52 protein-coding genes and 1 tRNA gene (1 of these 53 cut by a window edge) are annotated in these 55,493 nt (G+C 60.1%); 5 read left to right on the forward strand and 48 right to left on the reverse strand.

What is annotated here, in order from left to right:
• The 3 genes from trpD to lexA all read left to right on the forward strand — a co-directional run.
• Nucleotides 1-490: the end of an anthranilate phosphoribosyltransferase gene (gene trpD, locus C0456_RS08185; protein WP_291050401.1), read on the forward strand. The gene continues 536 nt to the left of window position 1, outside the view; 490 of the gene's 1,026 nt are visible here — the last part of the coding sequence; the start codon falls outside the window, past its left edge; the stop codon is at nucleotides 488-490.
• A gap of 3 nt (nucleotides 491-493) precedes the next feature.
• Entirely contained in the window at nucleotides 494-1,291 is a 798-nt protein-coding gene (gene trpC, locus C0456_RS08190) for an indole-3-glycerol phosphate synthase TrpC (protein WP_291050402.1), read from the forward strand.
• Between the two features lie 66 nt (nucleotides 1,292-1,357).
• Complete coding sequence (lexA, locus tag C0456_RS08195) at nucleotides 1,358-2,041, forward strand: transcriptional repressor LexA (RefSeq protein ID WP_291050403.1); 684 nt, start codon at nucleotides 1,358-1,360, stop codon at nucleotides 2,039-2,041.
• Here lexA and C0456_RS08200 read toward each other — a convergent pair.
• Nucleotides 2,022-4,112, reverse strand: a complete 2,091-nt coding sequence (locus C0456_RS08200; RefSeq protein WP_291050404.1) for a ComEC/Rec2 family competence protein — start codon at nucleotides 4,110-4,112, stop codon at nucleotides 2,022-2,024. The genes lexA and C0456_RS08200 overlap by 20 nt on opposite strands.
• 103 nt (nucleotides 4,113-4,215) lie before the next feature.
• Between C0456_RS08200 and gltX the strand changes: the two genes are divergently transcribed.
• A complete protein-coding gene (gltX, locus tag C0456_RS08205) occupies nucleotides 4,216-5,676 on the forward strand; it encodes a glutamate--tRNA ligase (RefSeq protein WP_291050405.1) in 1,461 nt (486 codons plus the stop codon).
• Nucleotides 5,677-5,724: 48 nt separating this feature from the next.
• Nucleotides 5,725-7,029, forward strand: coding sequence for a citrate synthase (locus C0456_RS08210; RefSeq protein ID WP_291050406.1), 1,305 nt, complete (start codon nucleotides 5,725-5,727; stop codon nucleotides 7,027-7,029).
• Here C0456_RS08210 and C0456_RS08215 read toward each other — a convergent pair.
• The 47 genes from C0456_RS08215 to C0456_RS08445 all read right to left on the reverse strand — a co-directional run bounded on the left by C0456_RS08215 (nucleotide 7,026) and on the right by C0456_RS08445 (nucleotide 55,491).
• The gene (locus C0456_RS08215) at nucleotides 7,026-8,186 is read right to left on the reverse strand and encodes a lipid-A-disaccharide synthase (RefSeq protein ID WP_291050407.1); all 1,161 of its coding nucleotides are present in this window, start codon (nucleotides 8,184-8,186) and stop codon (nucleotides 7,026-7,028) included. The two genes, C0456_RS08210 and C0456_RS08215, sit on opposite strands and share 4 nt — an antisense overlap.
• Complete coding sequence (locus C0456_RS08220) at nucleotides 8,183-9,031, reverse strand: LpxI family protein (protein WP_291050408.1); 849 nt, start codon at nucleotides 9,029-9,031, stop codon at nucleotides 8,183-8,185. Before C0456_RS08220 ends, C0456_RS08215 begins: the two co-directional genes overlap by 4 nt.
• A gap of 4 nt (nucleotides 9,032-9,035) precedes the next feature.
• Nucleotides 9,036-9,827: an acyl-ACP--UDP-N-acetylglucosamine O-acyltransferase gene (lpxA, locus tag C0456_RS08225; protein ID WP_291050409.1), complete on the reverse strand. Its 792-nt coding sequence runs from the start codon at nucleotides 9,825-9,827 to the stop codon at nucleotides 9,036-9,038.
• A 40-nt stretch (nucleotides 9,828-9,867) separates the two neighbouring features.
• Nucleotides 9,868-10,884 (reverse strand): UDP-3-O-(3-hydroxymyristoyl)glucosamine N-acyltransferase, encoded by a 1,017-nt coding sequence (gene lpxD / locus C0456_RS08230; RefSeq protein WP_291050410.1) that lies wholly within the window; start codon nucleotides 10,882-10,884, stop codon nucleotides 9,868-9,870.
• Between the two features lie 12 nt (nucleotides 10,885-10,896).
• Complete coding sequence (locus C0456_RS08235; RefSeq protein WP_291050411.1) at nucleotides 10,897-11,493, reverse strand: OmpH family outer membrane protein; 597 nt, start codon at nucleotides 11,491-11,493, stop codon at nucleotides 10,897-10,899.
• A gap of 32 nt (nucleotides 11,494-11,525) precedes the next feature.
• Nucleotides 11,526-14,090, reverse strand: a complete 2,565-nt coding sequence (gene bamA / locus C0456_RS08240) for an outer membrane protein assembly factor BamA (protein WP_291050412.1) — start codon at nucleotides 14,088-14,090, stop codon at nucleotides 11,526-11,528.
• Nucleotides 14,091-14,126: 36 nt separating this feature from the next.
• Nucleotides 14,127-15,290: an RIP metalloprotease gene (locus C0456_RS08245; RefSeq protein ID WP_291050414.1), complete on the reverse strand. Its 1,164-nt coding sequence runs from the start codon at nucleotides 15,288-15,290 to the stop codon at nucleotides 14,127-14,129.
• Between the two features lie 4 nt (nucleotides 15,291-15,294).
• Nucleotides 15,295-16,596, reverse strand: coding sequence for a 1-deoxy-D-xylulose-5-phosphate reductoisomerase (dxr, locus tag C0456_RS08250; RefSeq protein WP_291050416.1), 1,302 nt, complete (start codon nucleotides 16,594-16,596; stop codon nucleotides 15,295-15,297).
• Nucleotides 16,493-17,311, reverse strand: coding sequence for a phosphatidate cytidylyltransferase (locus C0456_RS08255; RefSeq protein WP_291050417.1), 819 nt, complete (start codon nucleotides 17,309-17,311; stop codon nucleotides 16,493-16,495). The genes dxr and C0456_RS08255 overlap by 104 nt, the downstream gene beginning before the upstream one ends.
• Nucleotides 17,311-18,069, reverse strand: a complete 759-nt coding sequence (locus tag C0456_RS08260; RefSeq protein WP_291050418.1) for an isoprenyl transferase — start codon at nucleotides 18,067-18,069, stop codon at nucleotides 17,311-17,313. Before C0456_RS08260 ends, C0456_RS08255 begins: the two co-directional genes overlap by 1 nt.
• A complete protein-coding gene (gene frr / locus C0456_RS08265) occupies nucleotides 18,069-18,623 on the reverse strand; it encodes a ribosome recycling factor (protein WP_291050419.1) in 555 nt (184 codons plus the stop codon). The genes C0456_RS08260 and frr overlap by 1 nt, the downstream gene beginning before the upstream one ends.
• Nucleotides 18,620-19,375 carry a UMP kinase gene (pyrH, locus tag C0456_RS08270; RefSeq protein ID WP_291050420.1) on the reverse strand — a complete coding sequence of 252 codons (756 nt, stop codon included), beginning with the start codon at nucleotides 19,373-19,375 and terminating at the stop codon, nucleotides 18,620-18,622. The genes frr and pyrH overlap by 4 nt, the downstream gene beginning before the upstream one ends.
• 113 nt (nucleotides 19,376-19,488) lie before the next feature.
• A complete protein-coding gene (tsf, locus tag C0456_RS08275) occupies nucleotides 19,489-20,394 on the reverse strand; it encodes a translation elongation factor Ts (RefSeq protein ID WP_291050421.1) in 906 nt (301 codons plus the stop codon).
• Between the two features lie 38 nt (nucleotides 20,395-20,432).
• A complete protein-coding gene (gene rpsB / locus C0456_RS08280; protein ID WP_291050422.1) occupies nucleotides 20,433-21,224 on the reverse strand; it encodes a 30S ribosomal protein S2 in 792 nt (263 codons plus the stop codon).
• A 137-nt stretch (nucleotides 21,225-21,361) separates the two neighbouring features.
• Nucleotides 21,362-24,784, reverse strand: coding sequence for a DNA polymerase III subunit alpha (dnaE, locus tag C0456_RS08285; protein ID WP_291050423.1), 3,423 nt, complete (start codon nucleotides 24,782-24,784; stop codon nucleotides 21,362-21,364).
• A 79-nt stretch (nucleotides 24,785-24,863) separates the two neighbouring features.
• The gene (locus C0456_RS08290; RefSeq protein WP_291050424.1) at nucleotides 24,864-25,550 is read right to left on the reverse strand and encodes an ABC transporter ATP-binding protein; all 687 of its coding nucleotides are present in this window, start codon (nucleotides 25,548-25,550) and stop codon (nucleotides 24,864-24,866) included.
• Nucleotides 25,547-26,827: an ABC transporter permease gene (locus C0456_RS08295; RefSeq protein ID WP_291050425.1), complete on the reverse strand. Its 1,281-nt coding sequence runs from the start codon at nucleotides 26,825-26,827 to the stop codon at nucleotides 25,547-25,549. Before C0456_RS08295 ends, C0456_RS08290 begins: the two co-directional genes overlap by 4 nt.
• A complete protein-coding gene (gene proS, locus C0456_RS08300; protein ID WP_291050426.1) occupies nucleotides 26,827-28,146 on the reverse strand; it encodes a proline--tRNA ligase in 1,320 nt (439 codons plus the stop codon). Before proS ends, C0456_RS08295 begins: the two co-directional genes overlap by 1 nt.
• A 47-nt stretch (nucleotides 28,147-28,193) precedes the next feature.
• On the reverse strand, nucleotides 28,194-28,433 hold the full coding sequence (locus C0456_RS08305; RefSeq protein WP_291050427.1) for a DUF1467 family protein: 240 nt from the start codon (nucleotides 28,431-28,433) through the stop codon (nucleotides 28,194-28,196).
• Complete coding sequence (mce, locus tag C0456_RS08310; protein WP_291050428.1) at nucleotides 28,433-28,861, reverse strand: methylmalonyl-CoA epimerase; 429 nt, start codon at nucleotides 28,859-28,861, stop codon at nucleotides 28,433-28,435. The genes C0456_RS08305 and mce overlap by 1 nt, the downstream gene beginning before the upstream one ends.
• Nucleotides 28,862-28,868: 7 nt before the next feature.
• Entirely contained in the window at nucleotides 28,869-30,485 is a 1,617-nt protein-coding gene (locus tag C0456_RS08315; RefSeq protein ID WP_367179232.1) for a ribonuclease J, read from the reverse strand.
• 77 nt (nucleotides 30,486-30,562) lie between these two features.
• Nucleotides 30,563-31,330 carry a type III pantothenate kinase gene (locus C0456_RS08320; protein ID WP_291050430.1) on the reverse strand — a complete coding sequence of 256 codons (768 nt, stop codon included), beginning with the start codon at nucleotides 31,328-31,330 and terminating at the stop codon, nucleotides 30,563-30,565.
• A 3-nt stretch (nucleotides 31,331-31,333) separates the two neighbouring features.
• A complete protein-coding gene (locus tag C0456_RS08325) occupies nucleotides 31,334-32,071 on the reverse strand; it encodes a biotin--[acetyl-CoA-carboxylase] ligase (RefSeq protein ID WP_291050431.1) in 738 nt (245 codons plus the stop codon).
• Nucleotides 32,068-33,501, reverse strand: a complete 1,434-nt coding sequence (gene nuoN, locus C0456_RS08330; protein ID WP_291050432.1) for an NADH-quinone oxidoreductase subunit NuoN — start codon at nucleotides 33,499-33,501, stop codon at nucleotides 32,068-32,070. The genes C0456_RS08325 and nuoN overlap by 4 nt, the downstream gene beginning before the upstream one ends.
• A 4-nt stretch (nucleotides 33,502-33,505) precedes the next feature.
• Entirely contained in the window at nucleotides 33,506-35,008 is a 1,503-nt protein-coding gene (locus tag C0456_RS08335; RefSeq protein ID WP_291050433.1) for an NADH-quinone oxidoreductase subunit M, read from the reverse strand.
• Nucleotides 35,008-37,179 (reverse strand): NADH-quinone oxidoreductase subunit L, encoded by a 2,172-nt coding sequence (gene nuoL, locus C0456_RS08340; protein ID WP_291050434.1) that lies wholly within the window; start codon nucleotides 37,177-37,179, stop codon nucleotides 35,008-35,010. Before nuoL ends, C0456_RS08335 begins: the two co-directional genes overlap by 1 nt.
• Nucleotides 37,180-37,186: 7 nt before the next feature.
• Nucleotides 37,187-37,495, reverse strand: a complete 309-nt coding sequence (gene nuoK / locus C0456_RS08345; RefSeq protein ID WP_291050435.1) for an NADH-quinone oxidoreductase subunit NuoK — start codon at nucleotides 37,493-37,495, stop codon at nucleotides 37,187-37,189.
• A gap of 3 nt (nucleotides 37,496-37,498) precedes the next feature.
• Nucleotides 37,499-38,092 (reverse strand): NADH-quinone oxidoreductase subunit J, encoded by a 594-nt coding sequence (locus C0456_RS08350; RefSeq protein ID WP_291050436.1) that lies wholly within the window; start codon nucleotides 38,090-38,092, stop codon nucleotides 37,499-37,501.
• A 69-nt stretch (nucleotides 38,093-38,161) separates the two neighbouring features.
• The gene (nuoI, locus tag C0456_RS08355) at nucleotides 38,162-38,647 is read right to left on the reverse strand and encodes an NADH-quinone oxidoreductase subunit NuoI (RefSeq protein ID WP_035600017.1); all 486 of its coding nucleotides are present in this window, start codon (nucleotides 38,645-38,647) and stop codon (nucleotides 38,162-38,164) included.
• The gene (nuoH, locus tag C0456_RS08360; protein ID WP_291050439.1) at nucleotides 38,644-39,738 is read right to left on the reverse strand and encodes an NADH-quinone oxidoreductase subunit NuoH; all 1,095 of its coding nucleotides are present in this window, start codon (nucleotides 39,736-39,738) and stop codon (nucleotides 38,644-38,646) included. The genes nuoI and nuoH overlap by 4 nt, the downstream gene beginning before the upstream one ends.
• A gap of 9 nt (nucleotides 39,739-39,747) precedes the next feature.
• Nucleotides 39,748-41,847 (reverse strand): NADH-quinone oxidoreductase subunit NuoG, encoded by a 2,100-nt coding sequence (gene nuoG, locus C0456_RS08365; protein WP_291050441.1) that lies wholly within the window; start codon nucleotides 41,845-41,847, stop codon nucleotides 39,748-39,750.
• Nucleotides 41,848-41,853: 6 nt separating this feature from the next.
• Nucleotides 41,854-42,252, reverse strand: a complete 399-nt coding sequence (locus tag C0456_RS08370; protein ID WP_291050443.1) for a hypothetical protein — start codon at nucleotides 42,250-42,252, stop codon at nucleotides 41,854-41,856.
• A 14-nt stretch (nucleotides 42,253-42,266) separates the two neighbouring features.
• Nucleotides 42,267-43,574 (reverse strand): NADH-quinone oxidoreductase subunit NuoF, encoded by a 1,308-nt coding sequence (nuoF, locus tag C0456_RS08375; RefSeq protein WP_291050445.1) that lies wholly within the window; start codon nucleotides 43,572-43,574, stop codon nucleotides 42,267-42,269.
• 3 nt (nucleotides 43,575-43,577) lie between these two features.
• Nucleotides 43,578-44,396, reverse strand: coding sequence for an NADH-quinone oxidoreductase subunit NuoE (gene nuoE / locus C0456_RS08380; protein WP_291050447.1), 819 nt, complete (start codon nucleotides 44,394-44,396; stop codon nucleotides 43,578-43,580).
• Complete coding sequence (locus C0456_RS08385) at nucleotides 44,397-44,849, reverse strand: VOC family protein (RefSeq protein ID WP_291050449.1); 453 nt, start codon at nucleotides 44,847-44,849, stop codon at nucleotides 44,397-44,399.
• Nucleotides 44,849-45,196 carry an SgcJ/EcaC family oxidoreductase gene (locus C0456_RS08390; protein ID WP_291050451.1) on the reverse strand — a complete coding sequence of 116 codons (348 nt, stop codon included), beginning with the start codon at nucleotides 45,194-45,196 and terminating at the stop codon, nucleotides 44,849-44,851. The genes C0456_RS08385 and C0456_RS08390 overlap by 1 nt, the downstream gene beginning before the upstream one ends.
• Nucleotides 45,193-46,398 (reverse strand): NADH-quinone oxidoreductase subunit D, encoded by a 1,206-nt coding sequence (locus C0456_RS08395; RefSeq protein ID WP_291050453.1) that lies wholly within the window; start codon nucleotides 46,396-46,398, stop codon nucleotides 45,193-45,195. The genes C0456_RS08390 and C0456_RS08395 overlap by 4 nt, the downstream gene beginning before the upstream one ends.
• Nucleotides 46,399-46,403: 5 nt before the next feature.
• The gene (locus C0456_RS08400) at nucleotides 46,404-46,853 is read right to left on the reverse strand and encodes a hypothetical protein (RefSeq protein WP_291050455.1); all 450 of its coding nucleotides are present in this window, start codon (nucleotides 46,851-46,853) and stop codon (nucleotides 46,404-46,406) included.
• Complete coding sequence (locus tag C0456_RS08405; RefSeq protein WP_367179233.1) at nucleotides 46,850-47,461, reverse strand: NADH-quinone oxidoreductase subunit C; 612 nt, start codon at nucleotides 47,459-47,461, stop codon at nucleotides 46,850-46,852. Before C0456_RS08405 ends, C0456_RS08400 begins: the two co-directional genes overlap by 4 nt.
• A gap of 11 nt (nucleotides 47,462-47,472) precedes the next feature.
• Nucleotides 47,473-48,045, reverse strand: coding sequence for an NADH-quinone oxidoreductase subunit B family protein (locus C0456_RS08410; RefSeq protein ID WP_291050459.1), 573 nt, complete (start codon nucleotides 48,043-48,045; stop codon nucleotides 47,473-47,475).
• Nucleotides 48,045-48,419, reverse strand: coding sequence for an NADH-quinone oxidoreductase subunit A (locus C0456_RS08415; protein ID WP_114105581.1), 375 nt, complete (start codon nucleotides 48,417-48,419; stop codon nucleotides 48,045-48,047). The genes C0456_RS08410 and C0456_RS08415 overlap by 1 nt, the downstream gene beginning before the upstream one ends.
• 185 nt (nucleotides 48,420-48,604) lie before the next feature.
• Complete coding sequence (locus C0456_RS08420) at nucleotides 48,605-49,570, reverse strand: glucokinase (protein ID WP_291050463.1); 966 nt, start codon at nucleotides 49,568-49,570, stop codon at nucleotides 48,605-48,607.
• 3 nt (nucleotides 49,571-49,573) lie between these two features.
• Nucleotides 49,574-51,406, reverse strand: coding sequence for a phosphogluconate dehydratase (gene edd / locus C0456_RS08425; protein WP_291050465.1), 1,833 nt, complete (start codon nucleotides 51,404-51,406; stop codon nucleotides 49,574-49,576).
• Nucleotides 51,407-51,409: 3 nt separating this feature from the next.
• On the reverse strand, nucleotides 51,410-52,123 hold the full coding sequence (gene pgl / locus C0456_RS08430; RefSeq protein WP_291050467.1) for a 6-phosphogluconolactonase: 714 nt from the start codon (nucleotides 52,121-52,123) through the stop codon (nucleotides 51,410-51,412).
• Nucleotides 52,124-52,125: 2 nt separating this feature from the next.
• Entirely contained in the window at nucleotides 52,126-53,595 is a 1,470-nt protein-coding gene (zwf, locus tag C0456_RS08435) for a glucose-6-phosphate dehydrogenase (RefSeq protein WP_291050469.1), read from the reverse strand.
• A gap of 91 nt (nucleotides 53,596-53,686) precedes the next feature.
• Nucleotides 53,687-55,300: an alpha-glucosidase gene (locus C0456_RS08440; protein WP_291050471.1), complete on the reverse strand. Its 1,614-nt coding sequence runs from the start codon at nucleotides 55,298-55,300 to the stop codon at nucleotides 53,687-53,689.
• 115 nt (nucleotides 55,301-55,415) lie between these two features.
• Nucleotides 55,416-55,491: transfer RNA gene (locus tag C0456_RS08445), tRNA-Trp, on the reverse strand.
• Nucleotides 55,492-55,493 lie beyond the last annotated feature (2 nt).

Below are 55,493 nucleotides of genomic sequence, written 5' to 3' on the forward strand. Positions count from 1 at the left end.
CCTCCTCGGCCCGCTCTCGAACCCTGCTGGCGCCGAATATTCCGTGCTCGGTGTATATGACCGGCAGTGGGTTATCCCGATGGCCGAAGCGCTCAAGGCGCTCGGCACCCGCCGCGCCTGGGTCGTGCATGGCCTCGCCGGCATCGACGAAATCTCGATCTCTGGCCCCACGGAAGTCTGTGAGGTCACCCCGGACTCCGTCCGCCATTTCCAGCTGACACCTTCGGACGCTGGCCTACCTGTCCATCCGATCTCAGCCATCGAGGGCGGCGCGCCGGAAGAGAACGCGGCGGCCATCCGTGACCTGCTCGACGGCCGCGAAGGGCCTTTCCGCGACATCGTTCTTTTCAACGCCGCAGCGGGCCTTCTGGTGAGCGGACTTGTGTCCGATCTGCCCGCAGGCGTTGCGCGCGCCGCCGAAGCGATCGACAGCGGCGCCGCCCGCGAAACGCTGAACACGCTCGTGCGCACCTCACGGGAAAGCGACTAGGCCATGAAAACTGCGCTCGACCGCATCATTGATTACAAGCATGACGAAGTGCGCGCGCTCAAGGCGGCCCGCTCGCTCGCGGACCTCGAGGCAGCGGCCAGGGCCGCCTCTCCTGTTCGCGGTTTCGCTGCGGCGCTGACTGATGTAGCAGACGCAGGCCAGAATGCGCTGATCTGCGAGATCAAGCGCAAGAGCCCTTCGGCGGGCGATATCCTGCCGGGCGCGGATCCTGTCGAAATCGCGCAGGACTATGAGCGCGGTGGCGCTGCCTGCCTTTCCGTGCTGACAGATATGCCGAGCTTCGGCGGCAGTCTTGCCGATTTTGAAGCCATCCGCGCTGCCGTCAGCATGCCGATGCTTCGCAAGGACTTCATGATCGATCCCATACAGATCATCGAAGCGCGGGCACATGGTGCAGACTGTATCTTGATCATCATGTCGGCCGTGGACGATACTCTGGCGGCAGAGCTTCATCACTGCGCGACGGATCTTGGCATGGATGTGCTGATCGAGACGCATGACGAAGCGGAAATGGAGCGCGCCCTGCGTCTCCCTTCCCCCCTGATTGGCGTCAACAATCGGGACCTCAAGAAGATGGTTACGGATCTGACCACTACCGAGCGCCTCGCGCCGATGCTTCCTGCCGGCCGGCATCTTGTTTCAGAAAGCGGCATTGCCGACCCGGAGAGCATCATCCGCCTGCGAAAGGTCGGTTCACGGCGTTTCCTGATCGGCGAGTGGCTCATGAAACAGGGCGCCTCGCGTTCCGAGCAGGTAAAGCGCCTGAAACTCGCCTGTTGAGATTGACCCGAACAGGGAACGCTTGTAGAACAAAAGCGAACAGAGATTCGCATCGGGAACCGCTCCATGCTCACAACCAAGCAGAAAGAGCTGCTGCTCTTCATCAATGATCGCATCAAGGAAACCGGGGTTTCGCCCTCCTTTGATGAAATGAAGGAAGCGCTTGATCTCGCTTCCAAGTCCGGCATCCACCGGCTGATTACGGCGCTGGAAGAACGCGGCTTCATCCGCCGCCTGGCAAACCGGGCGCGGGCCCTTGAAGTGTTGAAGCTGCCCGAGTCCGCCATTCCGCCGCCCAATGCCCGCCAGCGGCGGGATTTCCGCCCGGCCCTGGTCACCAATCAGGGCGTGGAAACGCCCCGCATCGCCGGCATGATCCCGCTCGTCGGCCGCATCGCGGCAGGGTCACCCATCTCTGCCATCCAGCAGGACAATGGCCAGGTGGCCAGCCCCGGCGGGCTTCCGGAAGGCGATGATTATTTCGCCCTCGAGGTTCAGGGCGATTCGATGATCCAGGCCGGTATCCTCAATGGCGATACCGTCATCCTGAAGCGCACCAATACGGCGCAGACGGGCGACATTGTTGTGGCGCTGATCGATGGCGAGGAAGCGACCTTGAAACGCCTGCGCCGCAAGGGGGCGTCTGTGGCGCTTGAGGCGGCAAACCCCGCCTTTGAAACCCGCATCTTCGGGCCAGACCGGGTTGAGGTGCAGGGCCGTCTCGTCGCGCTTATCCGGCGGTACGAATAAGCCGCTCGAAATACTCCCGAGCGCCGCCTGAGGGCTGCGCCAGGCCATTCTCACTGCACCGGCGCCAGGGGCGTTCGGTGCAGTTTTGTATCTGCACCACATAGAGGTCTTCATCCCGTGCATAGACGGTGATGCCGCCCGCCTCTCTTGCCTGCGTCCAGGTAAAGGTGAGGTCACCGCTTGCCGCGCCTTCTCTCAATATCTGGATACGGATCGTATCGGGTGCCTGCTCCGTATCGGCCTTTTTATTCCGCTCTGCCGGGCCGAGGGCTGTGATGCTCAGACCTGAAAACGAGGGGTATTGGCACGCTTCAAGGCCACACCCTTCCCTGTCGGGAGCTTCGGAGAATCGCAAGGGCGGCAGACCATCCCCGTCGACAAATTCAAGGCGCGAAACCATGCCTTGCGTATCTGCGATGAAGACATCGCCGGAAGCAGACCAGTGGAGCACCACTTTCGGCGCCGTACTCCAGAGCCAGATGGCTGGAGCCAGCAGGCATGCTGCGCCGATCAGGCGGGCCCAACCAGCGAAGGCCATCATCGCCCCCAAGGCCAGCGACAGAAACACCAGCGCCAGCGGCGGCATGGGAACCGGCATGCGGATGACGCCGGGGGAGAGATTGTAGAAAAAATGCGTCATGTTGAGCACCAGTTCGAGCGACTGGCCCAGAAGCCGCAGCCCGAGTTCGGCTTGCCCGAACAGTGCAAGGATGACCGTGAGCGCCGCCGCCGGCGCGGTGACAAACGTGACCACGGGCATGATGGCGAAATTGGCGAAGAGCCCGACGGGAGACAGCCGGTCGAAGTGAAAGAAGGAAAACGGCGCCGTCGCTGCGTCCGAGACAACGGAGGTCATGATGATCGAGGCCCAGGCAAAGCCGATTGGTCCAAGAACGCGCTCTCGGCTGGACCGGTGATTTCGCCAGACTTCATAAGTGGCGATAAGGCCGCCGGTGGCCGCGAAGGACATCTGAAAACCCGGCGTCACCACGCTTTCGGGCTGGAGCAGAACGATGACGATCAGCGCAATCGCAAAGGTCCGCAGGCTGATGGCGGCGCGATCGAAGATGACTGCGAGGAAAACGATCGCGGCCATGATGAAGGCCCGCTGCGTCGAAACGCTTGCGCCGGAAACTATAAGATAGGCTGCGCAGGTGATCAGGGCGATGACCGCAGCAATTTTCTGCACGGGCACCCTCAAGGCCAGCGGTTCAATCAGTACCAGCGACCGCCGGATGAGGAAAAAGGTCAGCCCCCCGACGATAGAGAGATGGAGACCGGATATGGCCAGCAGATGGGCGAGGCCGGTATCCCTCAGAGCGTTCTGATCCTCCGGGCGCAGAAAGCTCCGGTCCCCGGCGATCAGGGCTGCGGCGAGGCCGCCTGCCCGCTCCCCGGCCGCCTCATTCACATAGCTGGAGAGCAGCCTGCGCTGGGCAGATATCCAGAGCGCTGCCTGATCCCTCACGCTGTCCGGCGCCCCGAGAACCCCGCCCCGGCAGCGCCCCTGCACATAGCCGACCGCGCCAAGCTTCTGGAAATAAGCCTGCCGCCGGAAATCATAATCCCCCGGCAGGGTGGGTGAAGGCGGTGGGCGAAGCACCACCCAGCACCGCACGAACCGGCCCGATGATACCTCCAGCCGGGCGCGGTGGGTCACCCTCACCAATTCCGGCTGCAGGTCTGCAGGAAAGCCTGCGATGGAGTGAACCTTGATCTTGAGGCGCGCGCCTTTTTCGCCGGGTTCGATATTCGCGACCCACCCTTCCAGCATGACGGGGCGGGTCTCTGCGGTAATCACGGGCGCCTCCACCCGCCAGGTGCGCAGAGCCCCCGCCGAAAAGCCAATGACAGCCCCAAACAGGCAAACGGCGAGCGCGTATGTGAAGTCTGACCGGTGCGCCCAGCGGACAAGCAGAAACATCGGCGCTACCGCACCAAAGAGCGTAGCCACTTCGATACGCGTAGGCTCAAACGGCACTGACAGGTAGGCGGCAGCGCCCGCGCACATGGCAAATGCCAGCAGCAGCGGCCGGGAATCCACGCCCACAACGCTGGCCGTATCCCGCATGAGCTTCCGGAAGAAACCGTCCCCCTCTTGCACTTCGCCCCGTCCTCGTGTTTGACCACCCCAACAGCGGCCACAGCGCCGGTCAGTCGGAGCGTGCCACAGGATGTCCGTCGTTACTCGATTTGCCCCATCCCCAACGGGAATGCTGCATATTGGAGGCGCTCGGACGGCACTTTTCAACTATTTGTTTGCGCGCCGTAATGGCGGGCGGTTTCTCCTGCGAATTGAGGATACTGACCGCGAGCGCTCCACCCAGGCGGCAACCGACGCCATTCTGGACGCCATGCAATGGCTGGGCCTGACGCCGGATGAGCCGCCGGTGATGCAATCAGCGCAGGTGGCGCGTCACGCCGCTGTAGCGCATGAGATGATCGAGCGCGGCACCGCCTTCAAATGCTACGTAACGGCCGAGGAGCTTCAGGCCCGCCGGGATCTGGGCGAGGAGAAGCGCCTGGCCGCCCGCGAGGAAGGCCTCAGCGAAGCAGCGCGGGAAGCCCTGCTGGCGGAAGCATCGCAACTTCTGGCGCCCTTCCGGTCGCCTTACCGGGATGGCGCGCCAGCGCCCTCTCCCGACGCGCCCTTCACCGTGCGCCTTCGCGCGCCTGAAAGTGGCCCGCGCACCGTGGAAGACGGCGTTCAGGGCAGCGTGACCATCGACGCGTCGGAAATCGACGATCTGATCATGCTCCGCGCTGATGGCACGCCCACCTATATGCTGGCGGTGGTGGTCGACGATCACGATATGGGCGTCACCCATGTCATTCGCGGCGACGACCATCTGCGCAACACCTTTCGCCAGGTACCGATCTACGAGGCCATGGGCTGGGATGTTCCCAAATTCTCCCATGTTCCCATGATCCACGGCAATGATGGCGCCAAGCTCTCCAAACGCCATGGCGCCCTTTCCACCACGGCTTACCGGGACATGGGCTATCTGCCTGAGGCCATGAAGGCCTACCTCCTCCGTCTTGGGTGGAGCCATGGTGACCAAGAGATATTCACAGACGAGGAAGCCATCGCCTTGTTTGATGTCTCCGGCATCAACAAGGCCCCGGCCCGGCTGGACCTCGACAAGCTGGCAACGGTCAACGCGCACTTCATCCGCCTGGCCGACGATGCGCGCCTGTTTGACCTGATTTGTCCGATTTTGTCCGCGAATGGTCCTCTGAGTGACAGCGATCAGCACCGGATTCGGGCCGCTCTGCCGCACATGAAAGACCGGGGAACCACCCTCATCGAACTGGCGGCAGCGTTCGATTTCCTCAGGGTAAAGCGCCCCCTTGAGATGAATAAAAATGCACGTAAAGCCTTGTCTGACGAAGGGAAACTTCGTCTTAAGGGACTGTATGATGAACTGCAGCGAATGTCGCAGTGGTCAGGCGCTAGCATTTCGGAAACGATAAAGTCATATTGCGCCGCAACAGGCCTATCTATGGGGCAGATAGGCCCGCCACTCAGAGCCGCACTTACCGGCGGACTTCCTGCACCGGACCTCGCGCCGGTGATGGAATGGCTCGGCCGGGAAGAGACGCTCGCACGAATTGACGACCAACTTGCCAGCTGACACGCAAGTCGACGCCGGCCAACAGAAATGGAACAGGGTTAAAGGCTGATGGAAAACAAGGTTAAAGACGCTGGAACGGCCAAACTTGAAGTCGCAGGCAAGACGGTCACGCTGCCAGTGTATTCTGGCACGCACGGCCCGAATGTAATCGACATCCGGAAACTCTATGCAGAAGTTGACCACTTCACGCTCGACCCTGGTTTTACCTCTACAGGCAGCTGTGAAAGCCAGATTACCTTCATCGACGGCGATGAAGGCATCCTGCTCCACCGCGGTTACCCCATTGAGCAATTGGCCGAGAAATCAAGCTATCTGGAGCTCTGCTACCTCCTCCTGAACGGCGAACTGCCGACCAAGGAAGAATATGAGGCATTCGGCAAGGATGTGCGCCAGCACACCCTGCTCCACACCCAGCAGGACCGCTTCTTCGACGGTTTCCGCCGTGACAGCCATCCGATGGCGATGCTCACCGGCACCGTCGGGGGCATGGCAGCCTTCTATCCGGGCGCCATGGGCAATGAAGACCCCGAAGAGCGCCGCCGCGATTCCATCCGCCTGATCGCGAAGATGCCGACCATCGCAGCGCGCTGCATGAAGTACAATTTGGGCCAGAAGTTCGTCGATCCGCTGAACCGTCTGTCCTACTCCGAAAACTTCCTCAACATGTGCTTCTCGGTGACCGCCGAAGACTATGAAGTGAACCCGGTTCTCGCCCGCGCGATGGATCGCTTCTTCATGCTCCACGCCGATCATGAGCAGAACGCATCGACCTCAACCGTCCGCCTCGTGGCTTCCTCCGGCGCTCACCCCTTCGCGGCAATTGCGGCAGGTGTTGCCAGCCTATGGGGCCCCAGCCATGGCGGCGCCAATGAAGCTGCCCTGCGCCAGCTGCGCGAAATCGGCGACATCAGCAATGTTCCGGATTTTGTGAAGAAGGTGAAGGACAAGTCCAGCGGCGTGCGCCTGATGGGCTTTGGTCACCGCGTTTACAAGAACTACGATCCGCGCGCGAAAGTGATGCAGAAAACTGCTCACGAAGTGCTCGACGCGCTCGACCTGCGTGACCATCCGCTGCTCAAGGTTGCCATGGAGCTGGAGCGCATTGCCCTCCAGGACGAATATTTCGTTGCCAAGAAACTCTATCCGAACGTCGATTTCTATTCGGGCATCATCCTCGAAGCGATGGGTTTCCCGACCAAGATGTTCACGGTGCTTTTCGCCGTGGCGCGTACTGTCGGCTGGGTGTCTCAGATGAACGAGATGCTGGAAGACCCCACGCAGAAGATCGGCCGTCCGCGCCAGATCTATACCGGCGCGGCGATGCGGGACTACAAACCGATGGATGGCCGCTAACCGGCTTTGAATTCGTCCAGAATAGCCCCGGCAGCGAGCACCGCTGCCGGGGTTTTTTCTTTCAGGAGCCGCGTCAGCGCTTGCGCCTGCGCTTCCCGCTGGCGCTGCAGGGCGCCAGGTTCCTTGATCCAGCTGATAGCCTGAGCGGCGATCAATTCGGGCTTCTGCTTCGTCTGCACGAATTCCGGCACCACCGAGGTATCGTCGTTCAGGATATTCAGCAGCGTGATGTGGGTCTTCTTGTAGAGCAGCCCGCGCGCCAGGGACCAGGTAACCCAGCCGGTCTTGTAGGCGACGATCATCGGCGCGCCCTGCATGGCAACTTCGCTGGTCACCGTGCCAGAACAGGCCAGAACCACATCTGCCGCGGCCATGGCATCGAATCGTTGGCTCCCATCTGTCAGGACGGTGAACTGTTCGGGCGCCTCCGGAAACGCCTCGCGGAACGTCTCGGCTGCGTTCTCGGCCGGCTCGACAAACAGCCGCGTGCCGGGCAAGGCGCGCTTGACGAGCGCGGCGGCCTCCATGAGCGCGGGGGCGACGCGGGCAATTTCGCTTTTCCGGCTGCCAGGCAGGACCAGGAGCGCGGTGTCTCCATCGGTAAGGCCGTGGCGGCGCCTGAAGCCCGCGCGATCCCCCTGCCCCCCCCGAGAAAGCGCAGGGTTACCGATCACGGTCGTCTTCAAACCGAAGGGTTCGTAATAGGGAACCTCAATGTCGTGCATGCAGAGCAGATGATCGACTGTGGCCGCAAGCGTCTTTGCGCGGCCAGGCCGGGTTGCCCATACTTGCGGGCCGATCAGCTTGACCAGGCGGATGTGCGGCGCTTTCGCCCTGACCCTCTGGGCGACGCGAAGCATGAACCCCCAGGAATCCACCAGAACAACGACCTTTGGATCGGCTGCCACGATTGCTTCTGTTGCCGCGTCAGCCAGTTTGACCACATCGCCGTATGCCTTGATGCCCTCCAGAAATCCGAGGACGGACAGAGGGGAAATATCAATGGGCGAGGCAATACCAATTTCAGCGAGATGTTCCCCGCCAATCCCCTGGATACGAAGGCTCGTGTCTGATCGCCAGAGCGCGTCGATGACTTCTCGGGCGAGCAGATCGCCTGAAGCTTCCGCCGCGACAAAATAAATGTCTGAAGTGCTCACGAGACACCCATTTCAGGCGGAAAGCCGTAAATGAAGATACCGAGTTCCGCCGCACGCTGCTCCATCCGTACACGGTTGAGCATCAGTGCGCCGCCGGCTTCTATCGCAATGCCGGCGAGACCGGCTGCGGCCGCAAGCTCGACCGTAGAGACACCCGTCGTGGGCAGATCAATCCGCCGCTCCTGAACCGGCTTGGGCCGCTTTGCGAGGACGCCGCGGCGCTGCTCCGGCGTTCCTCTGATTTCAGCAGGCAAATCCGCGCAGCGGCGCAGCATTTCGTCGGTGCCTTCCTGAGCCTCCACGGCTAAGACAAGCCCATCACAGACAACACACCCCTGCCCGATGTCCAGCGTTCCGGTGGCGGCCGCCACCTTTGCGGCAACCAGTACATCCTGCATCATGGCTTCAGTGGGCTGAGGACCCGCAATGAGCCCTGCGGGCGCCAGAAGGCTGGCATGGGCGACATCACTACCGATAACGCGGAAGCCGTTTTTTTCAAACTCACCCACAAGCACACGCAGCAGGGCATCATCGCCCTTGCGCGCCTCGGAAATGACCTTCGGAAGTAGAGAAAGCCCTTTGAAATCGAGCTTCAGGTTCTTGAAGTCCGGCCGGCTGACATTCCCGGCAAAGACAACATCCTTGCACCCCGCAGCTTTCAGGCGATCCATTACTGCGCCGATCTCACCGAGCCCGACAACGCTGCCTTCGAACTTCTCAAGGCGTGGTTCCTCAAAGCCCTTGAGACGCAGAACGTAAACGCCCTGTCCCGTGGAAACCGCGTTCTCCGCAATCGCGACCGGCAATTCTCCCAAACCCGCGATAAGTCCCAATGGCGCCGTCATCGCGTCACGCCGGCTTGCAGATGGGGCGGTCTCCGCCCTCAAGGACAAAGTTGATCAGTTCCATTGCCAGCGGCTTTCCAGCGAAGTTGCGGGCCGCCTGGGTCAAACGATCCTTGAACAGACCTTCTCCCTCGAACACAGCCTTGTAGGCCGCCCGGATCTCGTGAAGGTCTGCCTTGGTGAACCCTCTGCGCTTCAGGCCAACGGTATTGAGGCCCGCCAGCTTCGCGTGATTGCCGACGACCGAGCCGAATGGGATGACGTCATCCACAACGATGGCCCCCCCGCCGATGAAGGCGTTCCGGCCAACCCGGCTGAACTGGTGGACAGCCGAGAGGCCTCCGAACCAGACATTGTCGCCAACCTCGATATGCCCCGCGAGGGAGACATTGTTCGCCATCACGACATTGTTCCCGATGATGCAATCATGCGCGATATGGGCGCCGATCATGATGTAACAGGCGGTGCCTACCTTGGTGACCCCCCCATGCTTGGGGATGCCGGAATGCGCTGTTGCATATTCGCGGAAAACGCTTCCGGCGCCGATCTCCAGTCGGGAGTCCGGGGTTTCTCGCATACCCAGAACCTGTGGCCCGCATCCCAGGACCGCGTGGGGATAAAGCAGGCAGTTTTCGCCCAGCTTTGTATTCCCGACGACCGAGGCATGGGAGATAAGTTCTGTTCCAGCCCCGAGCTCTGCCATAGGCCCGACATGACAGAACGGGCCTATGCGTACGCCATCGTGCAGAACGGCGCCGCTTTCGACCACTGATGTGGGGTGCACCTCAACGCTCATCGCGAGGACCTTCCTGATCTTCTGACGGCAACTCCGTCAATCAACCGCTTTTCTTTGGATTGGCCTGCTTTTGCAACCATGCGACTTCTCGCATCCACTGACGGATCGGTTTGGCGGGCGTACCACCCCAAGTCTCTCCGCTCTCGATATCCCTGAAAAGGCCGGCCGACGCAGCAAGGCTCACGCGCTCGCCTACCTGAACATGGTCGGCGATACCCACACGGCCTCCCAGCATCGAGCCATCGCCCACACGTACCGAACCCGAGATGCCGCCAAAGGCAGCCACGATAACGCCGCGCCCCAGAACAACATTGTGCGCGATCTGGCAGAGATTATCGATCTTCGTCCGCTCACCAATGATTGTGTCTTCAAATACACCGCGGTCCACGCAGCTATTGGCACCCAGCGTCGCATGATCCTGTATGATCACCCGTCCGAAGTGAGGCGCATCTTCAGCGCCATTCGGCCCGACCAGTACGCCAAAACCGGTTTCACCGATACGGGCACCGGCGAGAACGGTCACATGATCGCCGAGCAATGCGCAATGGACCGAGGCATTCGCGCCAATTGACGTGTTGCGGCCAATCTGCACGCCGGCGCCAATGACGGCGTTAGAGCCTATGACCGTCCCTTCCCCGATGGCCGCGCCGGGGCCGATCACCGCGCCAGGCTGAACCAAAGCGCCAGGATGGATTTGCGCCAGCGAAGAGATCGGCTCAACACCATAAGCTTCAAAATGCCGTGGACGGAACAACGCGCTGGCAACGACGCTGTGCGCATGCCGCGGAAAGGAAGTTTCCAGAACGGCTACGCCCTCCGGCACAAAACCCTTCATTGCCGTATTGGCAAAGACGGCTTGGAGGTGAGGGCTTAGGGATGGCGCAGCTTTGCCGTCTCCATCAAGGAAAGCAATTTCGGCGGCCTTTGCATTGGCCGCCGAAGCTATTCCGGAAATCTCTAAACCAGCATCCCCTGTAAGCGTTGCTCCTGTCCGGCCGGCAATCTCTTCCAGCGTCAATGCCCCCAATGGTGCATAGAATCGAGTGTCGACCGTCACAGCAATACCTTATCAGTTACCGCCCTGAGGCGCTGTCGGCAGTTTCTGACGGGTGACAGCGATCGCGGCAGTCTTCGCGTCAAGTTTCTGGATAACAGCTGCCGTTGCATCGACGGCATCGGCGGAGAACACAACCTGGCTCTTCAGAAGAACAACCTGGGCATTCTTTTCACGAATGACTTCGGTGAGAACCGGGTCAAGCGCATTGTTGAAGTCGATGATGGCTTTTTCTGCGGTCATCGCATATTCGCGCTCAGCGATGGCACGCTTCTGGTTCAGTTCGTTGTTCTTCTTCTGAAACGCAGCGAGCTCGTTTACGAGCGCCGTATCAGCGGCAATCGCTTCGCGGGTCTTGCCTTCGAGTTTGGGCTGAAGGGTCTTGGCTTCGGTCTCGAGCGATTTGCGCGTGGGCTCGAGCTCGTTGTTGATCTGCTTCTCGATGTTCTGAAGCTTGGTCTGGATGTCCTTGCCTGCTTTGCTGTCAAGGAAAATCTTGTTGTCGTCGATGACCATGACGCCCGAGGTCTGCGCTTGCGCTGCCTGAACCGCCGAGACAGAAACGACCGCCGCCAGCATCATGGCGGCAACGAGAGTTCTGATGAATGACATAGTTAGTTCTTCCTACTCTGGGGCTTGCGATATCAGAATCGCGTTGAGGTGGAGAACCGGAAGGTTTCTGTCCGGTCGTATTCTTCCTTGCGGAGGATTTGCGAGAAATCGAAGCGGATTGGGCCGAAAGGCGAGTTCCAGAACACGCTGAGACCAGCGGAAGCCCGCAGCGTTGCCGCGTCCTTTGTCATCCGGATCGCCGTCAGGCCTGGGTAGCCGAACGGAGCGCCATCCTCAAGAATGACTGTGGCGCCCTTGTCGACATCTTCAAGCAATCCAAGAGAGCCGACGTCCAGGAACAGCGCGCTCTTGATGCCGTATTCTTCCGGAATGAAGTTTGGAACCGTGAGCTCGAATGTACCTTGATAGTACGCGTTGCCGCCCATTGAGTTGAGTCGCTGGGTGGAGACAACTTCGCCCGTATCCGGATCGATCAGGCGCAGAATTTCACGGGGACCAAGGCCCGCCACATCAAAGCCGCGGAATGTACTGCCACCGCGGAAGAAGCGATTGTTGATGCGCACGCCCTGCTCATCATCCAGCGGCACCACGAAACCGCCGGAGAAGTTCGCGCTGGCCACCACGTCCCGCCAGATGCCGCGATAGAAAGATGCGCCAGTTTCCGTACGAATGTATTTCACATCGCCGCCAACACCGGCGAGATCCTGACTAAAGCGGAAATTGAAACCGCGCGTTGGCGAAATCGGATCGTTGGTTTGATCCCAGAAGAAATCATACCCAACAATGCTGGAGATGTCGCTGCGTTCCGAACGGCAAATCGTATTGCGGAGCAGGTAAGCGGGGTCACAGATATCAACCACAGCCTCGCCAGGACCTTCGTCACCTGGCTCCGGAAGTCTGTAGATGTCATCGGTGAGATCGTTCGGTGTATCCTGCCCTGCAATCTGCGTGCGGCTGCGCAGAAGCATGCCGCTGGAATCGATGATGATATTCTGGTTGGCAATACTGACATCATCAGACTGCAGACGGTAACGGACACCCATCTGCATGCGATCCGTGAGCGGGAACGCCATTCGCACACCGCCGCCGATCGTGTCGCTGGTGAAGCCTGTGTATTCTTCAAAATCCTGGCGGGTCGCGAACAGATCAACGCCGGCCGACAGGTTCCGATCCAGGAAGCGCGGCTCCGTAAAGCGCAGATCCACGATCTGCTGCCGGCTTGAGAGGGACGTTCTGGCGACGACGGACTGGCCGCGTCCACGAAGGTTCCGCTGAGATGCGCTTAGATCAAACAGATAGGCATCGACCGAGGAGAAACCGGCAGCGAAGGACAGCTCGCCCGTCGATTGCTCTGTAACCTTGACATCAACGATGGTCCGGTCCGGCTGTTCGCTGGGTGTTTCAACGACTTCAACATCCTTGAAGAAGCCAAGCGCGCGGACGCGGTTGCGCGAGCGGTCGAGCAAAATCCGGTTGAATGCATCGCCCTCGGAGAGACGGAGTTCGCGGCGGATAACGCGGTCCAGTGTCTGGGTGTTCCCAACGATATTGATCCGGTCGATGTAGACACGCGGGCCTTCATCGATCGCGAAGGTGATGTCGATCCGGCCGGACTGTTCGTTTACACTGATCTGTGGGCGGACATCCACAAAGGCGTAACCGGCGACGCCAGCTGCATATGTCAGACTATCGATCGTTGTTTCGATCAGGCTGCCGCGGAAAAGCTCGCCCTCCTGAATTGGAACAACCGCCTGCAGAACATTTGCGTCCAGCTTCTCAAGTGCAGTCTCTACCTTGATCACGCCGAAATCGTACTGGCGCCCCTCTTCCACCGTGTAGGTGATGTAGAAGTCTTTCTGATCCGGCGTCAGCTCTGCGACAGCGGACGAAACGCGGAAGTCATAATAGCCGTTATTCTGGTAGAACTCGCGAAGGCGTTCGCGGTCATACTCGAGACGGTTTGAATCGTAGTTGTCGTTGGAACTGAAGAAACGCCAGAACCGCGATTGCTTCGTAACGATCTCATTGCGCAGCCGGGAGTCGGAATAAGCTTGGTTGCCGATGAAGTTGATCGAGCGAACGCCGGTAACGGGCCCTTCGGTGATCTCGAAGATCAGGTCCACACGGTTCTGTTCCAAAGGTTTATACTGCGGTTCCACCTTGGCAGCAAACCGGCCCGACCGCCGATAGAGCTCCATGATCCGCTGCACGTCTGACTGCACGCGGGCGGCGGTAAAAATTCCACGCGGCGCAGCCTGGATTTCCTCGCGAAGCTTGTCGTCCTTGAGCGCGCGGTTGCCCTCAAAAATCACCCGGTTGATGATCGGGTTCTCAACGACCTGTATAACAAGGTCGTTGCCCCGGCGATCAATCGAAACGTCGGCAAACAGGTTTGTTGCAAACAGTGTTTTCAGAGAAAGGTCGATCCGGTCGGGATCGAATGCGTCGCCGGGCTCGACCAGAAGGTACGACTGGACCGTGCGCGCCTCGATACGCTGGTTGCCCTCAACCAGAATCGATCGGATCGTTCCCCCGTAAAGAGAGTCTTCCTGCGCGCTGGCAGTGGCGCCGAAGTTGCTCACGCCCAATGCAAGGGCGCTGGTCGCAAGAAATGTGGCCGCGAGGAACTTACGCATTATGGATATCACTCTCCGTATCGGGCTGACGTCTCATCAGCCACCTCCTCGTCCAAATACGCCCGTTTCAATCACATCTCCCCATGTGATAACCACCACCATAAGCAGCAGAAGAAACACGCTCGCTCTCAATGCGAAAGCTTCCACCTGGCTCGGCAGTTTCGCTCCAGTGATGGCTTCGTATGCATGAAACACAACACGTCCGCCATCCAGCACTGGCAGTGGCAACAGGTTGAAAAAGCCGACGCCCACAGAAACTGCCGCACAAACACTCATGAGCATCCAGAACAATTGCTCTGTCTTCTGCCATGACGTCAGCTGAGTCTGCTCCATTACCCGATTGACCGCGCGGCGGGAGATGTCCCCTACCCCAACAGGCCCGGACATCGTGTGAACAGACATATTGCCGGTGGCGATTCGGCTGAGCATTTTGACGGTCTGATCGATGGTTCGGCCGGTTTGCGCCGTGCCGGCGACGAGAGACCCGATTGGGCCATATTGAACCCGCTCTATGAGCTCAGTGTGGGCCAGATTGAACCCCGCGGTGCTTTGGGGCACGATCTGTCCAAATTCGTTGGGCCGGACTATTTCCAGCGGCGTGACGGCGAGGTTCAGCGGTTGCCCATCCCGCTCCACCACGAAGTTCATCGCCTTGTTGGGACTGACGAGAACCATGGATGTCACGTCAAAGCCGCTGAATATATCGCGGTTGTTGATCTGACGAATAACATCGCCGGGCAGAAGCCCGGCTTCTTCGGCAGGCATGCCTTCAGCTACATGGGTAATCTGAACTTCGAATTTCGGCGTCCCGAACACACCGACGGCCAGTGCGAAGATGAGCGTCGCCAACACAAAATTTGCAAATGGGCCCGCAAGGCTGACCACAATCTTTGGAATGGGTTTCAGGTCATCAAACGACTTGCCGACAATATCAGCGTTAGGGCCATCCTCTTGGCGTGCAGCTGCCGGTAAAAAACTTACGAACCCGCCGAGCGGTATCCAGTTGATGCGCCAACGGGTGCCCCGTTTGTCACGGGTCTCCACAAGAGGTTTTCCAAAACCAACGGCAAAGGATTCTATCGCCACGCCATACATGCGGGCGGCCAGATAGTGACCAAACTCATGGATGACCACCACGATGCCCATCATGAATATCAGGCAAGCGAGGAAGAGTGGCCCCTGGCTCAGAATCTGATCCACTCGATCATCCCCCTGCCCGGCTTGGGGCGTTGCTTAACCAATCGGACGCTAGGAAATGCCCGTATCGGCTTAATTCTGCTATCTCTTCAAGCGTTTCGCATTTGCTAGAGGCAAAATTACTGGATGAAAAGCGCTCCAGTGCGGCTGCCACCACTCTTGCGATATCTAGAAACCCGCATTTTTCAGCAACAAAGGCTGAAACTGCCGCTTCATTAGCGCAATTTAATATCACGCGCGCGCCTGGACCGGCGCTCATTGCCTCGCGCGCGAGACGGATCGAAGGGAAACGATTTTCGTCAACCTCGGTAAATTCCAGCTTCGAAATTTGAGCAAGATTGAGCCGGGTGACGCTTGTAAGGATCCGGTCTGGCCACCCCAAAGCGTAGGCAATCGGCGTTTTCATATCCGGAATGCCCAGCTGCGCGATCACGGAGCCGTCGCTGAAATGAGCCATCCCGTGGATAATGGACTGCGGGTGAACCAGAACGTCGATCTCCGATGCCGGCATATCGAAAAGCACAGCCGCTTCGATGAACTCCAGGGCCTTGTTCATAAGGGAAGCGCTGTCGATTGAGTTCTTTATGCCCATCGACCAGACAGGATGTGCTGCGGCCTGCCCCGGAGTGGCCCGCTCCATCTCGTCCAGGGTCCATGTGCGAAACGGCCCACCGGACGCCGTAATGGTCAGCCGCTCAAGGTTTTTGCCGTCCCCCAGGCTTTGGAAGATCGCGCTGTGCTCGGAATCAACGGGAAGAATTCGGGCGCCAGACTTTCTCGCCTCCTGAAGCATGAGCGGGCCGCCACAGACGATGCTTTCCTTATTGGCGATGGCGACGTCATTGCCGGCGCAGATGGCTGCCAATGTGGATTCCAGGCCCGCTGCGCCCACAATGGCTGCCAGAACCCTATCGCATGGCCGGGCCGCCGCTTCGTTGAGTGCCGCAGCCCCTGCTGCGACCTCAATGCCCGTGCCGCCCAGACGGGCTTTAAGTTCGTCGAAACGGCCCTCATCGGCAATAACCGCAATGCGGGGACGCAGGACGCGCGCTTGTTCGGCGAGCTTCTCCGCATCTCGGCCTGCAGCCAGGGCCTCGATTTCAAACTCAGCCGCGCCGGTCTCGATCGCATGGCGAATCACGTCGAACGCTGACTGGCCAATGGACCCTGTGGATCCAAAAACGGAAACCCTGCGCACCATCAGATCACAGCCCCAAAGACGCCGCGAAACCGGGAATGGCGCAAAGCGCAATGCTTCCGGCAACGCTGACCGCCCCCAGGCCGTCCACGCGGTCCAGAAGACCGCCATGTCCGGGAAGTATCTTTCCCGAATCCTTGACCTTGAAACGGCGCTTCAGCCCGCTTTCGAACAAGTCGCCCGCCTGTGCCACGATTGATATCGCTATCCCTGTTGCCATCCACACGAGGGGATCGCTTTCTTCTATCATCGCGGCGAAATAACCACAGATTGCGCACACGATGACAGCAGCAATTGCACCACTCCACGTCTTATTCGGACTCTCACTCGGCAAAAGCTTGGGGCCGCCGATCGCCCTGCCGAAGAAGTACGCCGCCGCGTCCGACGCCCAGACAAACGACATGAAGTAAAGCGCAGCCGAACGGCCCTCCCAACTCCCTTCCCGGAGCAGGTAAAGGCCAGCGACCATTGCGAAAACGTAGACGACACCAAAGCCAGCCGCTATCCGCGTGTGGACACCGGGGCGAGCGGCCACCAAGGCAAGTGACAATGCTGCAGCCCCTATTGGAAGCGTAATGACGAGGTTATCCAAGGGGAACGAAGCTGCGAAGAGCCCGCCAAGCACCGCGAGAAAATGAGGATGCGGTGTAGCGCTCATCGCGCACCATTCCAGCATCATGACATATCCGAACAAAGCGCACGCCGCCGCGAGCCACCATCCCCCCATCCAGACAGCGCCAAGTGCCATCGGGATCAGAATGAACGCAGATGCCAAACGGGCAGGAAGTTCGGAAAACCGCCTTTCGGTCGGCGTCCAGTCGCCCATCAGCCTGCTCCCGGAGTCACCGCGCCATACCGGCGCTCCCGTTCATTGTAGCTTTTAAGGGCCTCTTCAAGATGGGACCGGCCAAAATCCGGCCAAAGAACGTCACAAAACAGCAATTCAGCGTACGCCGCCTGCCAAAGCAGGAAATTACTTATGCGAAACTCCCCGCTTGTACGGATCAGGAGGTCAGGGTCCGGAAGGCCACTCGTGTCCAGATAGGCCGCGAAATCCGATTCGGAGATGTGGTCATCGCGAATTCCTGCCTTCACGTCGCGCGCAACGGCCTGCACGGCGCGGAGTATTTCGTCCCGCGCCCCATAATTGAAAGCGATCGTAAGATTGAACCGGGTGTTTGCGCTCGTCTCCAGCTCCGCCTTCTTGACGAGACTTGCGATATCCGGCGGCAAGCCTTCACGCTGGCCGATTATCCGTATCCGAACACCTTCAGCCTTAAGACGCCCGAGATCCCGCTGAACATAAGCTTTCAGCAGTGCAAATAAGGTATTCACTTCTGCTGGCGGTCTTCGCCAATTCTCGGTCGAGAAGGAGAATACGGTGAGATACCGGATCCCGAGCTCGCCGGCTGCATCAACTGTCCGGCGCAAGGCCTCAACGCCCCGCTCATGTCCGGCGGACCGGGGGAGATGGCGCGCCGTAGCCCAGCGGCCATTTCCATCCATGATTATCGCCACATGGCGAGGGGCGGCGGGCTGTTCACCCGCCGGCACAGGGTCGAGAGGGGCAGCTGCCCGCGACATCAGACCTGCATGATCTCCGCTTCCTTGGACTTCAACGCCTCGTCGACACGCTTTACGAACGCATCGGTGAGTTTCTGCACTTCATCCGAGAGGGCCCGGTGACGATCCTCGCTGATCTCGCCATCCTTTTCGGCCTTTTTGAGGGCGTCCATACCGTCCCGGCGCACATTGCGCACGGCGACGCGGGCAGCTTCGGCATACTTGCCGGCAATCTTTGTCAGCTCCACCCGGCGTTCCTCGTTGAGAGGCGGGATCGGAATACGCAGGTTCTGCCCATCCATAACCGGGTTCAGACCCAGGCCGGACTCGCGGATCGCGCGGTCAACGGCGCCCACGACAGCCTTGTCCCAGACGTTCACCGACAGCATCCGCGTATCGGAGACCGTTACAGATGCCACCTGGCTGAGGGGCGACATGCCGCCATAAGCCGGAACCTGGATGCTGTCCAAAAGATTCACGGAGGCCCGCCCAGTCCGCAAACCTGCAAATTCTGACGCCAGAGACGCGAGCGCGCCTTCCATCCGGCGCTCAATGTCCTGTTTGCTGTAGCTCATGGCTTTTCTGCTCCCTCATTGGTGATCGTCGTGGATGTGCCTCGCCCGTAAAGGACATTCAGCAGCGAACCTTCCTCTTTGAGCGAGAAAACCACGATCGGTACATTGTTGTCTCTCATCAGGCTGACGGCAGAGGAGTCCATGACGCGAAGATCTTTCGCCAGGAGCTCCTGATAAGCCACCTGATGATAGCGAGTGGCGGTCGCGTCCAGCTTAGGGTCAGCAGTGTAGACGCCGTCTACCTGCGTGCCCTTCAGCAGCGCATCGCAATTCATCTCGATTGCGCGCAGCGCGGCGCCGGTGTCGGTGGTGAAAAACGGGTTGCCGATGCCTGCCGCGAAGATCACCACGCGGCCCTTTTCCATGTGCCGCTGTGCGCGCCGGCGAATGTAGGGCTCGCAGATGGCATCCATGTTCAGGGCCGACTGTACGCGCGTGGGCACACCGATATTCTCAAGCACACTCTGCATAGCGAGGGCGTTCATGACAGTGGCGAGCATGCCCATGGAGTCTGCCTGCGCGCGCTCCATGCCCTTTGCAGCGCCAGCCACGCCCCGAAAGATATTGCCGCCGCCGATGACGAGGCAGATTTCCGCCCCGGCCTTCCGGGCCTCAGCGATCGCGCGCGCAAACTTCTCACAGGTCGGAATATCAATTCCAAACTGCCCGTTTCCCATCAGCGCCTCGCCCGAGAGCTTAAGAAGAACGCGACGATATTTCATTTCGCCAGTTTCAGGCTCTCCGGATGGCATAATGAAACCCCAATCTCTTTTATTATGAGCACTGGATACAATAATCCCGGCCGCTCCTGAGGGGGGCGGCCGGGATTGTTCAAAGCCCCTCGCGGGCCGAAAGGCAAGCCCGATCAGGCGCCTTTTGTGAGCGCAGCAACTTCGTCGGCGAAGTTGTCCGCAGCTTTCTCAACGCCTTCACCGAGTTTGTAGTGAACAAACCCTTTCAGGGTAGCGCCCTGCTCTTTCAGGAATTCGCCGACGGTCTTGTCGGGATCCATGATGAAGGGCTGCTCAACGAGGACCACTTCCTTGTAGAACTTCTGCATCCGGCCAACGATCATCTTTTCGATGACCGCATCCGGCTTGCCGCTTTCCCGAGCCTGCTCTGTCAGAATGCGTTTTTCCGATTCGACCAGTGCCAGATCAAGCTCAGCCGTCGTGCCGGCGGCAGGCGAAGTCGCGGCGATATGCATAGCCACTTTGCGGCCTGCATCTTCGAGATCACCCGAGCCATCCAGCGCCACAAGAACGCCAACCTTGCCCATGCCGGGCACAACAGCGTTGTGAACGTAAGCAGAAACGCGACCGTCAGCCGAGAGCTTCCCAAAGCGACGGAGCGTCATGTTTTCGCCGATAGTGGCGATCATGCGCTTGATCAGGTCGTCAACAGTGCCTTCGCCATCCGGCGACGGAGCGCCTGCGAGGGCGTCTACGGCGCCATCCACGTTGAGAGCGGCCTGAGCGATGCCGTCCAGAGACTTCTGGAAGATCTCGTTGCGGGCAACGAAGTCCGTCTCAGCATTCAGTTCGACGATCGCGCCCGACTTGCCGTCGGCCGACAGCTTGACGGCGACAAGGCCCTCTGCCGCAGCGCGGTCGGATTTCTTGGCGGCCTTCGACAGACCCTTGGCGCGAAGCCATTCGATCGCAGCGGCCTGATCGCCATTGTTTTCGACGAGCGCCTTCTTGGCGTCCATCATGCCTGCGCCGGTCTTCTCGCGCAGTTCCTTCACAAGTGCAGCAGTAATCTCAGCCATGAGATTGTTCCTTCATCTTGGGTTAGCAGGAGAAGCGATTAAGCTTCGCCTGCAGCTTCTTCGTCAGCCAGTTTGACGTCGGCATCGGCAAGAGACGCAATGTCCGAGGCAGCACCAAGATCAACGCCGAGACCTGCGGTGGATTCAGCCAGGCCGTCGAGCACAGCATCTGCAAACAAGTTGCAGTAGAGCGAGATCGCGCGGGCCGCGTCGTCGTTACCGGGGAAACCGTAATCTGCGTCAGCGGGGTTGCAGTTGGTGTCGAGGACGGCAACCACCGGGATACCCAGTTTGCGGGCTTCCTGAACGGCAATTGCTTCCTTGTTGGTGTCGATCACGATGATTGCGGACGGCAGGCCACCCATGTCTGCGATACCGCCGAGCGATTTCTGCAGCTTCTCACGGCGGCGCTGCAGGTCGAGCAGCTCTTTCTTCGTCAGGCCTGCGCCACCACCGCTCTCGAACATAGCATTCAGTTCGCGCAGCTGCTTGATCGAATTGGAAACGGTCGACCAGTTGGTCAGCGTGCCGCCGAGCCAGCGATGGTTCATGTAGTACTGAGCGCAGCGTTGAGCGGCTTCAGCGATAGGCTCCTGAGCCTGACGTTTCGTGCCCACGAACAGGATACGGCCGCCTTTGGCAACGGTATCACGCACGAAAACCAGCGACTGATGCAGCGCCGGAACAGTGTGCGAAAGGTCCATGATGTGGATGCCGGAACGCTCGCCGTAGATATACGGCTTCATGCGGGGGTTCCAGCGGTGGGTCTGGTGACCAAAGTGAACACCAGCCTCGAGCAGCTGACGCATCGAGAAGTCAGGAAGGGCCATCGATTTTCTCCATCCGGTTGGCCGTCGCAGGGGGAACTACGGGAAATCCCGTCGCACCGGATGCACCCGCGACATGGTTTAGAAAGCGCGCGTATACTCAATTCAGGCGAAACGACAAGCCCCAAAACACTGGAGATTCAGGCGGCTTGACGCGGATCGACCTTCTCCACACCGGGAACTTCCTTCAGGGCGCGCTGGGCTCGCAGGCCGATGGTGTAGGTTTGGGGCAACCTCATGGTAACGATGCGGCCATCCTCGAGGATCAGCTCGATGAAAATGACGCCCCTGTCGCCGTCCGGAAGCTGCTCAAGGCGCCGCACAACCCCGGCCAGATCTGCTGGATTTGAATCAGGGCCAAGCCGAACCACCAAAGAGCCTGAAGGCTTGGACAGCCTTGCCGCTTCCAGTTCAATCGCCCGGTCGAGATTGAGGCGAAGTTCCTCGCCGTTAAGCTTGGCCGTTACAGTAATGGCCACCGCCTTTCCGGGCTGAAGCAGGTCGCCATACTGCTGAAGGCCCTCATTGAAGACCATCATCTCGAGTTCACCTGTGGGGTCGGAAATCGTCAGAAACGCGAATTTGCCGCCATTCTTGCTGGGCTTGTCATTTCTGGACCGCACAATGCCAATCATTTCCAATGGTTTACCGTCGGCAGCCCGTTCATGGATTTCCATCGCGAGCGTAACGCGGTCCCGGTCAATCGACGTCAGGACATCGTCCAGCGGGTGGCCCGAGAAGTAGAAGCCGATGGATTTGAACTCCTCGTCCAGCTTCTGCTGCGCAGTCCATGGCTTTGAGGGCGGGAAGTCGGGCCGCAGCGCCGGTTCTGCCTCGCCGAACAAGCCCCCCTGCCCGCCCTGGCGGTCATCCGCCTGGCTGGCACAGTACTGCGCCAGCAATGGCACAGCGGCCAAAACACGCGCCCGGTTTGACTCAAGCCCATCCAGGGCGCCCGATTTAGCCAGAGATTCGAGCGCCTTCTTGTTGACGTGCCTGGGATCGACCCGCTCGGCAAAATCATAGAGATCCTTGAACCGGCCGCCTTGATTGCGCACCGCCACGACATGCTTCATCGCCTCGATTCCAACGCCCTTGATGGCGCCAAGCGCGTAGACAATTCCATCCTCATTCACATCGAAATCAGGCTGTGACGCGTTGATCGCAGGCGCCAGCACGCGAATGCGCAAACGCTTGGCCTCCTGAAAGAAAGCGGCGAGCTTGTCGGTATTGCCGATGTCGAGGCTCATCGAGGCGGCGATGAACTCCTTTGGATAATGGCATTTCAGGAAGGCCGTATGGTACCCGATCAGGGCATAGGCGGCAGCGTGGGATTTGTTGAAGCCGTAACCAGCGAATTTCTCCATCGTATCGAAGATCTCGTTGGCTAGTGATTCCTTCATCCCCTTGTTGGCCGCCGCGCCCTCCACGAAGCGCTTGCGCTGCGCGATCATCTCTTCGAGCTTCTTCTTACCCATCGCGCGGCGCAGAAGGTCTGCCTCGCCAAGCGAGTAGCCGGCAATCTCCTGCGCCATCCTCATGACCTGCTCCTGGTAGACGGGCACGCCATAGGTTGCCTCCAGCACCGGTTTCAGGTCGGGATGCTGGTATCGTACAGAGGCTGGATCTTCCTTGCCCTGAACATAGACGGGGATGTTCTCCATAGGGCCTGGCCGATAGAGCGAGATAATAGCAATCAGGTCTTCGATGTTGTTGGGGCGTACCCGGCGGAGCGTGTCCCGCATGCCTGCGCCTTCAAGCTGGAACACACCGAGAGTCTCACCGCTTGCCATAAGCTCATAGGTGGCCGGATCATCCATGCTCCGCCAGGCAGGGCCGACATCACCGCCATCCCGCCGGATGAAGTTCAAAGCCCGGTCGATCACCGTGAGGGTTTTAAGGCCAAGGAAGTCGAACTTCACGAGGCCGGCCATCTCGGCATACTTCATGTTGAACTGTGTGGCCGGTAGATCAGCCCGCGGATCATTGTATAGCGGCACCAGCTCAACCAGCGGGCGGTCTGCAATGACGACCCCTGCCGCGTGCGTGCCGGCGTTCCGGTACATGCCTTCCAGGGCCCGCGCCGTATCGATCAACTCTCCCACGCGCGGGTCTGCCGCGATTTCCTCGTCAAACTTCGGTTCAGCGGCAATCGCCTCGTCAAGCGTCGGAGGCTTGGCGGGGTTGAAAGGGATCAATTTTGCAAGCCGGTCCACCTGCCCGTAAGGCATCTGCATCACCCGGCCCACGTCCCGCACCACAGCCTTTGCCTGAAGCGTACCGAAGGTGATGATCATGGCGACGCTGTCTGCGCCGTATTTCTCGCGCACATAGCGGATCACCTCGCCGCGGCGCTCCTGGCAGAAGTCCACGTCAAAGTCAGGCATCGAGACACGCTCAGGATTGAGGAAGCGCTCGAACAGCAGGTCAAACCGGAGAGGGTCGAGGTCCGTGATCGACAACACCCATGCGACCAGAGAGCCTGCACCCGACCCCCGGCCGGGACCGACCGGAATAGCATTTGCTTTCGCCCATTTGATAAAGTCCGAAACGATCAGGAAGTAGCCGGGAAACCCCATGCGCGCGATAATGCCGAGCTCATAGTCCAGGCGCTCAATGTATTTTTCTCGATCCGCATAAAGACGGTCTGCTTCCGCAAGACGCTGTTCCAGGCCCTCGCGCGCCTGATAGGCCAGCTCTTCTGCTTCCGAGCGCCCTTCCTTGCTGAAGTTCGGAAGGATTGGCTTTCGGGTTTCTGCCCGGACGGAGCACCGCAGGGCGATCTCTTCAGTGTTGGCGATAGCCTCCGGAAGATCCTCGAACAGCGCCACCATCTCTTCGGGAGATTTCAGATATTGATCCGGCTCCACCCGTTTGCGGTCGTCCTGTCCCAAATATTGCCCATTGGCGATGCACATCATGGCGTCATGAGCCGTGACGTCGTCAGGCTTCATGAAGCGCGCATCATGTGTGGCCACAATCGGCAAGCCGAGTTCGTAGGCGAGTTCCACCAGACCCTGCTCGGTCTTGATCTCGTCCTGCGTGCCGTGACGTGTGATCTCGACGTAGCAGCGTCCCGGATAGGCGGCCGCCAGCGTTGCCATCTCGGTTCGCGCGTCCGCCATGCGGCCTTTCAGGATATGCCGGGCTATTTCACCTTCCGAGCCGCCTGTCAGAAGGATGAGCCCTTCGGTACTCTCCAGCAGATACTTCTTGTGAAGACGCGGCACACCATCATCTGCCTCAAGATAGGCCCGCGACGACAGGAACATGAGGCGCTTATAGCCAACATCATCCTGCGCATATGCCGTCAGCCGGAAGGGTTCGGCCTTGGGTGATCCATCGGTTACATCGAAGCAGCAGGCCATGATGGGCTGGACCCCGTAGTCCGTCAGCTTCAGTGACAGCTCCAGCGCGCCGAAGAGACAGTTCCGGTCCGTCACCGCCATGGCGGGCATGCTGTGCTGCTTGCACCATTTTGCCAGATCTGATGGCGTGATCATGCTCTCCAGCAGTGAATAGCTGGAGCGGACAGCAAGATGAATAAAAACAGGTTTCGTCACGCGGCAATCCTCTTCCGCGCGGATCATCTCACCGAATCAGCAAAGCTGGAAGCATCTGCCGCCAGCAGTCCACAAAGGATCACTCTGTGTAATCGACCAGCTTGCCATCCTGCAGGGTCAGAATGCGGTCCATGTGCCGGGTCAACGCCAGATTATGGGTCGCGACAAGCACCCCCGCCCCCTCTTCCCGCACCATCTTGATGAGCGTTGCAAAAACCCTTTCAGTGGTTGCCGGATCCAGGTTGCCTGTAGGCTCATCGGCAATGACGAGTTTCGGGTCGTTTGCAAGCGCACGCGCGATGGCAACACGCTGCTGCTCACCCCCGGAAAGCTGGCCTGGCTGATGGAAGGCGCGTTCTTCGAGGCCCATCTCTCCCAGAAGGCGGGAGGCTTTTTCGCGAGCCTTCGATTTCTTTACCCCGGCAATCATCAAGGGCATGGCAATGTTGTCGATGGCGTTGAACTCGGGCAGCAAATGGTGGAACTGGTAGACGAAGCCGATCTTCCGGCGGCGGATGCCCGTGCGGCCATTGTCGTTCAGCTTCAGGCAGTCAATTCCATCCAGAAATATCGATCCGCCTTCTGGCCGTTCAAGCAAACCGGCGGTGTGCAAGAGGGTGGACTTCCCGGAACCTGACGGCCCCACCAGTCCAACCAGCTCTCCCGGCGACACACGCAGATCTGTGCCCCGCAGAACCTGTAGCGCGCCGGCCGCAGTCCGGTAGGTTCGGTCAATTCCGAGAAGTTCGAGTACGGGCTGTGTCATTCGAACCTCAGCGCTTTCACCGGATCCTGGGAGGAGGCCCAGATAGACGGGATCAACGAGACAACCATCGACATCACAAGCGCATAGGCGCCTGTGCTGAATACTTCTCCCCAGTCCAGTACAGCGGGAAGATGATCCAGCCCGTATTGCTCGGCCGGGAATACCTCTCCATCAATCGCCAGATTGATGAGCGCCTCTATCGGGCCAATGTTGAGGATGAAGAGAACGCCAACAATCATTCCCAGCAGCGCGCCGAGAGAGCCCAGAACGGTTCCTACCATCAGGAATACCCTCAGCACGCCGCCGCGGCTGAGGCCAATTGTGCGGAGGATCGCGACATCACGCGTCTTGTTCTTCACGAGCATAACCACACCGACGATGATGTTCAGTGTGGCGATCATCATAATGATGGTCACCAGAAGACGCACCATGACGCGCTCTGTCTGCAGCGCGCCAAGATAAGTGCGGTTTTTGGTTTTCCAGTCGCGCAAAAGCAGGCTGTAGCCAGTGGCTTCCGCAATGCGTTGCATCACGATCTCTGTCGTGTCCGGATCTTTCACCCGGATATCGAGATATTGGTAACGGCCTTTCGACTGAAACAGGATCTGAGCCTGTTCCATCGGCATGAAGACATATACGTTGTCGAGTTGGGCAGAGCCCGTGCGGAAGATATCCCCAACGATATAGGCCTTGCTGACCGGCGTCTGTCCGATCGGACCTGATCGCATCTGAGACGTTACAATCTCAACACCGTCACCTGGTTGAAGACCAAGATTGGCGGCCAGATATTGGCCGATCATGATGACGTTCCCGCCATTCCGGCCTTCGCCGAAGCCGGCTGCCAACGCCGCCGCGCCGCCATCCTTGAGGATCGGCATGGTTTTGAGGTCTGCAGGTGGCACTGCCCTGACGACACCGCCGGTACGGACACCATTGGCGGACAGGAGCACAAACTGCTCAATGTAAGGGGAAACGCTCACAACATCCCGCGTTTCGGAAATGACCTTGGCAAGCGCCTGCGCCTCATCCTGCGGGATACCGTCCACCGCCGCCGAAATGTGAGGTTCCCCGCCGAGTAGCGCGTCGAGCAATGTCGCCCGGAACCCGCTCATGATCGACATGGTAATGATCAGCGCGGCGACGGCAAAGAAAATGCCGATGAACGAGATCACCGCGATCAGGCTGGCGCCGCCATGCTCGCGGCGTGCCCGCAGGTATCGCCAGGCAAGCGTCCGCTCCAGTTTTCCGAACGGCGTGGCAGAAGGCGTAGCGCTCATCAGGAGCCTTTCAGCTGGGCCAGCATGTCTTCAATTTTGACGTCATGCTTCTCGCCGGTCTTGCGGTTTTTAACCTCAACCTTGCCTTCGGCCACGCCGCGCGGCCCCACTGTTGTCTGCCAGGGCAAACCGATCAGATCCATTCGCGCAAACTTTGCGCCGGCTCGATCATCCGTATCGTCATAGAGCACTTCGCGGCCTGCCGCCGTCATTGCTGCATAGAGGGTTTCACAAGCCGCATCACAGGCCTCGTCTCCGGGGCGCATGTTGATCAGGCCCACATCGAAAGGCGCAACGGCTTCGGGCCAGACGATACCGTTCTCGTCATGACAGGCCTCAATGATGGCGCCAAGCAGGCGGGACACGCCGATGCCGTAGCTGCCCATCTGTACCGGCACCATCTGACCATCGGGGCCTTGCACGACAGCGTTCATGGGTTTGGAGTATTTGGTACCAAAGTAGAAGATATGGCCGACTTCGATGCCGCGGGCCGACACGCGCCGGTCTTCAGGCAATGCAGCGAAGGCAGCCTCGTCATGCATTTCCTCGGTGGCAGCATAGTATCTGGTGCGCTCTTCGACAAAAGGCGTGAGATCTGCATCGAAATCGAGATCAAGGCCAGGAGCCGGCAGATCCAGCAGCGCCTTATCGCAGAACACTGCGCTCTCACCCGTCTCTGCCAGAATGATGAACTCGTGGCTGAGGTCGCCGCCAATCGGACCGGTGTCCGCCCGCATCGGGATCGCCGTCAGCCCCATCCGGTCAAAGGCATTCAGATAGGCGCAGAACATCTTGCGGTAGGCCGCCCGCGCGCCCTCTTCTGTCAGATCAAAGGAATAGGCATCCTTCATCAGGAACTCACGGCCGCGCATGACGCCGAAGCGCGGGCGCACCTCATCGCGGAACTTCCACTGCTGGTGATAAAGGTTCAGCGGCAGCTGCTTGTAGCTTTTCACATAGGTGCGGAAAACGTCCGTGACCAATTCCTCATTGGTCGGGCCATACAGCATGTCCCGCTCATGGCGATCCTTGATGCGGAGCATTTCCTTGCCATAATCGTCATACCGGCCTGATTCCCGCCAGAGGTCTGCCTGCTGCAGCGTCGGCATCAGCATCTCAATGGCGCCGGACCGGTTCATCTCCTCCCGAACGATCTGCTCGATCCGCTTCAGCACTCGAAAGCCTAGCGGCAACCAGGAGTAGATGCCGGCGCCATTCTGGCGGATCATGCCAGTGCGCAGCATCAGCTGGTGCGAAATGATCGCGGCGTCTGCAGGAGCTTCTTTGGAAACAGGCAGGAAAAACTTCGACAGGCGCATGAATCATCCAGACTTTTACGGAATTCTTTCACGCTCACTAGCCGGAGCTAGACCGGTTCCGCAAGCAGCTGAGGAATAACCAACGCAGCAACCAGCGTGATCACGGCCGCCCCAATGGTGGCCCAGATCGCTTTTTTGACCAGCATCGGGTTCTTGGGCGCCCCCTCTTCTGTGCCGGGCGTCGTGGACTCGTCTTCCCATTGCCCCTTAACCCCAATCGGCAAAACGGCGAAGAAGGTGATCCACCACCCCAAAACAAAGACGATTGTGGCGCCCGCGATACCCATCAGTGGTGCCCTTCAAGAGTTTCCATAAGCTCCACCAGAACGCCATTGGAGTTTTTCGGGTGGACAAAAATGATCATGGTGCCGTGGGCACCGATCCGCGGTTTGCCCAGCACAGTGGCGCCACGTTTTTCCATTTCGGTGACGGCCTGATTGATATCCGCCACTTCGAAGCAGACGTGATGCTGGCCGCCTGCGGGGTTCTTCTTAAGGAAATTTGCGATCGGCGAAGCCTCATTCAACGGCTCGATCAGCTCGATCTGGCTGTTGGGAAGGTTGACGAAACAGACTTTCACGCCCTGTTCGGGCATGTCGAAAGGCGTGGTGATGTCCGTCGCGCCGTAAAGCGTCCGGTAGGTTTCGCAAGCCTGCTCGATATTGGGAACAGCAATGCCAACATGGTTCAGCGGCCCGATCTTGAATTCGCTCATGAAAATCTCAGCTCCTCAGCACAACTACTTCAATCATCGGCTTCAGGCCGAAATTGATATCACACGCTTTTCGCAATGCACGGCCCATAACGCGCTCGATCGCCTCATCATCATTGCGGTCCTTCTTCGAAAGACCAGCAAGGGCAGCCTCTGCTGCGTCATCCAGGATTTCGAGACTTTCCTCGGCCACCCGGCCGTCGGTCTCGGATAGCCCTTTGACGACAACGACCGGGCCATCCACAACGCGCCCAGCCTGATCGAGGCTCACAGTCGCGAAGATGATGCCGCTATTGTGAAGACGCTTGCGCTCGATCAGGCCCTGAGCGCCTTCGGGCAGCAGGCGGCTGCCATCCAGGAAGAGGCGCCCGGCAGGCACTTCATCGAGGATTTCTGCTTCGCCCGGTGCAAGGCGGATCAGGCTGCCGTTGCGCGGCGCCACAGTTTCCGGCACCTGGAGGGAGCGGGCGTACGAGGCATGTTCGAGAATATGTCTCCGCTCTCCATGGACAGGGACAGCGATACGCGGGCGTACCCATTGATACATCCGGCGGAGTTCATCGCGGCAGGGATGGCCGGATACGTGGATCGTTTGCGGAACCATTCTAGGATGGATGACCCTGATCCCCTGCTCCGCCAAGGTGTTCTGCAGGCTGTAAACGCTGTTCTCATTTCCCGGAATGAGGCGCGAGGAGAAGATCACGCTGTCCCCTTCGCGCAGCGCCACATGCCGGTGGTCGCCCCGCGCTATACGGGAAAGCGCAGCATTTGCCTCGCCCTGACTACCTGTGCAGAGGTAAAGAATATTTTCGGGCGGCAGGTAGCCCGCCTCAGCCTCATCCACGAAATCGAGACGCGCGGGCAAAATGCCGACCGCTTTGGCTGCCGCCGTGACCCGGTGCATGCTTCTCCCAACGAGGCAGACACTGCGTCCTGCCCTGTTGGCCGCGTCAATGATCGACTTCACCCGCGCGACGTTCGAAGCAAAGGTTGTGACTGCAACGGCCTGCTTCTGCTCGGCAATCAGCTCGATCAGGCCCAGGCGAACGGTTTCTTCCGAACCGGCCTCGCCATTCTCAAACACGTTGGTGGAGTCGCACACCATGGCGAGAACACCCTCGTCGCCAAGCGCTGTCAGCCCCTCAATGTCCGTGGTCGCACCGATCTGCGGATTGGGGTCAATTTTCCAGTCGCCGGTATGCAGGATAACGCCGGCGGGTGTCCGGATAGCAAGCGCATTCGGCTCGGGGATGGAGTGCGTGAGCGTCACATAGGTAACCTCAAATGGGCCGGCCTTGACCGTGGCGCCCATGGAAACCGTCTTCAGCCATTTATGATCCACGCCGCGCTCATCCATCTTTGAGCGGACGAGTTCGCAGGTGAAGGGGGTTGCATAGATCGGCGCCTTGGTGCGCAGCAGCGGATACAGCAGACCTACTGCGCCGATATGATCTTCATGCGCATGGGTCAGGAAAACAGCATCTATCTGCTCGCCCACCAGAAAATCGGGGTCAGCGCAGATCAGGTCAATACCAGGTGTTTCCGAATTTCCGAAGGTTACCCCGATATCGACAATGATCCATCTGCGGGCATGGCGCGGCCCATAGCCATACGCATTCAGGTTCATCCCGATCTCGCCGCATCCGCCGAGGGGAAGAAAGACAAGTTCGTCCTTGGACTGATCGAAGGATTTGTTTGAAATGGTCAACGGTTCCGCTTCCAGACTTCCAGAAGCCCCCGGATGAGGATGTCCTGGTCATAATAGTCAATAGTCTCGCTGGCGCCTTCAAACAGGGAAGCAACACCCCCTGTCGCGATCACCGTCATGGGGCGTCCCCATTCCGCCTTGATCCGGCGCACGAGCCCATCAATCAATTCGATGTATCCAAGAAACACACCTGACTGCATGGCAGAGACTGTGTCTTTGCCGATGACCTGGGACGGCTTCTGGATGGCGATTCGGGGCAGCTGAGCGGCTGCGTCATGCAGTGCTCTCATGGAGAGATAGATACCCGGCGAAATGATGCCACCTTCAAACGCACCATCTGCGGACACAATGTCGAATGTCGTGGCCGTGCCGCTGTCTATCACGACCAGATCGCCCGGATAAGCGACATGCGCGCCCAGCGCGCTCACGATACGGTCTGCGCCCACTTGTTCCGGGTGCCGAACCCTGAGGTTCATGCCGGTCTTCAGGCCCGGTTCGCCTATGAACAGCGGCTCAACATTCAGGTATCGGCGTGCAAGATTCCGGAAATTGAACTGCGCGTGGGGAACCACGGAGGATACAACGCACCCCTTTACTGCCGAGAGGTCGATCCCGTGCATGTCTGCCAAGCGCCAGAGCCAGGAAGCATGATCATCGGCGGTCTTGGTCGAATCCGTTGCGCTGCGCCATTGGTTGACCCAACCCTGCCCATCATGCAGCGCAAATACGGTGTTAGTGTTGCCGACGTCGATGACCAGAAGCATGGTTTAGGCTTGTCCGATGAGGCTGACTTCGCCCGCTCTTATGATGCGCGCACTTCCATCGGGCAACCGCAGACGCAGAGCGCCGTCTGCCTCCAGATCCTCGAATACCCCCTCAACAAACACATCGCCGACGCGAACGGAGACTTCCTGCTCCCTCCCCTCGGCATAATCGAGCCAGTCCTGGCGGAGGCTTTCAAAGCCCCTGCGCGCCTGCGCGAGCCGGGCTTCGAAGGCAGAGTGATAGGCGCCGAGAACTTTTTCCGTTTCAAGGCTCTGGCCGCTAAGCAGGTTGAGACTGGTCGCCGCCTGCCCCACATTATCCGGCACATAAGCCACATTGATGCCAGTGCCAGCAGCGATCCAGAGGTCCGCGCCCGCGCCGCCTGTTTCTACAAGGATTCCGGACACTTTCTGCCGCGCGATCCTGACATCGTTAGGCCATTTCACTTTGACTGGCGCATCAGGAGCAAATGTCCGCACGGTGTCCACCACCGCCATGGCGGCCGCAAAAGGGATACGGAGCGCGACAGGAATGCCGCCCGGCTCCGCGAAGAGCGCCGTGGTGAAGATATTACCCACGGGAGAAGACCAGACCCTATCCTGACGGCCACGGCCTGCCGACTGAGACGCAGCGACGATCCATTGGTCATCAAACCGTCCGGAACTGCCAGCGCGCCGCTTCGCCTCCGTGTTGGTGCTGTCTATCTCTTCAAACCGGTAAACCGGCCAGGAAGCGCTCAAGGGGCCAGACCTGCTGCAGCGTAACTTGCCCAGCCGCCTGTACCGAGTTCGCCGATGAAGATCATGAACACGACACCAGCCACCACGGCGCAGGCGATCACGGTGCCAAGCACGGACACGTCTACCCGCTCGAAAGCCTCCTTGGGTTCATCAAACCACATCACTTTCAGCAGCCGCAGATAGTATCCGAGCGAGACTACCGAAGCGATCACGAGAACGATGGCCAGCGGAACAAGGTCAGCATCCACGCCCGCGCGCAGGACTTCGTATTTGCCGAAGAAGCCCCCGAACGGTGGCAGCCCGGCCACGGAAAGCACGAGGACCGTCATGGCGATGGCAAATACCGGCTGGCGGCGCGCAAGCCCGCCAAGTTCCTGAATGCTCTCAACCATGCCGCCCCGGCGGCGCATTGCCAGAACGCCGGCGAAGAGACCAAGCGAAGAGACAACGTAAATCGTGGAGAAGGTCAGCAGCGCCGGCGCGCCGAGGGCTTGTCCTGCGGCTACTGCGACCAGAGCATAGCCGACATTGGCAATCGAGGAATAGGCAAGCAGGCGCTTGATGTTGGTCTGCGTCAGGCCGCCGAGCGAGCCGACAATCATCGAGAGACCCGCCACGATGGCCACGATCAGCTGCCATTGATGGATCACGCTGCCAAACAGCGTGAACATCACATTGGCGAAGACGACCAGGGACGCAAATTTCGGCGCCGATGCAAAGAACGCCACGACCGGCGTTGGCGCGCCTTCATAAACGTCCGGTGTCCAGACGTGCATAGGCGCGGCCGAAATCTTGAATGCCAGGCCGACAATCATCAGCACCATGCCGAACATGGCGCCGACGGACTCCCCTGCCAGCGTCAGGCCGTCAAAGGATGTGGTGCCCGTGAACCCATAGACCAGGGATGCCCCGTAGAGCAGCATGCCCGAGGCAAGCGCGCCGAGAACGAAGTATTTGAGGCCCGCCTCGGATGATCGCGCGGAGTCCCGATGGAAGGCCGCCAACACGTAGGACGAAAGGCTCAGCGTTTCGATGCCCATATAAAGCGTCATCAGGTCGTTGGATGACAGGGTGATACCCATACCGAGAGAGCCGAGAACCATCAGCAGCGGGTATTCGTAGCGGCTGATGCCGTGACGCTTCAGGAAGCCTTCCGACACAAACACAGCAACCCCGGCCAGCGTGAAGCTGATCACCTTGGTGAAATTCGTGAAGGTGGTGGTCTTGACCAGGCCGTTGAACGCCTCTCCACCTTGAAGGTGGATGGCGGACAGGGCCGCAGCACCAAACAGAACCAGCGCGCCCACTTTGTAGGAAAGGCTGTTGAAGCGCTCACCAACTATGGCACCGACCAGCACAAGTATAAGACCGGACGCAGCGAGCCAGAGTTCCGGCGCAAGGGCCTGCAGGATGGATTGAGTGTCGAGCATCGGCTTACTGGCCTCCCGCCATGAGCGCGATAATGCGCGCGGTAGCACCACTGGTGACGGCGAAAATGAGGTTCGGAGCAATACCGAACAGGATAGTCAGCGCCGCAAGCGGTGCAATACAAACCCATTCGATGCGGTTCATGTCCTTGATGTCCTCAAGGTGGGGATTGGTGATCTCGCCAAAGACCGTCCGCCGATACAGCGTCAGCATGTAAACAGCCGAGAAGATCACGCCAAAGGCCGCACCAAAGGCTGCCCAGGTCGCCGCTTGGAAGCCGCCGACCATAGTGAGGATTTCCCCCACAAAGCCGCTGGTGCCCGGAAGGCCGACATTGGCCATCGTGAACAGCATGAAGAAGCCGGCATAAATCGGCATACGGCCGACGAGACCGCCATAAGCGGCAATCTCACGGGTGTGCATACGGTCATAGACGACACCCACGATCAGGAAGAGCGCGCCGGAAATCAGGCCGTGGCTAAGCATCTGTAAGATGGCGCCCTGAATACCCGTCTCGTTGAACGCAAAGATGCCGAGCGTGACAAAGCCCATATGCGCAACCGATGAATAGGCGATGAGCTTCTTCATGTCTGTCTGACGCCAGGCGACGAGAGAGGTGTAAATGATCGCCACAACAGCCAGCGCGAACATCATTGGCTGGAAGTAGGCACTCGCATCCGGGAACATCGGTAGCGAGAAGCGCAACATGCCGTAACCGCCCATTTTCAGCAGGACACCGGCAAGCACCACAGAGCCCGCCGTCGGTGCCTGAACGTGTGCGTCAGGCAACCAAGTGTGGACCGGCCACATCGGTAGTTTCACCGCGAAGGACGCGAGGAAGGCCAACCAGAGCCAAGTCTGGATGCCAGGATCAAAGGCATATTGCTCCAACACTTCGAAGTCTGCCGAGCCAGCCGCCTGGATCATGTAGATCGCAGCAACAAGCAGAAGAAGCGAGCCGATCAGCGTGTACAGGAAGAACTTGAAGGACGCATAAATGCGGTCCTTCCCGCCCCAGATGCCGATGATCAGGAACATCGGGATAAGGCCGGCTTCGAAGAAGATGTAGAACAGCACCAGATCCAGCGCCGTGAAGACGCCGATCATGAACGTCTCGAGCACCAGGAACGCGACCACATATTCGGTCACGCGCGTGTCGATCGAATTCCAGCTTGCCAGCAGGCAGATCGGCGTGAGGAAAGTGGTCAGCAGGATCAGCGAAATCGACAGGCCATCGATGCCCAGCTTGTAGCTGATCGGGCCGTACCACGCATGCTGCTCCACCAGCTGGTAACCCGGCTGGGACGCGTCGAAAGACAGGAAGGCCGCCACCGAAAGCACAAAGGTTGCCGCAGAGATGATCAGAGACGCCATGAGAATGGCGCGGTTCTGCCGGCCATCATCCGCCGCCGCACGGCTGCCGGCCGTTGCCGCCCGAACCAGTACGATCAGCAACGCCCCAATCAGCGGCAGGAACGTCATTGCAGTGAGAATGGGGAAACCGCCCATCAGTTGGCCCCTCCGGCCCGCAGCCACAGGATTGCGCCAAAGACAATGGCGGCCCCGATGATCACGAACGCATAATGATAAAGATAACCTGTGTGGAGTTTTGCGAGGCGGCGAGCGCTGAAGCCGGCAAACCAGGCGGCCCCATCCGGCCCGACGCCATCGATGATCTTCTTGTCAGCTTTCCAGAAGATGTTTCCGAGGAAAGCCGAGCCGCGAACCAGCGTGGCCTGGTAGATCTCGTCGAAATACCACTTGTTTGAGAACAACGCGTGGAGCGGGCCGCCGCTGGCGGCAATCCGCGCGCCCACGCCCCTGTTGAAGAAGTAGGTCATGCTCGCCAGCACAAAGCCCGCAAGGGTGACGACCAACGGTGCCCAGAGCACCCATTCCGGCACATTGTGACGATCGTGGAGAACGTGGTTTTCCGCTGCGCGATAAATCGCGCCGGCCCAGAACGCTTCGTTATTGGCCTCCACAAAGGCATCGTAGAAATAGAAGCCTGCGAAAATCGCACCCAGGCTGAGCAGGCCCAGCGGAATGAGCATAACCATCGGGCTTTCATGCGGCGTGTGCGCATGGTGGTCATCCGCAGGATGCTCTTCCCCTTTGACGTCTTCGCTCTCATGGGTGTCGTGATGCCCATGATCGTGATGCTCGCCATGCTGCGTCAGCGGGCCATGGAAGGTCATGTAGATCAGGCGCCAAGAATAGAAGCTCGTTAGGAATGCTGCCAGCAGGCCGAACCAGAAGGCCATCTGACCGAACATCACCTGCGCAGTGCCCCCGGCAAAGGTGCTCTCAAGGATCGCATCTTTCGAGAAGAAGCCGGAGAAGCCGAGTTTCGTGTGCGGAATGCCGAGACCGATGATGGCGATCGTGCCGATCATCATGGCCGCATAGGTCAGCGGCATGAACTTCGCCAGGCCGCCCATCCGGCGCATGTCCTGCTCGTGATGCATGCCGTGAATGACGGAGCCAGCGCCAAGGAACAGGAGCGCCTTGAAGAAGGCGTGCGTGAAGAGGTGGAACATCGCCGCCTCATACGCGCCCACGCCAGCGGCGAAGAACATATAGCCCAGCTGCGAACAGGTTGAGTAGGCGATCACGCGCTTGATGTCGTTCTGGGCCATGCCCACCGTTGCGGCGTAAAGCGCCGTGACAGCGCCGACCAGCGTGATCATGCCGGCCGCGTAGAACGTGTATTCGTAGATCGGCGAGACGAGGCAGACGAGATACACACCCGCCGTCACCATGGTCGCCGCGTGGATCAGCGCGGACACCGGCGTCGGGCCTTCCATGGCGTCCGGCAGCCAGACGTGCAGGAAAAACTGGGCCGACTTACCCATCGCGCCGATGAACAGCAGGATACCGATCAGTTCGAGCGCATAAACGCGCTGGCCGAGGAAGGTCATGATGACTTCCCGCGCGGGCGCAGCTTCTGCAAAGGCAACCGGCGTAACCACGGCATTATTGCGGATTGCGTCCAGTACTGGGCCGAACTCCACGCTGCCGAACACGAAGAACACAGCCATGATCCCAAGCGCGAGGCCGAAATCGCCCACGCGGTTGGTCACGAACGCTTTGATGGAAGCGTCGTTCGGCGCCTTCTTCGTATACCAGAAACCGATCAGCAGATAGGAGGCGAGGCCCACGCCTTCCCAGCCGAAGAAGAGCTGGATGAAGTTGTCGGCCACCACCAGCATGAGCATCATGAAGGTGAAGAGCGAGAGATAGGCAAAGAAGCGCGCCTTGTGCGGCTCCTCGCTCATATAACCCCATGAATAGAGGTGAACGAGGCCGGAGACGCCGGTGATCACAGCCATCATGACGATGGACAGCGCATCCACCCGGATCGCCCAGTTGGCCTTGAAGTTGCCCACCTCGATCCATGGCATCAGCGTGATGATATGCTGCTTCAGCTCCTGCGTGCCGTGCGCGGGGCCGGCGGTCAGGTAAGCATCCAGCGCCGCATGTGCCTCATGCCCGCCGGCATGACCAAGCCCCGCCACATAGGCAAAGAGCTGGTAGAGCGAAAGCGCGCCAGCGGTCAGCACCGTACCGGTGGTGACCAGCATGACGATACGGTCGCCGATGATCTTGTGAAACAGACCGAACAGCGCCGCGATACCGGGCGCCAGAACGATGAAAAGGAGAAGGCTATCAGGAAGCATACCCTTATCAGCCCTTCATGAGGTCGACATTCTCAACCGAGATGTCGCGCCGGTTACGGAAATAGACGACCAGGATCGCAAGCCCCACGGCCGCTTCGGCAGCGGCAACCGTCAGCACCAGCATCGCAAAGATCTGGCCCTGTATGGTGCCGCTGAACACCGAGAATGCGACGAGGTTGATGTTCACCGAAAGCAGGATCAGTTCGATCGCCATCAGGATGACGATGATGTTCTTGCGGTTCACAAAGATGCCAACGACACCAATCGTGAACAGCGCTGCCGACACGGCGAGATAGTGAGGAAGCCCGAGTTCCATCCGTCAGATCCCCTGCCCTGGTGTTGGGTCTTTGAGCTCAACAGCATCCGCACGGCGGCGGCCGGTCTGCTTGGCAATGTCCTGACGCTTGATGTGCGGCTTGTGGCGGAGCGTCAGAACGATGGCGCCGACCATGGCGACGAGAAGGACGATACCGGCCAGTTGGAACAGCAGCATGTAATCCGTGTACATCACGAAACCGATGGCTTCTGCATTGGTAGGCGCATTCGGCGAAGCATCCATATTGCCCGTCGGAATTGAGCCGCCAGCCGCCGAAACAAGCGCCAGCTCTGCCAGAAGAATGACACCAACCAGCAAGGCAAAGGGCCAGTAGCGCGCAGTGCCCTGCTTAAGCTCGACGAAATCGACGTCCAGCATCATCACGACGAACAGGAACAGCACCGCAACGGCGCCGACATAAACAACGACCAGCAGCATTGCGAGAAACTCCGCGCCAATGAGGACCAGAAGCCCGGCAGCAGAGAAAAACGTAAGAATGAGCCAGAGCACGGAGTGTACGGGATTTCGCGCTGCGATGACAAACATCGCCGCCAGCACGACAATCGCCGCAATCAACGAGAAAGCGATGAACGCCACGGCTTGTCCGCCCCTTCCTGATAAATGCCAGAACCTGACCGGCCCAGCCCTGCTTCAACCAGCGCCGCCCTAGCGGTACGGCGCATCCAATTCGAGATTCTTGGCGATCAGCCGTTCCCAGCGGTCACCATTCGCGAGCAGCCGTTCCTTGTCATAGAACAACTCCTCCCGTGTTTCAGTCGCAAACTCAAAGTTTGGCCCTTCGACGATAGCGTCCACCGGGCAGGCTTCCTGACAGAAGCCGCAATAGATGCACTTCACCATGTCGATGTCGTAGCGCGTGGTGCGGCGGGCGCCGTCTTCACGCGGCTCGGCTTCAATGGTGATTGCCTGCGCCGGGCAGATCGCCTCGCAGAGCTTGCACGCGATGCAGCGCTCTTCCCCGCTGGGATAGCGGCGCAGGGCGTGTTCCCCGCGGAAACGCGGTGAGAGCGGGTTCTTTTCGAAGGGATAGTTCACGGTCGCCTTGCGGCGGAACATTTCCCGGACCGCGATCCAGGATGCCCCAAGAAAATCCGTCAGCAGAGCGCCACGAAGAGTTTGCGCAAGGCTCATGAGAGACCTCCCACGAATGTCACATAGCCGGCCACGAGGATCACTGCTGCCAGCGAGGTCGGCAGGAAGATTTTCCAACCCAGACGCATCAGCTGGTCATAGCGGTAACGGGGCACGATGGCCTTCACCAGGGCGAACAGGAAGAAGCAGAACAGCACCTTCCCCATGAACCAGGCAAGGCCGGCCAGACTGAGAAGCAGCGGCGGCATGTTTGCCGTCAGTTCAGGCCCCAGCGCGATCGGGCCATGCCAGCCGCCGAGGAACAGGATCGTCATCATCGCGCACATCAGCACAATGTTGAGATATTCCCCGAGCATGAAGAGGAGGTAAGGCGTGGAGCCGTATTCGACCTGATAGCCGGCAACCAGTTCGGATTCGGCTTCCGGAAGGTCGAAGGGCGGGCGGTTTGTCTCCGCGAGTGCCGAGATAAAGAAGATCACGAACATCGGCAGCATGACGAGGATCAGCGGGAAATACTGGAAGCTGAACACGTGCCAGTTCTGGATGCCGCCGTCCTGATTGTTGACGATGGTGGTGAGGTTCATCGACCCGACCAGCAGGATCACGGTCACGATCACGAAGCCGATCGACACCTCATAGGACACCATCTGCGCAGCCGAGCGGAGCGCGCCGAGGAAGGGGTATTTGGAGTTGGATGCCCAGCCGCCCATGATGATGCCGTAAACACCCAGCGAAGAGATCGCGAAGAGATAGAGGATGCCGACATTCAGGTTGGCGATGACCCAGCTTGTGCCTGTTTCGGTGCCGGGCGCCACGGGAATGGCTGCCCAAGTCACGAAGGCCAGCGTACAGGTCAGGATGGGCGCCATGATGAACACGGCCTTGTTGGCACCAGCCGGGATAACGATTTCCTTCAGCAGGAATTTCCCGAAGTCTGCGAAAGACTGGAGAAGCCCGAAGGGGCCGACCACGTTCGGGCCCTTGCGCATCATCACGCCGGCCCAGACCTTGCGGTCCAGGAGCAGCAGGAAGGCAATCGACAGGAGCAGCACCAGTGTGAAAAGGCCAATCTGGCCCAGCACCAGCAGCGGCCCCCAGAGGCTGCCAAGAGACTCGATCGCGTTGCTCATGGCGCCGCCCTACTCTGCCGCTACCGGAGTGTCTAGGCGGCTTGCCAGCGCAGAACACTCGGCCATTGTCTTGGATGCCCGTGCAATCGGGTTGGTGAGGTAGAAATCCACAATCGCGGATTTGAAGGCCGCGCTGCTGAGGCTGCCTGAGGCGTCTGCCACCGGCCGGGAAAGCGCCTCTACACCGCGCGCGCCGGGGGCGTAGCCGCGGCCGGAGAACACGGTGTTTTCGCCTTCCTTGCCGCGCAGAAGAGCGCGGAGCTGATCTGCTGTGTCATAAGGAAGCGGCTTTCCACAAACCGCTGAAAGAGCACGGAAAATTGCCCAACCCTCGCGGGCCTCGCCTTTCGGCTGCACGGCGCGCGTGGTCATCTGGACCCGGCCTTCGGTGTTTACATAGGTGGCGGTCATTTCGGTGTACGCAGCGCTTGGCAGGACGATATCTGCCCGGCTTGCCCCGGCATCGCCATGGGAGCCGACGTAAATAACCTTGGAATTTCCGAGCTTTGTGAGGTCCACCTCATCAGCGCCGAGGAGAACAACCGTGGAAAGGTCCCCGCCCAGGATATCAACGGTTGCCAGGCCGCCTTCGGCCGGAACGAAGCCGACATCCAGCGCGCCAACCCGGCCAGCTGCGGTATGAAGCACACCAAAACCGGCCCATCCTTCGGTCACGGCGCTGACAGTCTGGGACAGTTTGTGGACAGTTTCGGACAGTTTGAGACCATCCTCGCGACAAAGGGCGCTCTCCCCGACCACGATCATTGGACGCTTGGCATCCTTCAGAACCTGGAAGAAGTCGCTCGAGGCGATTTGGTCGAGGTCAGCCGCGCTGGTCCCCAGATGCTCGTAGGGGTAGGTCAGATCGGCAGCCTCGCCGATGAGGCCGATCTTGAGATTGCCCCAGAGCCAGGACTTGCGAATGCGGGCGTTCCAGACGGCGGCCTCGACGCGCGGATTGGTGCCGATCAGCAGCAGGGCGTCGGCCTCTTCGATACCCATCAGGGTGGGATTGAAGAGGTAATGCTCGCGCACGCCCGAGGTGCCGTACCGGGCACCTGCCGGGCGGCAATCTGTGTTCTTGACGCCCAGGCTGCGGAAGAGGTCCAGCGCGGCCTTGGCCTGCTCGACTTCGATCAGGTCACCGGCGACAACGCCGATCTTGTCGGGACCGACCGAAAGGGCTGCTTTCACGGCCTCGAAGGCTTCGCCCCAGGTGGCGGCGCGCAGCTTGCCATTCTCGCGGATGTAGGGCCGGTCAAGGCGCTGGCGGCCGAGGCCGTCCCAGACGAAGCGCGACTTGTCCGACAGCCACTCCTCGTTCACCTCTTCGTTGAGCTCCGGCATGATGCGCATGACGGCATCGCCCTTGGCATCGACACGGATGGCGGCGCCCATGGCGTCCATCACGTCGATCGAGGAAGTCTTGCGCAGCTCCCAGGGGCGCGCATTGAAGGCGTAGGGCTTGGAGGTCAGCGCGCCGACCGGGCAGAGGTCGATGACGTTGCCGGAAAGCTCTGAGGTCAGCGACTTTTCGAGATAGGTGGTGATCTCGGCATTCTCGCCCCGGCTGATCATGCCCATCTCTTCAACGCCGGCGACTTCGGCCACAAAGCGGACGCAGCGCGTGCACTGAATGCAGCGGGTCATGATCGTCTTGACCAGAGGGCCCATGTATTTGTCTTCGACGGCGCGCTTGTTCTCTTCATAGCGCGAGGTGGAGCGGCCATAGGCGACGGCCTGATCCTGAAGATCGCACTCGCCGCCCTGGTCACAGATGGGACAATCAAGCGGGTGGTTGATGAGCAGGAACTCCATCACCCCGTTGCGGGCCTTTTCGACATAGGCGCCGCCGGTGCGCACGATGGGCGCAGAGCCATCCCGGTTCGGGCGCATATCCCCAACGATCTGGGCGCAGGAGGCAATCGGCTTGGGCGCCCCTTCCCACTCGACGAGGCACATGCGGCAGTTGCCCGCCACCGACAGGCGCTCGTGATAGCAGAAGCGCGGGATCTCGGCGCCGGCTTCCTCACACGCCTGCATCAGCGTGTAGTGCTTGGGCACTTCGATTTCCTGGCCGTCGATGTTCAGCTTGAAAGTGTCGGACATGGGACTTCAGAACTCTTCGGAAGGATTGATGCGGGGCTTGCCAGGATTGTCGATGGCATTGAGGCCAATGGCGAAGCGGGAGAACACGAACTGGGCGACCAGAGCGCCCAGAACCAGCAGATTGAACGGCAGCGCATATTCAATCATGCCATAGAAAAACAGGCCCGCACTGACGATGGCGAGCGCCATGACGCCCCAGAGGGCCTTGACGTAGAAAATGGCCATCAGGGCAAGGACAGCCGAAAGCAGCGAGACGCCCGCAACGGCCATTACATACAGCCGCTGGTTCTCCATCACGCCGCCATTCCGGGGCATCACATAGCCAAGCGCAATCGCCACAACTCCGTGCAGCGTGGCCAGCGACAGGCACCAGGATACGATCAGGATAGCGCGGGTGAGGCTCACTTGCCTATTCGTCCTTACTCTGCTGCCGTGACCACAGCGCCCTGAACCATTGCGCGCGGAAGGCGGTACTGGGTGATGCGGTCTTCGATTTCGTGGCGGAAGTGGCGGATCAGGCCCTGAATCGGCCAGGCGGCCGCGTCCCCGAGGGCACAGATGGTGTGGCCTTCGACCTGTTTGGTAACGTCCAGCAGCGTGTCGATCTCGTCATGCTCGGCTTCGCCGCGCACCATGCGCTCCAGCACGCGCCACATCCAGCCGGTGCCTTCCCGGCACGGCGTACACTGGCCGCAGCTTTCATGCTTGTAGAAGTATGCGAGGCGCGCGATGGCGCGGATCAGATCTGTCTGCTTGTCCATGACGATCACGGCCGCCGTGCCGAGACCGGATTTCAGATCACGGAGCGTGTCGAAATCCATGTAGGCGTCCATGATCTGCTCTGCCGGCACCATCGGCACCGAGGAGCCGCCGGGGATGACAGCCTTGAGATTGTCCCAGCCGCCACGAATGCCGCCGCAATGCGTTTCGATCAGATCACGGAAGGTGATCGACATCTCTTCTTCGACATTGCACGGCCTATTCACATGGCCGGAGATGCAGAACAGCTTGGTGCCCGAATTGTTCGGGCGGCCAAAGCCGGCAAACCACTGCGCCCCGCGGCGCAGGATGGTTGGCGCAACGGCGATGGACTCCACGTTGTTCACGGTCGTCGGGCAGCCATAAAGACCGGCATTGGCCGGAAATGGCGGCTTCAGACGCGGCTGGCCCTTCTTGCCCTCAAGGCTTTCGAGCAGCGCGGTTTCCTCGCCGCAAATATAAGCGCCGGCGCCGTGATGCACATAGAGATCGAAATCCCAGCCGTTCACATTGTCCTTGCCGATGAGCTTCGCCTCATAGGCTTCCTTGACGGCCTTCTCGAGCGCGTGACGCTCGTTGATGTATTCACCGCGGATGTAGACATAGCATTTATGGGCGCGCATCGCGCGGCTGGCCACCATGCAGCCTTCGATCAGCAGATGCGGATCGTGGCGCAGGATTTCACGGTCCTTGCACGTGCCGGGTTCAGACTCGTCGGCGTTGACGACAAGATAGTGCGGACGGTCGCGCACTTCCTTCGGCATGAAGGTCCATTTCAGGCCAGTCGGGAAGCCGGCGCCGCCGCGCCCGCGGAGGCCTGACGCCTTGATCTGATCACAGATCCAGTCCGGCCCCATGGCGAGCATTTCGCGCGTCAGATGCCAGGCGCCGCGCTGCTTGGCGGCTTCCAGGCCCGGCGAATGCATGCCGTAGAGGTTTGTGAAGATGCGGTCCTTGTCCTGCAACATGGCCTAGTCCTTCTTGTCCTTCGGGGCGGACATGCCGTCCTTCGTTGCATCCGGCTTGCTGGTCGTGTCGATCAGCGTCGCCTTGCCTGCAGTCGGCTCTTCACGCTTCACATTGGTCGGTGCGCCGGCATCGGGACGGCCGGTTGCTTCGGCGGTAGCCTCCCCTGCGGGCTCCGGCAGGTTTGGCAGCGTCTTGATCGCGTTGCGGCTGCCATCGAAGAGCGCTGCATCCGTCAACGTCTTGGCGCCGCCTTCGGGGGCACTGTTGACGCGATCGATCTGCGGGCCGGGCGTAATGTCCACGCCATTCTTCAGACGGCCGATGATCTGCGCCAGGGATTCCGGCGTCAGGTCTTCGTAATAGTCGTCATTGATCTGCACCATCGGCGCGTTCACACAGGCGCCGAGGCATTCCACCTCTTCCCAGGAGAGGCGCTTGTCGTCGGTGACATACATCTGCTTGCCGATTTCGCGTGTGCAGACTTCCTTGAGACCTTCTGCGCCGCGCAGCTGGCAAGGCGTGGTGCCGCAAAGCTGGATGTGGAACTTCCCGACCGGCTGTAGACGGAACATCGTGTAGAAGGTGGCGACCTCGTAGACGCGGATATACGGCATCTCGAGACGGTCGGCGACTTCGCGCATGGCCGGCTCGGAGAGCCAGCCATTGTTGTCCTTCTGGGCGAGCCAGAGCAGCGGAATCACAGCGGAGCGCTGCTTGTCCGCCGGATACTTGCCCCGCCAGAACGCAATCTTGTCTTCTGTCTCAGGCTTGAAGGAGAAGCTGTCGCCTCCCGCCTCAAGATCAAACCGGCGCAATGCCATCTACTGCTCCTTCGCAAGCGGAACGGCGACGCGGCCCGCTTCGTCAATTGGCCAGAACGGGTTGTGAGCCACTTCCCAGGCATTCCCCTCAGGGTCTGCGAAGTAGCCGGAATAGCCGCCCCAGTATGTCTTGTGTGGCGGCTTGGAAATGCGCGCGCCCGCACGCTCCAGCCGGCCGAAAATCTCGTCCACCTCTTCGGCAGAGCGCGCGTTGAATGCCAGGGCGAAGCCCTTGAAGGCGCCCTTGCGATCATCGGCGACGCCAGCATCTGCGGCGAGCTTGGTCTCGTCCCAGAGGCCGATGACGAGGCCGCCGGCATTGAAGAAGGCCACCTCGCCCTTCACGCCGCGATCTTCAAATCCCAGAACATCCGTATAAAAACCGATCATGCCGGCGAGGTCGCGAACCCCGACGGTGATGACCGATACACGTTGCTCCGGGAGAACGCCCATCAGACCGCCCCTGCCCTCGCAAAGTCGACGCGGGCGATCTTGCCGTCGCGGATCGTGTAGATGGCGGCCACCTCAAAGGTTTCCCCGCCGGGCGAACGCTCCACCGCTTCGTGATCGATCACGGTCGTGCCGAGATCGATCCGGTTGACCAGCTTGGCGCGGTTCTGCGGGAACTGGGCGAAGAGATCTTCGTGACGCTTGCGGATGGCGTCGAGGCCTTTCTGGTTCACGCCGCCATTCAGCGTCGCAAGCTCGGCATCGTCTGCATAGCAGGCGAGGAAGGCGGCGATGTCCTGCGCATTATACGCGTCGAGCTGGCGCTGGACGAGATCGAAGGAGGCACTCACCGGTCGATCTCCCCGAACACGATGTCGAGCGTTCCGAGCACGGCCGACACGTCTGCCAGCTGGTGGCCCTTGCAGAGATGGTCCATCGCCTGAAGGTGGGGGTAGCCCGGCGCGCGGATCTTGGCGCGGTAGGGACGGTTCGTGCCGTCAGCAACAAGGTACACGCCGAATTCACCTTTGGGCGCTTCAACGGCGGCGTAGCATTCGCCTTCCGGAACGTGGAAACCTTCCGTATACAGCTTGAAGTGATGGATCAGCGCTTCCATCGAATTCTTCATCTCGCCGCGGCGCGGCGGAGAGAGTTTCGAGCCGGCCAGAAGCACTGGGCCGGGGCCGTCTTTCGCCATGAGGTCGATACACTGGAGGATGATCTTCACCGACTCGCGCATCTCTTCCATGCGGCAGACATAGCGATCGTAGTTGTCGCCGTGCTTGCCGACAGGCACTTTGAAGTCGAGTTCGCTGTAGCACTCATAGGGCTGCGAGCGGCGCAGGTCCCAGGCGAGGCCCGAGCCGCGCACCATCACGCCGCTGAAACCCCAGTCGAGAATCGTGCGCTGGTCAACCACGCCGATATCGACGTTGCGCTGCTTGAAAATGCGGTTTTCGGTGACGAGGCCTTCAATCTGGTCCAGCTTCTCCGGGAACTGCTCGCACCAGGTGGCGATGTCATCGATGAGGCGCTGGGGCAGATCCTGATGGACGCCGCCGGGACGGAAATAGGCCGCGTGCATCCGGCTGCCAGAAGCGCGCTCATAGAACACGCAGAGTTTCTCGCGCTCCTCGAAGCACCAAGTGATGGGCGTCAGCGCGCCCACGTCCATGACGCCGGTACCGACGTTGAGGAGGTGGGACATGATCCGGCCGATTTCCGAATACATGACGCGGATAAGGCTGGCGCGGCGGGGCACTTCAACACCAAGCAGCTTCTCGATGGCTAGGCACCAGGCATGTTCCTGGTTCATCGGCGAGCAGTAATCGAGCCGGTCGAAATACGGCATGCCCTGAAGGTAGGTCTTGTATTCGAGCAGCTTTTCCGTGCCGCGATGGAGAAGGCCGATATGGCTGTCCACGCGGGTGACGATTTCGCCGTCAAGATCAAGGATCATGCGTAGCACGCCGTGCGCGGCAGGGTGCTGCGGCCCGAAGTTCAGGGTGAACTTGCGGTCGTCCATGTCTGCGATGTGTGCGGTGTCAGGCATGGTAATCAGCCTTTCCTCGACTTAAGAAAATCCAATGCTGGTTCAATTTGAGCATCACAATGATCGATTATCTCGCGATCTGCTTCCAACATCTGCTTCGTGATTTCCTGATCAGCGTCGAATACTCCCGGCAGAGCGTTCAGGCGCCGAACCGTGCTGAGAGCGACCTCCTTCCCCTCCTGATCGGCGAGGAACATCGACCAAAAACGCGCCACTTCTCCAGCTTGGAAAACATGATAATTTATACTTTCTGCGATTTCCGGAGGGACGTCTTCAAACAGATTGCGAGCGTCCATCTCTGAAATCAAAGAATTGTATGCGAGCGAACCCCGGATGCACTCTTCTGCATAGGTTGCCCGCTCTGCATCATTTACTCCGAACTCCGGGTCAGCATGCGCAAAGCCGACCGTAGTCAAGAGCACAACAACAATTGAAACGCCGCGCAGCCCCATCATACGTCCCCGTTGACTTTCTCGTCGCCGGGAATGACGGTCGTCATGCCTTCCCATGGCGAGAGGAAATCGAAATTGCGGTATTCTTGGGCGAGCTTCACAGGCTCGTAAATCACGCGCTTCTCGAGGTCGTCATAACGGACCTCATAATGCCCTGTCAGCGGGAAGTCTTTCCGCAACGGCCAGCCCTCGAAGCCGTAATCGGTGAGAATCCTGCGCAGGTCCGGATGATCGGCAAACTGGATGCCGTACATGTCGAACGCTTCACGCTCGAACCAGTTGGCAACCGGCCAGAGCGACACGACGCTTGGCACCGCTGTTTCTTCATCGGTACGGATGCGCACGCGAATGCGGTGGTTCATCCGCATCGACAGCAGGTGGTAGACCACTTCGAAACGCTCCGAGCGCTCCGGATAGTCGACGCCGCAAGCGTCAATGAAGGTTTCGAAATTGCACTGCTGGTCGTCGCGCAGAAAGCGCAGCAGCGGAACGATATGGTCCCGCTCCGCCAGCAGGGTCAGCTCTCCCACGCGGATCTGCCAGCTGCGCACGGCATCGGGCATCCGGCTTTCAATGTGGGCCGCAAGTTCGGAAAGCGCCTGAGTATCCATCATCGTCACCATCAGCGCTCGAGCGAGCCTTCGCGCCGGATCTTCTTCTGCAGCTGAAGGAAGCCGTAGACGAGAGCCTCAGCGGTGGGCGGGCAGCCCGGAATGTAGATATCCACAGGAACGATACGGTCGCAGCCGCGAACGACGCTGTAGCTATAATGGTAATAGCCGCCGCCATTGGCGCAGCTGCCCATCGAGATCACGTAGCGCGGCTCCGGCATCTGGTCGTAGACCTTGCGGAGCGCGGGCGCCATCTTGTTGGTGAGCGTGCCCGCAACGATCATCACATCCGACTGGCGCGGCGACCCGCGCGGGGCCATGCCGAAGCGCTCAAGATCGTAGCGCGGGTTGCCGGCGTGCATCATTTCCACGGCGCAGCAGGCCAGACCGAACGTCATCCACATCAGCGAGCCGGTACGGGCCCAGCTGATCAGGTCATCGGCAGCGGCCGTGAAATAGCCCTTGTCGGCCAGCTGATCCGACAGGCCGGAATAGAACGGATCGTCATCGCCGGGCTTGAAGCCGCCTTCGACCCCTGCCCGCGCGCCGCCCAGTGCGTATGGCTTGTAGGAATTGTCAGCCATCATTCCCACTCCAGAGCGCCGCGGCGCCATTCATAGACAAATCCGACGGTCAGCACGCCGAGGAACACAACCATCGACCAGAAACCGACAACACCGATCTCTCCCAAGCTGATCGCCCAGGGGAACAGGAAGGCGACTTCAAGGTCGAAAATGATGAACAGGATGGCGACCAGATAGAATCGCACATCGAACTTCATGCGGGCGTCATCGAAGGCCGGGAAGCCGCACTCATAGGCGGAGTTCTTTTCCGGGTCGGGCTTTGACGGAGCCAGAAGCACGTTCCCGATCACGAAAAGGCACGAAATCACCGCACCGATCACCAGAAAAATGATGACCGGCAGATAGTCGAGGGCAAGCCGTTCAACTTCCGTCATAGTGCAATTGCTCCCATTGCGTTGCCGCCCGATTAGGACGGTTTCCCGCCGGGCGCAACTGACGCGCATCTGTAATCGCAGCGCCTCGCAGTATATCCTGCGAAAACGTAATTTCACGCGTCACTTGCTGCGGCGGTCGGTCACGGAGTGCGCAGGAATACCCTGAATTTGCGAATAATTCTCAATCAGGGGCGTGTGTGCTGCTCATAATACGCTGCAGCGCCGATCAGCGGCGCCGCAGGCTCCCGCATCAGCCAGACGGGACAGTCCTGCAGGTAGTCACTCATCGGCCCGCGCGTCACGAATCGCTGCCTTGCCGCAGCCGTTTTGAGGAAGTCAGAGATACGCTCACTGACGCCCCCGGCAAGCACCACACCGCCCAGCGCGCCATTGGCCAGCACAAGGTCTCCTGCAGCGCCCAGTACAGCCAGCGCGCGCACTTCGATAAGCGTGCGGAAAAGCTCGTCACCCGAATCGGCGCGGTCGCGCATTTCCTCTGGTGTCAGTTCCACCAACGGCCGCCCGAAAATTTCGCAAAAGGCGGCGTGAACCTCATCGAGCCCACTGCCAGAGGCCACAAGCTCGTTCGACACATATCCATGATCCCGCATGAGCAGGCGGGCGAGCGCGTGTTCCACCTCCGTGCGCGGGGCATACGCCATATGCCCCCCTTCCCCCGACACAACCCGCCAGCGGCCTTCCGGTTCGGACAATAAGGTCGCCACGCCGAAGCCTGTGCCCGGCCCGGTCACAAGCACCGGCGCGCCCTGCTTAGGTGTGCCGGGAAAAATGCAGTCAAACGACTCATAGGCAAATTCGGGAACGGCGCGCGCCATCGCGTGAAAATCGTTGATCAGGCACACATCCTGAAGGCCAAACCTGGCCTTCACGGCGCTGGCGGAGACATGCCAGCCGCGATTGGTCAGCGTGACCTCCTGATTCTCGACCGGTCCGGCGAGCGCAAAACAGGCAGCCGAAACTTCAGCTCCGGTCTGGCCGACATATTGCTCAAGCGCGTCATCAAACGAGGCGAACCCATCTCCGGCGAGTTTCTCGAAATGCTCGATGCGTAGCTTGCCATCCTGGCGCGAGGCCAGGGCGAAGCGTGCATTGGTGCCCCCGATATCGCCGACAAGGACGGGTTTCTGCATGTTTCAGGCCCCTGGGCCGAGAAAGCGGAAGGGGCTTGCGCCACAATCCGCCGTGCTTGCCGCCTGCCGGAACAAATCGAACATTTCGCGGCCAAGGCCCATTGCCGGCCTGTTGGGGCGGAACTCCGCCGGCGCGCGAGCCGCAAACTCTGCAGGGTCGACTTTCAATTCGAGACGTCCAGCCTCGCCATCCAGCCGGATGATGTCGCCGTCCCGCACCCGCGCCAGCGGGCCGCCGCGCGCAGCTTCGGGCGCTACATGGATCGCGGCGGGGATTTTGCCGCTGGCGCCGGACATACGCCCGTCCGTAACCAGAGCGACCTTGTGGCCCCGGTCCTGCAGCACGCCGAGAACGGGCGAGAGACCATGCAGTTCCGGCATGCCATTGGCGGCCGGTCCCTGGAAACGCACAACCGCGACGAAATCCCGGTCGAGCCGCCCGGCGTCAAAGGCTTCGCGAAGGGCTTCCTGTGTATCGAAGACGATGGCGGGCGCTTCGATAATCCGGCCGTCGGGTTTGATGGCGGAGACCTTGCAGACGCCCCGGCCAAGTGGGCCATCCACCAGCCGCATGCCACCATCCGCCGAAAAGGGATTGCTGGCGGGGCGGAGTACATCGCTATCGCCGCTGACTTCCGGCGCGGGCCGCCAGGCCAGCGCGCCATCCTTGAGGTAGGGTTCCTGACTATAATCCGCCAGCGTTCCCATTACCGCAGACGCGTCCGCATGCAGCAGGCCAGCATTGATCAGTTCCCGGACAAGGAACCCCATGCCGCCGGCCGCGTGAAAATGGTTCACATCGGCGCCGCCATTGGGATAGATCCGCGCCATCAGCGGAGTTACGCGGGAAAGGTCGGCAAAGTCTTCCAGCGTCACATCCAGCCCCGCAGCGGCGGCCATAGCGGGAATGTGAAGCGCATGATTGGTTGAACCGCCTGTCGCCATCAGGCCGACGATCGCATTGACCAGCGAGCGGGCATCAACGAGTTCCCCGGCGGGCCGGTAATCGCCGCCCTGCGCGGTAATGGCCGCCGCGCGCTGAGTGGCTGCCCGCGTCAGCGCGGCGCGAAGCGGCGTGCCCGGATTGGTGAACGCCGCGCCGGGCAGATGCAGGCCCATGACCTCCATGATCATCTGGTTCGAATTGGCTGTGCCATAGAAGGTGCAGGTGCCTTGAGAATGATAGCTTTCGGCTTCTGCCTTGAGCAGAGCGTCCCGCCCCACCTTGCCTTCGGCGAACAATTGCCGGATACGGACTTTCTCCGGATTGGGCAGCCCCGACGGCATCGGACCGGCGGGAACGAAGATCGAGGGCAGCCAGCCGAAACGCAGCGCCGCGATCACAAGCCCTGGCACAATCTTGTCGCAGACGCCCAGATGCAGCGCAGCGTCGAACGCGTCGTGAGACAGGCCAATGGCGGACGCCATGGCGATGATGTCGCGCGAGAAGAGCGAGAGCTCCATTCCCTCCTGCCCCTGTGTGACGCCGTCACACATCGCGGGAACACCGCCCGCCACCTGCGCAACCGCGTTCACCTCCCGCGCCGCATCCCGGATGATTTGCGGATAGGTTTCAAACGGCGCATGCGCCGACAGCATATCGTTATAGGCCGTGATGACCCCGATGACGGGCCAACCGGCACCAAGTATCTGGGCTTTCTCAATCACCGCGCAGCCTGCAGAGGCATGGGCGATGTTGCCCTCATGCAGGCGCGTGCGCGCATAGGCCTTGGGGCGCCGGCTACGGATCATTTCCAGATAAGCGGCGCGGGAGTCTTTCGACCGCGCTTCGATGCGGCGGGTTACTTCCTCGACGGTGGGGTGCAGCGGCGTCATGGCTCAGGGTGCCCAGATGATGGAGAGGCGGCGTCCCAGCCCCTCGATGGCCCGGCGCACCGGGTATAGCTGCTCGTCTCCCTTCAGGGCGTGTTCGAGCGCGGCTCTCTTGTCTTCACCGAACACCAGAAGAATTCCGGCTTCGGCATTGCAGATGGGGTCTGCCGTCAGCGTCATGCGGTGGCGAAACTCTCCGGCGACGGGCGTGTTGCCTGCATCTATAGCCGCAATAACGGCGCCATCCTTCGGATACATCGCCTGCTCCAGACCGATCGAACCCGGAAACCAGCTGGCCGTGTGCCCGTCCGCCCCCATCCCGAGCAGCACACAGGAGAGCGGCGAAAGATGAGGCGCGTACGCGGCAGCGCGACTGGCTACTGCGCTGGCTGGGTCAGCATCCAGCGTTTTCATCGGAAGGAAGCGCGCCGCAGAGGCCGGGCCTTTCAGAAGTTTCTCCCGGACGATTTTTTCGTTTGATCCCGGATGATCAGGCGCTACCCAGCGTTCGTCCACCAGTCCGACAGTGACCTTGTCCCATTCAAGCTTTTCGTCAGCCAGCAGGCCAAACATGCGGCCGGGCGACGTGCCGCCAGAGACCATGAAGCTTGCCTGCCCATCCCTTGCGATGGTCCTCGACAGATGAAGCGTGGCGAGTTCCGCAGCAAGCGCCGATGCGGCTTCCCGGTCATCCAGAACGATGAGGCGTGCATCCATCATGCTCAGTTCTCCTTCCACCAGCTACGATTGTCGCGGTCCATGAGCATGGCCGCGGACATCGGCCCGTCCGTCCCCGCTGGATAGGTCTCGGGCGTGTATCCGCTCGCTTCCCAGGCTTCGATCAGCCCATCCACCCAGCGCCACGCCGCCTCTACTTCATCCCGCCGCATGAACAGGGAGAGATTACCGCGCACCACATCCATCAGCAGACGCTCATAAGCGTCCGGGTAACGCAGCATGAAACTCTCCGCATAGGAAAGGTTCAAAGGCAGGGATTTAACCCGCAGCCCGCCTGGCCCCGGCTCCTTGATCTGCACATAGAGGCGCACTGCTTCATCCGGCTGCAGGCGGATCACCAGCTTGTTCACATTCCCGAACTGTTCCCCGAACAGATTATGGGGCGCCCGCTTGAACTGGATCACGATATCGGAATGGCGCGATGACATGCGCTTGCCGGTGCGCAGATAGAAGGGCACGCCCGTCCAGCGCCAGTTGTTTATCTCAGCCTTGATTGCCACGAAGGTTTCCGTCTTGCTGCCTTCAGTGGCGGAGAGTTCCTCAACATATCCCTTCACCGGCTGGCCAGCATGGATACCCGCCGCATATTGCCCGCGCACCGTCAACCGCCGCGCATCTGCCTCTGTCACAGGCCTAAGCGCTTTGAGCACCTTTATCTTCTCGGTACGGATGTCATCATCATCAAGATCGTTGGGCGGCTCCATTGCCGTCAGGCAGAGGAGTTGCAGCAGGTGGTTCTGCACCATATCCCGCAGCGCGCCAGAGCGATCATAATAATCCGCACGCCCCTCCAGCCCGAGATCCTCTGCGACAGTGATCTGAACATGATCGATATAGTTCTGCGACCAGAGCGGCTCGAACAGGATGTTGGCGAAACGCAGCACCATCAGGTTCTGCACTGTTTCCTTGCCCAGATAGTGATCGATCCGGAACACCTGCCGCTCAGCAAAGACTTCCGCCACACCATCATTAATCGCCTGCGCGGAAGCAAGGTCAGTGCCGATCGGCTTCTCAAGCACGACCCGCGAGAAGCCCCCCGACAGATCGACCGCGCCGAGCGCGCGGCAGATGTCGACATAGAGATGCGGGGACGTTGCAAGATAGAATATCCGTGGGCGGTCTTCCTCGGATGTCAGCTTGCTCTTCAGACCCTCCCAGTCGCCTTCCGGGTTCGTGGCGTCAATCGTGACATAGTGCAGGATTTTCTCGAACTCGTCCCAGGCCGCCGCGTCCCAGGACTTGCCCGACGCCTTTTCACAGGCTTCGCGCGCCACGGCCCGGTAAGCCGCAATATCCATTTCCGACCGCGCCGTTCCGACGATGGTAGAGTTTTCCGGGATCTGCCCGTCGACCCAGCGGTGGTAGAGCGCCGGAAGGAGCTTGCGCCGCGACAGGTCGCCCGTGCCGCCGAAAATCACGATGTCGAAGGGTTCAACAGGAACAAATTTTGCCACCGGGGCGCTTCCTCTCTCAGATCGGCTGCCACAGGGAGCCGAGACAGTTTCAGGCCTTATAGGACGCTTCCGACCAAAATGACAACGTTAGTCATGGCTCCCTGCGATCCAACGTTCCCGTCCATACCCCAAAAGGCGCCAAACGCTCCGGAACACTCATCGTTCCATCTGATGCCAGCAGAGTTCTGGTTCCTGTCAGGGGGATGCCAACCTCTTGCGGCGCATTCGACAGGTTGAAGAGGCACAGCACGCGTTCGTCCCCAAAGCTGCGCTCGATAGCCAGCAGGTCCGCAGCGATTTCCGGAAAGCTCACTTCGCCTAGCCTGAATGCGGCCGAACTGTTGCGCAGGGCAATCACCAGCCGCGTGAACTCCAGCACCGAGAAGGGCTGGCCATACTGCGCCGCAGCTGCCTGAAGCGCATGGCCCGCCCCCACGGGCAACCAGGGCTTCACCTCGGAGAAGCCGGCATAGCTGTTGTCGTTGATCCAGGGCATCGGTGTGCGCGCCCCATCCCGCCCGAGGGTCAGCGGCCAGTTGGCGATGGCTTCAGGATCCTGCAGATCCTCGAAGGCGATCTCCGCCTGCGTCAGGCCCAGCTCCTCCCCCTGATAAAGGATTGGATTGCCCCGGAGACAGAGCAGCAAGGCATTGGTCATCTTGGCATAGGCGGCCAGGTCGCCGCCGGGCGGGCACCAGCGGCTGATGCAGCGGGGCGCGTCATGATTGGAGAAGGCCCAGGCCGCCCATCCTTCGCTGAATGGTCCCGCCCAGTTCATCTGGGCGGCTTTCACCCGGCGCGCCGAGAGCGATTTGGCATAGAGAAAGTCGAAGCTGTAGGCAGAGCTGAGCCGCCCTTCAGCTGTGAAAGCCCGCATTTCGGGGATCGGGTCCGGCCCCGGAATTTCCGCCACCGTGTAAATGTCGCCATAGCCATCGGCGAGCTTGCGCACCCGCTCCATGAACACCGGAATATCCGGATGGGACTGGTTATGGATGTGATGCTGCAGATCAAACGGCCGGGTGATCGTTCGTCCTTCGGCTGGCCAGGGCGGATTATCGCGGAACTCTGGATCAAACATCGCGAAATTGATCGCATCCAGCCGGAAGCCGTCTACACCCCGGTCCAACCAGAACTTTGCGACGCCCAGCAGCGCGTCCTGAACCTCCGGATTATGGACGTTCAGCTGCGGCTGGCTGGAGAGGAAGTTGTGCATGAAATACTGGCCGCGGCGCGCGTCCCACGTCCAGGCGGGGCCACCAAACACTGATTGCCAGTTATTGGGCGGCGTGCCGTCCGGCTGGGGATCGCGCCAGACAAACCAGTCTGCCTTCGCGTTCGTGCGTGAAGCGCGGCTTTCGGCAAACCAGGCATGCTCATCGGAGGTATGGGCATAGACCTGATCGATGATGACTTTCAGGCCCAGGGAATGGGCTTTTGCGAGAAGCGCGTCGAAATCCGCCAGGGTTCCGAACACCGGATCGACATCGCAATAGTCGGACACATCATACCCGAAATCCTTCATCGGGGAGCGGAAGAAGGGCGATATCCAGACGGCCGAAACGCCAAGCGCCGCAATGTGATCGAGCCGGCGGGTAATGCCAGGCAGGTCGCCCACCCCGTCTCCATTGGTGTCCTGATAGGAGCGGGGATAGATCTGGTAGATAACGGCGCCGCGCCACCAGGGATGTGTGTCTTGGCTCATGCGGACCTCCGGAACTGCGCCCTCTCAAGGTCTCGGCCGGTGCGCGCTCATTGACAAGGGGGCGCGCGCCAAATGGCGCTGGCAACCACTTCCTGAAATGTCCGGAAAAGGCGCCTGGCAGGGGCAGAGGGACTCGAACCCCCGACCTGCGGTTTTGGAGACCGCCGCTCTACCAACTGAGCTATACCCCTAA

Origin of the sequence: Hyphomonas sp., from assembly GCF_013823385.1 — a bacterium.
In the GTDB taxonomy this organism is placed as follows: Bacteria; Pseudomonadota; Alphaproteobacteria; order Caulobacterales; family Hyphomonadaceae; genus Hyphomonas.

Bases quoted from the DNA above. Each gene is read 5' to 3' on its own strand.
- trpC (WP_291050402.1), top strand. From the start codon at position 494: ATGAAAACTGCGCTCGACCGCATCATTGATTACAAGCATGACGAAGTG.
- lexA (WP_291050403.1), top strand. From the start codon at position 1,358: ATGCTCACAACCAAGCAGAAAGAGCTGCTGCTCTTCATCAATGATCGC.
- C0456_RS08200 (WP_291050404.1), bottom strand. From the start codon at position 4,112: ATGCGGGATACGGCCAGCGTTGTGGGCGTGGATTCCCGGCCGCTGCTG.
- gltX (WP_291050405.1), top strand. From the start codon at position 4,216: ATGTCCGTCGTTACTCGATTTGCCCCATCCCCAACGGGAATGCTGCAT.
- C0456_RS08210 (WP_291050406.1), top strand. From the start codon at position 5,725: ATGGAAAACAAGGTTAAAGACGCTGGAACGGCCAAACTTGAAGTCGCA.
- C0456_RS08220 (WP_291050408.1), bottom strand. From the start codon at position 9,031: ATGACGGCGCCATTGGGACTTATCGCGGGTTTGGGAGAATTGCCGGTC.
- lpxA (WP_291050409.1), bottom strand. From the start codon at position 9,827: ATGAGCGTTGAGGTGCACCCCACATCAGTGGTCGAAAGCGGCGCCGTT.
- C0456_RS08235 (WP_291050411.1), bottom strand. From the start codon at position 11,493: ATGTCATTCATCAGAACTCTCGTTGCCGCCATGATGCTGGCGGCGGTC.
- bamA (WP_291050412.1), bottom strand. From the start codon at position 14,090: ATGCGTAAGTTCCTCGCGGCCACATTTCTTGCGACCAGCGCCCTTGCA.
- dxr (WP_291050416.1), bottom strand. From the start codon at position 16,596: ATGGCGGTCTTCTGGACCGCGTGGACGGCCTGGGGGCGGTCAGCGTTG.
- C0456_RS08255 (WP_291050417.1), bottom strand. From the start codon at position 17,311: ATGGGCGACTGGACGCCGACCGAAAGGCGGTTTTCCGAACTTCCTGCC.
- C0456_RS08260 (WP_291050418.1), bottom strand. From the start codon at position 18,069: ATGTCGCGGGCAGCTGCCCCTCTCGACCCTGTGCCGGCGGGTGAACAG.
- frr (WP_291050419.1), bottom strand. From the start codon at position 18,623: ATGAGCTACAGCAAACAGGACATTGAGCGCCGGATGGAAGGCGCGCTC.
- pyrH (WP_291050420.1), bottom strand. From the start codon at position 19,375: ATGCCATCCGGAGAGCCTGAAACTGGCGAAATGAAATATCGTCGCGTT.
- tsf (WP_291050421.1), bottom strand. From the start codon at position 20,394: ATGGCTGAGATTACTGCTGCACTTGTGAAGGAACTGCGCGAGAAGACC.
- rpsB (WP_291050422.1), bottom strand. From the start codon at position 21,224: ATGGCCCTTCCTGACTTCTCGATGCGTCAGCTGCTCGAGGCTGGTGTT.
- C0456_RS08290 (WP_291050424.1), bottom strand. From the start codon at position 25,550: ATGACACAGCCCGTACTCGAACTTCTCGGAATTGACCGAACCTACCGG.
- C0456_RS08295 (WP_291050425.1), bottom strand. From the start codon at position 26,827: ATGAGCGCTACGCCTTCTGCCACGCCGTTCGGAAAACTGGAGCGGACG.
- proS (WP_291050426.1), bottom strand. From the start codon at position 28,146: ATGCGCCTGTCGAAGTTTTTCCTGCCTGTTTCCAAAGAAGCTCCTGCA.
- C0456_RS08305 (WP_291050427.1), bottom strand. From the start codon at position 28,433: ATGGGTATCGCGGGCGCCACAATCGTCTTTGTTTTGGGGTGGTGGATC.
- mce (WP_291050428.1), bottom strand. From the start codon at position 28,861: ATGAGCGAATTCAAGATCGGGCCGCTGAACCATGTTGGCATTGCTGTT.
- C0456_RS08315 (WP_367179232.1), bottom strand. From the start codon at position 30,485: ATGAACCTGAATGCGTATGGCTATGGGCCGCGCCATGCCCGCAGATGG.
- C0456_RS08320 (WP_291050430.1), bottom strand. From the start codon at position 31,330: ATGCTTCTGGTCATCGACGTCGGCAACACTAACACCGTATTTGCGCTG.
- nuoN (WP_291050432.1), bottom strand. From the start codon at position 33,501: ATGCTCGACACTCAATCCATCCTGCAGGCCCTTGCGCCGGAACTCTGG.
- C0456_RS08335 (WP_291050433.1), bottom strand. From the start codon at position 35,008: ATGGGCGGTTTCCCCATTCTCACTGCAATGACGTTCCTGCCGCTGATT.
- nuoL (WP_291050434.1), bottom strand. From the start codon at position 37,179: ATGCTTCCTGATAGCCTTCTCCTTTTCATCGTTCTGGCGCCCGGTATC.
- nuoK (WP_291050435.1), bottom strand. From the start codon at position 37,495: ATGGAACTCGGGCTTCCTCACTATCTCGCCGTGTCGGCAGCGCTGTTC.
- nuoI (WP_035600017.1), bottom strand. From the start codon at position 38,647: ATGAGCCTTGCGCAAACTCTTCGTGGCGCTCTGCTGACGGATTTTCTT.
- nuoH (WP_291050439.1), bottom strand. From the start codon at position 39,738: ATGAGCAACGCGATCGAGTCTCTTGGCAGCCTCTGGGGGCCGCTGCTG.
- nuoG (WP_291050441.1), bottom strand. From the start codon at position 41,847: ATGTCCGACACTTTCAAGCTGAACATCGACGGCCAGGAAATCGAAGTG.
- nuoF (WP_291050445.1), bottom strand. From the start codon at position 43,574: ATGTTGCAGGACAAGGACCGCATCTTCACAAACCTCTACGGCATGCAT.
- nuoE (WP_291050447.1), bottom strand. From the start codon at position 44,396: ATGGCATTGCGCCGGTTTGATCTTGAGGCGGGAGGCGACAGCTTCTCC.
- C0456_RS08385 (WP_291050449.1), bottom strand. From the start codon at position 44,849: ATGGGCGTTCTCCCGGAGCAACGTGTATCGGTCATCACCGTCGGGGTT.
- C0456_RS08395 (WP_291050453.1), bottom strand. From the start codon at position 46,398: ATGCCTGACACCGCACACATCGCAGACATGGACGACCGCAAGTTCACC.
- C0456_RS08400 (WP_291050455.1), bottom strand. From the start codon at position 46,853: ATGATGGGGCTGCGCGGCGTTTCAATTGTTGTTGTGCTCTTGACTACG.
- C0456_RS08405 (WP_367179233.1), bottom strand. From the start codon at position 47,461: ATGGATACTCAGGCGCTTTCCGAACTTGCGGCCCACATTGAAAGCCGG.
- C0456_RS08410 (WP_291050459.1), bottom strand. From the start codon at position 48,045: ATGGCTGACAATTCCTACAAGCCATACGCACTGGGCGGCGCGCGGGCA.
- C0456_RS08415 (WP_114105581.1), bottom strand. From the start codon at position 48,419: ATGACGGAAGTTGAACGGCTTGCCCTCGACTATCTGCCGGTCATCATT.
- C0456_RS08420 (WP_291050463.1), bottom strand. From the start codon at position 49,570: ATGCAGAAACCCGTCCTTGTCGGCGATATCGGGGGCACCAATGCACGC.
- edd (WP_291050465.1), bottom strand. From the start codon at position 51,406: ATGACGCCGCTGCACCCCACCGTCGAGGAAGTAACCCGCCGCATCGAA.
- pgl (WP_291050467.1), bottom strand. From the start codon at position 52,123: ATGATGGATGCACGCCTCATCGTTCTGGATGACCGGGAAGCCGCATCG.
- C0456_RS08440 (WP_291050471.1), bottom strand. From the start codon at position 55,300: ATGAGCCAAGACACACATCCCTGGTGGCGCGGCGCCGTTATCTACCAG.